Annotated in this window: 46 protein-coding genes, 1 tRNA gene, 1 rRNA gene and 1 pseudogene (1 of these 49 running past the window's edge); 17 read left to right on the forward strand and 32 right to left on the reverse strand. The window is 69.9% G+C overall.

Annotation, left to right across the window (positions count from 1 at the left end):
• From ACIA8X_RS34235 to miaA, 5 genes are all read right to left on the reverse strand, one after another.
• Window positions 1–813: the 5' portion of a M1 family metallopeptidase gene (locus ACIA8X_RS34235; RefSeq protein ID WP_393456480.1), read on the reverse strand. It extends 771 nt beyond the left edge of the window; the window shows 813 of its 1,584 coding nt (coding positions 1–813); it begins with the start codon at window positions 811–813; its stop codon lies off the left edge, out of view.
• Window positions 814–979: 166 nt separating this feature from the next.
• On the reverse strand, window positions 980–3,205 hold the full coding sequence (locus ACIA8X_RS34240) for a RelA/SpoT family protein (RefSeq protein WP_393456477.1): 2,226 nt from the start codon (window positions 3,203–3,205) through the stop codon (window positions 980–982).
• Between the two features lie 299 nt (window positions 3,206–3,504).
• Window positions 3,505–4,398, reverse strand: coding sequence for a diaminopimelate epimerase (gene dapF, locus ACIA8X_RS34245; protein ID WP_393456474.1), 894 nt, complete (start codon window positions 4,396–4,398; stop codon window positions 3,505–3,507).
• A gap of 48 nt (window positions 4,399–4,446) precedes the next feature.
• On the reverse strand, window positions 4,447–4,962 hold the full coding sequence (locus tag ACIA8X_RS34250; RefSeq protein WP_393456959.1) for a hypothetical protein: 516 nt from the start codon (window positions 4,960–4,962) through the stop codon (window positions 4,447–4,449).
• Window positions 4,963–5,070: 108 nt separating this feature from the next.
• On the reverse strand, window positions 5,071–6,009 hold the full coding sequence (gene miaA / locus ACIA8X_RS34255) for a tRNA (adenosine(37)-N6)-dimethylallyltransferase MiaA (protein WP_393456471.1): 939 nt from the start codon (window positions 6,007–6,009) through the stop codon (window positions 5,071–5,073).
• 182 nt (window positions 6,010–6,191) lie between these two features.
• Here miaA and ACIA8X_RS34260 point away from each other — a divergent pair, with 182 nt between their 5' ends.
• Together ACIA8X_RS34260 and ACIA8X_RS34265 are read left to right on the forward strand one after the other, a co-directional pair.
• Complete coding sequence (locus ACIA8X_RS34260; RefSeq protein WP_393456468.1) at window positions 6,192–6,485, forward strand: hypothetical protein; 294 nt, start codon at window positions 6,192–6,194, stop codon at window positions 6,483–6,485.
• Between the two features lie 24 nt (window positions 6,486–6,509).
• Window positions 6,510–6,782 (forward strand): antitoxin, encoded by a 273-nt coding sequence (locus ACIA8X_RS34265; protein ID WP_393456465.1) that lies wholly within the window; start codon window positions 6,510–6,512, stop codon window positions 6,780–6,782.
• 171 nt (window positions 6,783–6,953) lie between these two features.
• On the opposite strand, the gene ACIA8X_RS34270 is transcribed toward ACIA8X_RS34265, so the two are convergent.
• From ACIA8X_RS34270 to ACIA8X_RS34285, 4 genes are all read right to left on the reverse strand, one after another.
• Window positions 6,954–7,682 (reverse strand): class III extradiol dioxygenase subunit B-like domain-containing protein, encoded by a 729-nt coding sequence (locus tag ACIA8X_RS34270; protein WP_393456462.1) that lies wholly within the window; start codon window positions 7,680–7,682, stop codon window positions 6,954–6,956.
• A 10-nt stretch (window positions 7,683–7,692) separates the two neighbouring features.
• Window positions 7,693–7,983, reverse strand: a complete 291-nt coding sequence (locus tag ACIA8X_RS34275) for a hypothetical protein (protein ID WP_393456459.1) — start codon at window positions 7,981–7,983, stop codon at window positions 7,693–7,695.
• Between the two features lie 58 nt (window positions 7,984–8,041).
• The gene (gene miaB, locus ACIA8X_RS34280) at window positions 8,042–9,556 is read right to left on the reverse strand and encodes a tRNA (N6-isopentenyl adenosine(37)-C2)-methylthiotransferase MiaB (protein ID WP_393456456.1); all 1,515 of its coding nucleotides are present in this window, start codon (window positions 9,554–9,556) and stop codon (window positions 8,042–8,044) included.
• Between the two features lie 69 nt (window positions 9,557–9,625).
• Window positions 9,626–10,102 carry a MarR family winged helix-turn-helix transcriptional regulator gene (locus tag ACIA8X_RS34285; RefSeq protein WP_393456453.1) on the reverse strand — a complete coding sequence of 159 codons (477 nt, stop codon included), beginning with the start codon at window positions 10,100–10,102 and terminating at the stop codon, window positions 9,626–9,628.
• A 128-nt stretch (window positions 10,103–10,230) separates the two neighbouring features.
• On the opposite strand from ACIA8X_RS34285, the gene ACIA8X_RS34290 reads away from it, so the two are divergent.
• Entirely contained in the window at window positions 10,231–10,527 is a 297-nt protein-coding gene (locus ACIA8X_RS34290; RefSeq protein WP_393456450.1) for a DUF2218 domain-containing protein, read from the forward strand.
• An 81-nt stretch (window positions 10,528–10,608) separates the two neighbouring features.
• On the opposite strand, the gene ACIA8X_RS34295 is transcribed toward ACIA8X_RS34290, so the two are convergent.
• The gene (locus ACIA8X_RS34295; protein ID WP_399459925.1) at window positions 10,609–11,013 is read right to left on the reverse strand and encodes a MazG nucleotide pyrophosphohydrolase domain-containing protein; all 405 of its coding nucleotides are present in this window, start codon (window positions 11,011–11,013) and stop codon (window positions 10,609–10,611) included.
• Window positions 11,014–11,143: 130 nt separating this feature from the next.
• Here ACIA8X_RS34295 and ACIA8X_RS34300 point away from each other — a divergent pair, with 130 nt between their 5' ends.
• Window positions 11,144–12,139 (forward strand): TAXI family TRAP transporter solute-binding subunit, encoded by a 996-nt coding sequence (locus tag ACIA8X_RS34300; protein ID WP_399459926.1) that lies wholly within the window; start codon window positions 11,144–11,146, stop codon window positions 12,137–12,139.
• Window positions 12,140–12,257: 118 nt separating this feature from the next.
• On the opposite strand, the gene ACIA8X_RS34305 is transcribed toward ACIA8X_RS34300, so the two are convergent.
• Together ACIA8X_RS34305 and ACIA8X_RS34310 are read right to left on the reverse strand one after the other, a co-directional pair.
• Complete coding sequence (locus ACIA8X_RS34305) at window positions 12,258–13,649, reverse strand: sensor histidine kinase (protein ID WP_399459927.1); 1,392 nt, start codon at window positions 13,647–13,649, stop codon at window positions 12,258–12,260.
• A 9-nt stretch (window positions 13,650–13,658) separates the two neighbouring features.
• Window positions 13,659–14,345, reverse strand: a complete 687-nt coding sequence (locus ACIA8X_RS34310; RefSeq protein WP_399459928.1) for a response regulator transcription factor — start codon at window positions 14,343–14,345, stop codon at window positions 13,659–13,661.
• Between the two features lie 288 nt (window positions 14,346–14,633).
• Between ACIA8X_RS34310 and ACIA8X_RS34315 the strand changes: the two genes are divergently transcribed.
• The 5 genes from ACIA8X_RS34315 (at window position 14,634) to ACIA8X_RS34335 (ending at window position 19,833) form a co-directional block, all read left to right on the forward strand.
• Window positions 14,634–15,410, forward strand: coding sequence for an amino acid ABC transporter ATP-binding protein (locus tag ACIA8X_RS34315; RefSeq protein WP_393456435.1), 777 nt, complete (start codon window positions 14,634–14,636; stop codon window positions 15,408–15,410).
• 98 nt (window positions 15,411–15,508) lie between these two features.
• On the forward strand, window positions 15,509–16,354 hold the full coding sequence (locus ACIA8X_RS34320) for a glutamate ABC transporter substrate-binding protein (RefSeq protein WP_393456432.1): 846 nt from the start codon (window positions 15,509–15,511) through the stop codon (window positions 16,352–16,354).
• Window positions 16,355–16,450: 96 nt separating this feature from the next.
• Entirely contained in the window at window positions 16,451–17,125 is a 675-nt protein-coding gene (locus tag ACIA8X_RS34325; protein WP_393456429.1) for an amino acid ABC transporter permease, read from the forward strand.
• The gene (locus ACIA8X_RS34330) at window positions 17,122–18,030 is read left to right on the forward strand and encodes an amino acid ABC transporter permease (RefSeq protein WP_393456426.1); all 909 of its coding nucleotides are present in this window, start codon (window positions 17,122–17,124) and stop codon (window positions 18,028–18,030) included. The genes ACIA8X_RS34325 and ACIA8X_RS34330 overlap by 4 nt, the downstream gene beginning before the upstream one ends.
• 177 nt (window positions 18,031–18,207) lie before the next feature.
• Window positions 18,208–19,833, forward strand: coding sequence for an FAD-dependent monooxygenase (locus ACIA8X_RS34335; protein WP_393456423.1), 1,626 nt, complete (start codon window positions 18,208–18,210; stop codon window positions 19,831–19,833).
• Between the two features lie 95 nt (window positions 19,834–19,928).
• On the opposite strand, the gene ACIA8X_RS34340 is transcribed toward ACIA8X_RS34335, so the two are convergent.
• Complete coding sequence (locus tag ACIA8X_RS34340; RefSeq protein WP_393456420.1) at window positions 19,929–21,092, reverse strand: RNA-guided endonuclease InsQ/TnpB family protein; 1,164 nt, start codon at window positions 21,090–21,092, stop codon at window positions 19,929–19,931.
• Window positions 21,093–21,458: 366 nt separating this feature from the next.
• Between ACIA8X_RS34340 and ACIA8X_RS34345 the strand changes: the two genes are divergently transcribed.
• The 3 genes from ACIA8X_RS34345 (at window position 21,459) to ACIA8X_RS34355 (ending at window position 22,791) form a co-directional block, all read left to right on the forward strand.
• The gene (locus ACIA8X_RS34345) at window positions 21,459–21,545 is read left to right on the forward strand and encodes a putative leader peptide (protein ID WP_313960178.1); all 87 of its coding nucleotides are present in this window, start codon (window positions 21,459–21,461) and stop codon (window positions 21,543–21,545) included.
• A gap of 211 nt (window positions 21,546–21,756) precedes the next feature.
• On the forward strand, window positions 21,757–22,260 hold the full coding sequence (locus ACIA8X_RS34350; RefSeq protein WP_393456414.1) for a cysteine dioxygenase: 504 nt from the start codon (window positions 21,757–21,759) through the stop codon (window positions 22,258–22,260).
• A gap of 84 nt (window positions 22,261–22,344) precedes the next feature.
• Window positions 22,345–22,791, forward strand: a complete 447-nt coding sequence (locus ACIA8X_RS34355; RefSeq protein WP_393456411.1) for a rhodanese-like domain-containing protein — start codon at window positions 22,345–22,347, stop codon at window positions 22,789–22,791.
• A 281-nt stretch (window positions 22,792–23,072) separates the two neighbouring features.
• Here the strand turns inward: ACIA8X_RS34355 and recX are convergent, their stop codons facing one another.
• The 4 genes from recX to ACIA8X_RS34375 all read right to left on the reverse strand — a co-directional run bounded on the left by recX (window position 23,073) and on the right by ACIA8X_RS34375 (window position 27,479).
• On the reverse strand, window positions 23,073–24,047 hold the full coding sequence (recX, locus tag ACIA8X_RS34360) for a recombination regulator RecX (RefSeq protein WP_393456408.1): 975 nt from the start codon (window positions 24,045–24,047) through the stop codon (window positions 23,073–23,075).
• A gap of 3 nt (window positions 24,048–24,050) precedes the next feature.
• Window positions 24,051–25,178 (reverse strand): recombinase RecA, encoded by a 1,128-nt coding sequence (gene recA, locus ACIA8X_RS34365; RefSeq protein WP_393456405.1) that lies wholly within the window; start codon window positions 25,176–25,178, stop codon window positions 24,051–24,053.
• Window positions 25,179–25,943: 765 nt separating this feature from the next.
• Window positions 25,944–27,224: an AI-2E family transporter gene (locus tag ACIA8X_RS34370; RefSeq protein ID WP_393456402.1), complete on the reverse strand. Its 1,281-nt coding sequence runs from the start codon at window positions 27,222–27,224 to the stop codon at window positions 25,944–25,946.
• Window positions 27,225–27,284: 60 nt separating this feature from the next.
• Complete coding sequence (locus ACIA8X_RS34375; RefSeq protein ID WP_093911646.1) at window positions 27,285–27,479, reverse strand: DUF3046 domain-containing protein; 195 nt, start codon at window positions 27,477–27,479, stop codon at window positions 27,285–27,287.
• A gap of 80 nt (window positions 27,480–27,559) precedes the next feature.
• On the opposite strand from ACIA8X_RS34375, the gene ACIA8X_RS34380 reads away from it, so the two are divergent.
• A complete protein-coding gene (locus ACIA8X_RS34380; protein WP_393456399.1) occupies window positions 27,560–28,501 on the forward strand; it encodes a hypothetical protein in 942 nt (313 codons plus the stop codon).
• A gap of 6 nt (window positions 28,502–28,507) precedes the next feature.
• Here the strand turns inward: ACIA8X_RS34380 and ACIA8X_RS34385 are convergent, their stop codons facing one another.
• The 3 genes and pseudogenes from ACIA8X_RS34385 to ACIA8X_RS34395 all read right to left on the reverse strand — a co-directional run.
• Window positions 28,508–28,816, reverse strand: a complete 309-nt coding sequence (locus ACIA8X_RS34385) for an AzlD domain-containing protein (protein ID WP_393456396.1) — start codon at window positions 28,814–28,816, stop codon at window positions 28,508–28,510.
• Window positions 28,813–29,544, reverse strand: a complete 732-nt coding sequence (locus tag ACIA8X_RS34390) for an AzlC family ABC transporter permease (protein ID WP_393456393.1) — start codon at window positions 29,542–29,544, stop codon at window positions 28,813–28,815. Before ACIA8X_RS34390 ends, ACIA8X_RS34385 begins: the two co-directional genes overlap by 4 nt.
• A pseudogene (locus ACIA8X_RS34395) lies at window positions 29,427–30,406 on the reverse strand (AraC family transcriptional regulator); the annotation flags it as partial. The gene ACIA8X_RS34390 and the pseudogene ACIA8X_RS34395, both read right to left, overlap by 118 nt.
• 322 nt (window positions 30,407–30,728) lie before the next feature.
• Here ACIA8X_RS34395 and ACIA8X_RS34400 point away from each other — a divergent pair.
• The 3 genes from ACIA8X_RS34400 (at window position 30,729) to ACIA8X_RS34410 (ending at window position 37,544) form a co-directional block, all read left to right on the forward strand.
• Window positions 30,729–35,765 (forward strand): ATP-dependent helicase, encoded by a 5,037-nt coding sequence (locus ACIA8X_RS34400; RefSeq protein ID WP_393456390.1) that lies wholly within the window; start codon window positions 30,729–30,731, stop codon window positions 35,763–35,765.
• A gap of 112 nt (window positions 35,766–35,877) precedes the next feature.
• Entirely contained in the window at window positions 35,878–36,747 is an 870-nt protein-coding gene (locus ACIA8X_RS34405; RefSeq protein ID WP_393456387.1) for an Fpg/Nei family DNA glycosylase, read from the forward strand.
• 32 nt (window positions 36,748–36,779) lie between these two features.
• The gene (locus tag ACIA8X_RS34410; RefSeq protein ID WP_393456384.1) at window positions 36,780–37,544 is read left to right on the forward strand and encodes an SDR family NAD(P)-dependent oxidoreductase; all 765 of its coding nucleotides are present in this window, start codon (window positions 36,780–36,782) and stop codon (window positions 37,542–37,544) included.
• Here the strand turns inward: ACIA8X_RS34410 and ACIA8X_RS34415 are convergent.
• The 9 genes from ACIA8X_RS34415 to ACIA8X_RS34455 all read right to left on the reverse strand — a co-directional run bounded on the left by ACIA8X_RS34415 (window position 37,492) and on the right by ACIA8X_RS34455 (window position 51,937).
• Complete coding sequence (locus ACIA8X_RS34415) at window positions 37,492–37,770, reverse strand: hypothetical protein (RefSeq protein ID WP_393456381.1); 279 nt, start codon at window positions 37,768–37,770, stop codon at window positions 37,492–37,494. The two genes, ACIA8X_RS34410 and ACIA8X_RS34415, sit on opposite strands and share 53 nt — an antisense overlap.
• 301 nt (window positions 37,771–38,071) lie before the next feature.
• Entirely contained in the window at window positions 38,072–38,452 is a 381-nt protein-coding gene (locus tag ACIA8X_RS34420; protein WP_030046881.1) for a helix-turn-helix domain-containing protein, read from the reverse strand.
• 109 nt (window positions 38,453–38,561) lie between these two features.
• A complete protein-coding gene (locus ACIA8X_RS34425) occupies window positions 38,562–39,107 on the reverse strand; it encodes a CinA family protein (RefSeq protein WP_393456377.1) in 546 nt (181 codons plus the stop codon).
• Window positions 39,104–39,949, reverse strand: a complete 846-nt coding sequence (gene pgsA / locus ACIA8X_RS34430; RefSeq protein WP_393456374.1) for a CDP-diacylglycerol--glycerol-3-phosphate 3-phosphatidyltransferase — start codon at window positions 39,947–39,949, stop codon at window positions 39,104–39,106. Before pgsA ends, ACIA8X_RS34425 begins: the two co-directional genes overlap by 4 nt.
• A complete protein-coding gene (gene rimO, locus ACIA8X_RS34435; protein ID WP_393456371.1) occupies window positions 39,946–41,427 on the reverse strand; it encodes a 30S ribosomal protein S12 methylthiotransferase RimO in 1,482 nt (493 codons plus the stop codon). Before rimO ends, pgsA begins: the two co-directional genes overlap by 4 nt.
• 94 nt (window positions 41,428–41,521) lie before the next feature.
• The gene (locus ACIA8X_RS34440; protein ID WP_393456368.1) at window positions 41,522–42,358 is read right to left on the reverse strand and encodes a helix-turn-helix domain-containing protein; all 837 of its coding nucleotides are present in this window, start codon (window positions 42,356–42,358) and stop codon (window positions 41,522–41,524) included.
• 279 nt (window positions 42,359–42,637) lie between these two features.
• Window positions 42,638–45,376, reverse strand: a complete 2,739-nt coding sequence (locus ACIA8X_RS34445; RefSeq protein ID WP_393456365.1) for a DNA translocase FtsK — start codon at window positions 45,374–45,376, stop codon at window positions 42,638–42,640.
• Between the two features lie 161 nt (window positions 45,377–45,537).
• Window positions 45,538–46,218: a two-component system response regulator gene (locus tag ACIA8X_RS34450; RefSeq protein WP_393456362.1), complete on the reverse strand. Its 681-nt coding sequence runs from the start codon at window positions 46,216–46,218 to the stop codon at window positions 45,538–45,540.
• A gap of 244 nt (window positions 46,219–46,462) precedes the next feature.
• Window positions 46,463–51,937, reverse strand: coding sequence for a HAMP domain-containing protein (locus ACIA8X_RS34455; RefSeq protein ID WP_393456359.1), 5,475 nt, complete (start codon window positions 51,935–51,937; stop codon window positions 46,463–46,465).
• Window positions 51,938–52,315: 378 nt separating this feature from the next.
• On the opposite strand from ACIA8X_RS34455, the gene ACIA8X_RS34460 reads away from it, so the two are divergent.
• Complete coding sequence (locus ACIA8X_RS34460; RefSeq protein ID WP_393456356.1) at window positions 52,316–55,066, forward strand: SpoIIE family protein phosphatase; 2,751 nt, start codon at window positions 52,316–52,318, stop codon at window positions 55,064–55,066.
• Between the two features lie 60 nt (window positions 55,067–55,126).
• On the opposite strand, the gene ACIA8X_RS34465 is transcribed toward ACIA8X_RS34460, so the two are convergent.
• The 3 genes from ACIA8X_RS34465 to rrf all read right to left on the reverse strand — a co-directional run.
• Window positions 55,127–55,202 (reverse strand) — tRNA-Thr (locus tag ACIA8X_RS34465).
• 77 nt (window positions 55,203–55,279) lie between these two features.
• On the reverse strand, window positions 55,280–55,942 hold the full coding sequence (locus ACIA8X_RS34470; RefSeq protein WP_393456956.1) for a DegT/DnrJ/EryC1/StrS family aminotransferase: 663 nt from the start codon (window positions 55,940–55,942) through the stop codon (window positions 55,280–55,282).
• 114 nt (window positions 55,943–56,056) lie between these two features.
• Window positions 56,057–56,151 (reverse strand): 5S ribosomal RNA (rrf, locus tag ACIA8X_RS34475); the annotation flags it as partial.

Raw genomic sequence — 56,151 nt, forward strand, 5'->3', positions numbered from 1 at the left:
GAGCTGCTTGCGGTGCTCGGTGGGCACGACGTCCCGGACGGGCAGTCCGTGCGGGCCGGTGCGGTGCAGCACGGTGGAGCGGCCGATGGAGATCTGGGCGAGCTCGGTGGCCATGGGATGCGCGGTGCGGTACGTCCATGTCGTCGTCCGGCCCGTGCGGTCCACGTCGGTCCGCAGGCCGTTGGCGACGGCGGTGTAGCCGTTGGGCGCGGTGACCCGGATGGTGAAGATCGCCTTGTCGGAGGGGTGGTCGTTGCTCGGGAACACGACGTGGGCGGCGTCGGCCTGGTTGGCCATCGCGAGGCCGTCGGAGGTCCGCACCCAGCCGCCCTCCCGCTTCTCCCCGTACACGGGATCGCTGGTGTGCCGCACCGTGATCCGCGTCCAGCTGCCGTCGGGCAGCGGATTCTCGGGCGTCACCACGAGGTCCTCACCGGCACTGCTGAACGACGCGGGCTCTCCGTCGACCTCGACGGACTCGACCTTGCCGTGGGCGAAGTCCAGATTGATGCGGTCGAGGTCCGTGGTCGTCCAGGCGTCGATGCTGGTGACGGCCTGGAGGGGCTTGGTGTTGGTGCCCGTATAGGTGAAGGAGAGGTCGTACGACGCCACGTCGTAGCCGGGGTTTCCCAGGTGCGGGTAGAGGCGGTCGCCGACACCCAGGGGGGTGGCGGGCGCACTCGCGGCGAGGAGACAGGTGGAGATGGCCACGGCGAGCAGCGCGGGCATCTTGAGGCGCCGAGTGGACCGGGGACGGGAGCGAGGGGCGCCAAGGGCTGGCCGCCGAGCCTCGGTGCGGGGGGTGAGCAGCATGCACCACGGCTATCAGCGCAGGTGTGCGGGCCGTCGACGACGCGCGATCGGCACACTCGAACGGGTATGTCAGGTGGGTGCAGGGTTTGGAGAGCGGCCGGCCTGCCCGACCGACCGGGCCCGATGTCGCAAGCCGCTCTCGCGCGCCCTGTGTCGCAAGCCGCTCTCACGCCCCTTGCGTCTGCGTCTGCGCCCTGCTCACGTCATACACGCCCGCCACGTTCCGCATGGCCCGCATCAGCCCCGGGAGCTGCGCCGCGTCCGGGAGTTCGACCGTGTAGGTGTGGCGCACGCGCTGCTGGGTGGGCGGCTCGACCGTCGCCGAGACGATCTCCGCGCCCTCCTGGGCCATCGCCTCCGTGAGGTCCGCCAGCAGGTGCGGGCGAACGAACGATTCGGCGACCAGGGTGACCCGGCACTCGGTGGTGTCACCCCAGCGCACGCCGACCTCCGAGCGCCCCGCGCCGCTCATCCGCGCCACCGCGGCGCACTGCACGCGGTGCACGGTCACCGCTCCCCCGCGCACGGAGAACCCGGTGACCTCGTCGGGCGGTACGGGAGTGCAGCAGCCGGCGAGGCGTACGGTCGCGCCGGGCCGGTCGACGAGGACGTTGGCGGTGGTGGAGCGTCCGGCCGCCCCCTCGGCAGCCGTGCGGACACCCGGTCCCTCCTCGGCAGCCGGACGGACTCCCGGTCCCCACTCGACGGCCTCCCGTCCCGACGGTCCGTCCACGGTGGACCGGAACCGCACCGTCCCGGCCTCCTCGTCGCCGGGGGCGTCGCCCTGCGGCGGATGGGCGGCCAGCCATCTCTGGATGGCGATGCGGGCGGCGGGCGTGTGGGCGTGGTCCAGCCACTCCCTGGAGGGCTCCGAGGCCGGGTCCTGGCCCATGAGGAGCTGGACGGTGTCGCCGTCCCGCAGAACCGTACTGAGGGTCGCCAGACGGCCGTTGACGCGGGCGCCGATGCACGCGTGCGCGTCCTCGCCGTACTGCGCGTACGCGGCGTCCACACAGGTCGCGCCCTCGGGCAGGCCCAGGGCGCCGCCGTCGGGCCGGAAGACGGTGATCTCGCGGTCCTGGGCGAGGTCCTCGCGCAGGGTGGACCAGAAGGTGTCCGGGTCGGCAGCGCCCTCCTGCCAGTCGAGGAGGCGGGACAGCCAGCCGGGGCGGGTGGGGTCGGCGCGCTCGCCGTCGCTCGAAGCGGCCTGCTCCTCCGAAGGAGGAGCGTAGGGATTGCCGAGCGCCACGACACCGGCCTCGGCGACCTTGTGCATCTGATGGGTACGGATAAGAACTTCGGTGACCTGGCCGTCCTCGCGGGCGACGGCGGTGTGCAGCGACTGGTACAGGTTGAACTTGGGGACGGCGATGAAGTCCTTGAACTCCGAGACGACGGGCGTCATACAGGTGTGCAGTTCGCCCAGGACGCCGTAACAGTCCGCGTCCTCGTTGACCAGCACCAGCAGCCGTCCGAAGTCGGCGCCGCGCAGCCGCCCCCGCTTGCGGGACACCCGGTGCACGGAGACGAAGTGTCGTGGCCGGATGAGCACTTCGGCATGGATGTCGGCCTCGCGCAGGACCTTGCGCATCTCGTCGGCCGTCTCGGCGAGCGGGTCGTCCGCGCGGGAGGCGTTGTCGACGATCAACTCCCGTGTCTGCTCGTACTCGTCGGGGTGCAGGATCGCGAAGACGAGGTCTTCCAGTTCGGACTTGAGCGCCTGGACGCCGAGTCGTTCGGCGAGCGGGATGAGGACGTCGCGGGTCACCTTGGCGATGCGGGCCTGTTTCTCGGGGCGCATCACACCGAGGGTGCGCATGTTGTGCAGCCGGTCGGCGAGTTTGATCGACATCACGCGGACGTCGTTGCCGGTGGCGACGAGCATCTTGCGGAAGGTCTCGGGCTCGGCGGCGGCGCCGTAGTCGACCTTCTCCAGCTTCGTCACACCGTCGACGAGGAAGCGGACCTCCTCGCCGAACTGCTCCCGCACCTGATCCAGCGTCACCTCGGTGTCCTCGACGGTGTCGTGCAGCAGAGAGGCCGTCAAGGTCGTGGTCTCGGCGCCGAGTTCGGCGAGGATCAGGGTCACGGCGAGCGGATGGGTGATGTACGGCTCACCGCTCTTGCGCATCTGACCGCGGTGCGAGGACTCGGCCAGCACATAGGCGCGGCGCAGCGGTTCGAGGTCGGCGTCGGGGTAGTGGGCGCGGTGGGCGTCGCCGACATGGCTGATCGCGTCGGGCAGCCGGCCGCGTGCGGCGGGGCCGAGCAGCGCGGCCCGGCCGAGGCGGCGCAGATCGATCCGGGCGCGCGCCTTTCTGCGAGGCACGGCAGGCGTCGCAGGGCCTGCTACCGGGCCTGGCGTCGCGGGGTTCGTGGCCTCCGCACTCATGGGCACCTCCGGCTGCGTGGACCGGCGGACGGGGTGCCCCATGGCGGACACGGCACAGGGGATGGCGACTTCACCCCCGTCCGGGCCGGTGCTTGATGCTACCGAGCCCATCACGTGCGACTGACCGCCTCTCGCCGAGCGTGAAACGGATCACCCATTCGAGCGAGGGTTTACAGGTTTACGGTTTCGCGCCATGCAACGAACCGGAGTTGATGATTCCGAACGCGCTGCGGGGCGCTGAAGCCCGCACTCTCAGGCCGTGAGCTGCCCAAGGCTCTGATGCCAAGTCACGGGGCCGTTCAGCGGACGTGCGTTTCCAGCCACTCCAGGTCGATCTCGCCCTCGGCCACGATCACTGCGGGGCCGGTCATCTCGATCTCGCCGTCGGGCCGCTCGGTGATCACGAGGGTGCCGCCCGGCACATCGACGGTGTACGTCGCGGGGGCGCCGGTGACCGCCGGGTCGGCTCCGTCCCGGCGCGCGGCGGCCACGGCGACGGCACACGCGCCCGTGCCGCACGAACGGGTCTCACCGGAACCGCGCTCGTGCACCCGCATGGCGACGTGCCGCGGGCCCCGGTCGACCACGAACTCGACATTCACCCCGTCCGGATAGGCCGAGGCCGGGCTGAACGGCGGCGGGGAGTGCAGGTCACCGGCATGCGCGAGATCGTCCACGAAGGCCACGGCGTGCGGGTTGCCCATGTTCACGTTGCGCGCGGGCCAGCTGCGCTCGCCGACGCCGACCGTGACGTCCCCTTCGGGGAGCCTCGCCTTGCCCATGCCGACCGTGACGTCACCCGCGGCGGAGCCGCTCTTGGATGCGGTCTTGGCGATGTGCACGGTCTTCACGCCCCCGCGGGTGGCCACCGCGAGGTCGCCCTCGGTGACGTGCCCGGCGCGCTGGAGGTAGCGCGCGAACACCCGCACGCCGTTGCCGCACATCTCCGCGACGGAGCCGTCGCCGTTGCGGTAGTCCATGAACCACTCGGCCTCGGCCGCCATGTCCTGGGCCTCGGGATGCGCCGCGGCCCGCACCACGTGCAGCAGTCCGTCGCCGCCGATGCCCGCTCGGCGGTCGCACAGGGCGGCGACGGCGGCCGGGGACAGGTCAATGGCGTTCTCGGGGTCCGGGACGATCACGAAGTCGTTCTCGGTGCCGTGACCCTTGAGGAAGGCGATCCGCGTGCTCATTCCTCGATCGTAAGGGGTCGGTACGACAGCCCACGCGTGCGTGGAAGGTCAGCGCAGCCGGGCCACGCGCCACACGGCCAGTACGACCACCGCCGCGACGACCAGGGCGTAGGCCAGCACGACCCGCCAGTCCGGTCTGCGCCCGGAACCCCGCTGCGGCAGCCCGGGCCAGGTGTAGCCCACGCGGCGGGCGGCCATCATGCCCCAGCCGGCCGCGCAGGAGCAGATCAGGAGCCCCAGCATGGCGATCACGGCCCCACTGTCGCCGAAGTCGAAGGCCAGCGGGAACGCGAACATCAGGGAGCCGACCGCGGCCAGGGTCACGATGGGGGCGAGCTGCCAGATGCGCAGTCGGCGCTGCGGTCGCAGCTCGACCTCGACCTCCGGGCCGCTCGCGTACATCTCCTCGGGCTCGGGGCCGTCGTCGGTGACGCCACCCTCGATGCCGTCCTCGGTCTCGTCGGGCCCGTCGGCACTCAGACGGTCGCCGTCCCGCTCCGGTTCGCCCCGGTCGGTGGTGACGTTCTCGGTGCCTTGTGCGGTGTCGCGAGGGCCGGCCTCCATCGCCACGCGCCCTCCCAACTCGGACTCCACTTGGTCGATCGAAGCTCGATGATGGCATGGCGCCGGAGGCCGGGATGACGGCCGGAGCGTCCCGATGCCATCACGTGATCAGGCTGTAACCGGTCGTTCGACCAAGGCCAGTGCCAGCTGCGGAAGTTCTGTGAGATCCGCCGCAGCCCCACTCAGCCAGTGCACCCGTGGGTCGCGCCTGAACCATGAATCCTGCCGGCGCGCGAAGCGTTTGGTGGCACGTACGGTCTCCGCCCGCGCCTCTTCGAGGGTGCACTCCCCGGCGAGCGCCGCCAGCACCTGCTGGTAGCCGAGCGCGCGCGAGGCCGTAAGCCCCTCGCGCAACCCCTGCGCCTCCAGCGCACGGACCTCGTCGATGAGCCCGGCGTCCCACATCCGGTCGACCCGGCGCGCGATGCGCTCGTCCAGTTCGGGGCGGGCCACGTCGACGCCGATCTGGATCGTGTCGTAGATCGAGTCGTGACCCGGCAGGTTGGCGGTGAAGGGCTTGCCGGTGATCTCGATCACTTCGAGGGCCCGGACGATACGGCGGCCGTTGCTCGGCAGGATCGCCTGCGCGGCCTCGGGATCGGCGGCGGCCAGGCGGGCGTGCAGGGCCCCGGAGCCGCGCAGCGCGAGCTCCTCCTCCAGCCGTGCCCTGACCTCGGGGTCGGTGCCGGGGAACTCGAGATTGTCGACGGCGCCGCGGACGTACAGACCCGAACCGCCGACGAGAATCGGCCAGCGCCCCTCGGCGAGCAGTGCGTCGATCCGCTCCCGCGCGAGCCGCTGGTACTCGGCGACCGACGCCGTGACCGTCACGTCCCAGATGTCCAGCAGGTGGTGCGGGACGCCGGCGCGTTCCTCGGGCGTCAGTTTGGCGGTGCCGATGTCCATCCCGCGGTAGAGCTGCATGGAGTCGGCGTTGACGACCTCGCCGCCGAGCCGCCGGGCCAGGAAGACGCCCAAATCGGACTTTCCGGCTGCAGTGGGTCCGACTACGGCGATGACGCGGGGGGCGGCGGGTGCACTACTCACCGCCACAGTCTCGCAAACCTCGCGGGGTGGACTCGAACGAGTTAGGTGACGGCACGCGCGCGGCGTCGTTGCCAGTTGCGAGGTTTTCGCCGCCGGTTTTGCGGGGGCGGCGACCCGGGGGCGCAAACGGACGCACCGGACGACGCGGGATTTCGCCCGCACGAGTAACGTATGGAGTGGATATGGGCGTTTTTGCACGACTTCTTCGGAGGTCGAAGGCCACGGAGGAGGCGTCAACCGTCGAGGCGCAGGCCGACACACCAACGGCCGAACCCGCGACGGAGGAGGCGGCAGAAGCGGCAGAGGCGAAGGAGCCGGCCGAGGTCAAGGCCGACGAGGCCGCAGAGGCGACGGCGGCACGGTCGACGGCAGCGGAGTCCGTCGAGACCGACGCCGACGACAGCGTCGAGATCCCCAAGCAGCAGTCCGCCGACGAGACGGCCGACAGCGAGGCCGGAGAGGGCGCCCGCACGTAGCCGCCCTGCGCGGGAAGGTGAAGCATGGGCCTGATAGATAGTTTGAAAGCCAAACTTGCCCCGGCCAAGGACAAGGTCTCCGGCCTCGCGCAACAGCACGAGGGAAAGATCCAGCATGGCCTCGACAAGGCCTCGAGGGTCGTCGACCAGAAGACCAAGGGCAAGTACAGCGACAGGATCCAGACGGGCACGGACAAGGCCAAGAGCGCCATGGACCGACTCGCGCACAAGGGCGACGACACGGCGACCGGCAGCAGTACGCCGCCGCCGGACTCACCACCCCAGCCGACGACCTGAACGGCACATCGCCGGACGGCCGCGGAGCTTGACGGCTCCCGGCCGTCCGCCGTTTGGTCGGTGTGCCCGACGACCACTTTCGGCCGGCGTGCCCCACGGCCGGGCTCCGTCGGCGAGCCGCACGGGCCGGGCTCTGTAGGCGTGGCCCACGAGCAGTCTCGGGCGGCGCCCCTACGACCACGTCGCGACCAGGTACCCCACCCCGTAAGGCGCCTCGTCGTACAACAAGGCGCCCGCAAGGCCCGCATGTTCCGCCGCGCCCGCGAGGACCTGCCAGGGCGCTCGGCCCGAGGCCTGCAGCTCGTGCGCGAGCTCGATGTCCAGCGCCTTGAGCGCCGCCACGTCCGCCTTGCCCAGCGCCTGCGCGACAGACGCGTCGAAAGGCTCGGCCCGCTCGTCGAGGTAGCCGGGTGCCTTGAGCGTGCGGCAGGCACTGGCGTCGCCCATCACCAGCAGCGCCACCCGCTCGGCCCGGGCGGCGATGTCCCTCCCCATCTCAGTACACCGCTCGGGCGTCAGAGGTTCCCCCACCGCGAGGCCCTCGATCGGGGCGTCCGCCCATCCGGTCCGTTCCAGCAGCCATGCGGCGACGGCGAGCGAGGACGGGAGCGGTCGTCGCGACGACTCCGGGGCGGTCGCCTCGTCCGCGGCGCGTCCCAGCCGTACGTCGATGTCCACGCCGAAACCCCGGAAGGATCCCCGCGCGCCCTCGGCGTACGCCCCGTGCCCGCTCTCCTCGGCGGGCCCGACGACGACGAGGAGGTCCGGCCGGGCGGCCGCGAGCACGCCGAGCCCGTCCGTGCAGGCGGCACGCGCGGCGTCCAGCTCGGCTGCGGCGCCCACGGCGAGTTCGGGCACGAGGAGCGGCGGGCAGGGGCAGACTGCGGCGGCGACAAGCATGATCGGGAGCCTACTGCCAGGGGCTGGGCTCCGGGTCGGTGCTCCACACCCGCTCGGCCAGCTGGAACATGACGCGTTGGGTCGACACCGCGCCCTCGATGTGCGCGTAGTACGCGTCCCCGGCACCGACCCGGAACACCTCACGGCGCCGCTGGCGCAGCGCGAAACCGGGCTTGTAGGTACAGGCGATCTCGTAGAGGAGGGCGCGGGCCTGTTCCAGGGTGCCCTGGAAGCGGGCCGCCTCCTCGCAGCGGTACTGGTCCCCGTGACCGGACTGCACGACCACCACCCATTGCGCCATGTCCCGCCCCCCGTTCTCCTCCTCGGCCCGCCCTGCCCCTGGCTGTCGCCGCGTGCGCTCAGCGCGCCGTGCAGCCGCCCGTCACCGCGGGCAGCGGCTCGGGGACGCCGATCTTCGGCAGGCCCAGCAGGACACCGGCCGGCTTGGCGGCCTCGGCGGCGTTGCGCTTCTCCCAGGCGTCACCCGCGCGCGTGCGGCGCACGTCGAGGACGGGGCCCTCGGCGAGGAGGTGGTGCGGCGCGGCGTACGTGATCTCGACGGTGACCACGTCGCCGGGGCGAACCTCCTCGTCCGGCTTGGTGAAGTGGACCAGGCGGTTGTCGGGGGCGCGGCCGGAGAGGCGGTGGGTGGTGTCGTCCTTGCGGCCCTCGCCCTCGGCGACCATCAGCTCCAGCGTGCGGCCGACCTGCTTCTTGTTCTCCTCCCAGGAGATCTCCTCCTGGAGGGCGACGAGACGCTCGTAGCGCGCCTGGACGACCTGCTTGGGGATCTGGTTCTCCATGGTGGCCGCGGGCGTGCCGGGGCGCTTGGAGTACTGGAAGGTGAACGCCTGCGCGAAGCGGGCCTCGCGCACCACGTGCAGCGTCTGCTCGAAATCCTCCTCGGTCTCGCCGGGGAAGCCCACGATGATGTCGGTGCTGATCGCGGCGTGCGGGATGGCGGCGCGGACCTTCTCGATGATGCCGAGGTAGCGCTCCTGGCGGTAGGAGCGGCGCATCGCCTTCAGGACCGGGTCCGAGCCGGACTGCAGCGGCATGTGCAGCTGCGGCATCGCGTTCGGCGTCTCGGCCATGGCGGCGATGACGTCGTCGGTGAAGTCGCGCGGGTGCGGGGAGGTGAAGCGGACCCGCTCCAGACCCTCGATCCTTCCACAGGCCCGCAGCAGCTTGCTGAACGCCTCGCGGTCGCCGATGTCGGAGCCGTACGCGTTGACGTTCTGGCCGAGCAGCGTGATCTCGGAGACGCCCTCGGCGACCAGGGCCTCCACCTCGGCGAGGATGTCGCCGGGGCGGCGGTCCTTCTCCTTGCCGCGCAGGGCCGGGACGATGCAGAAGGTGCAGGTGTTGTTGCAGCCGACGGAGATCGACACCCAGGCCGCGTAGGCGCTTTCGCGGCGCGTCGGCAGCGTCGACGGGAACGCCTCCAGCGACTCGGCGATCTCGACCTGCGCCTCCTCCTGCACGCGCGCGCGTTCCAGCAGGACGGGCAGCTTGCCGATGTTGTGCGTGCCGAAGACGACATCCACCCAGGGCGCCCGCTTCACGATGGTGTCGCGGTCCTTCTGCGCGAGGCAGCCACCGACGGCGATCTGCATGCCGGGGCGCTTCGTCTTCATCGGGGCGAGGTGGCCGAGGTTGCCGTACAGCTTGTTGTCGGCGTTCTCGCGGACCGCGCAGGTGTTGAAGACGACGACGTCCGCGTCGCCGTTCGAACCCTCGGGCGCGCGTACATAACCGGCGTCTTCGAGCAGCCCGGACAATCGCTCGGAATCGTGGACGTTCATCTGGCACCCGTAGGTGCGCACCTCGTATGTCTTCACGCCCACTGACTGGCTCCGGTCGCTGCTGCTCATGGGACAAGGGTATGCGGTCGGGAGAACGGCCCTGTCCCGGACCGAGGCGGCACGAGGGGCGGGCGAGGCCTACCTCACGGCATGGGTCTCGCCGTCCTGGATGCGGTGGGTGACCTCGGTCAGCCCGTCGGCGAGGGTCGCGAGCTGCTGTGGGGTGAGGACGTCGATGAGCAGCTTGCGGACGAGCGCGACATGGCCCGGGGCCGCCTGCTCCAGCATGCGCCGGCCCACGTCGGTGAGGACGGCGTAGACCGCGCGCACATCGCTGGGGCAGGAGCGCCGGGTCACCAGGCCCGCCTTCTCCAGCTGCGTGATCTGGTACGTCAGGCCGCTCTTGGAGTTGAGCAGTACGTCGGCGAGGCCGCTCATGCGCATCTCCCGGTCCGGGGCGGCGTTGAGGCGCGCGAGGATCTCGTACTGGAGGTGCGTGATCCCGACGTCGTCCTTGAGCTGCTGATCCAGGCGGCGATTGATGAGCGCCCCGGCGGCCACGAAGGCGTGCCAGGCGCGGAGCTCGTCCTCGTTCAACCATCGCGGTGCGGCCATGCCGCCACGCTACAGCGGGGTTGTTCAAATTTGAAACCCCACGTTATCGTCGACCCGTCGAGGTTCAAATTTGAATCGGTCGGCCCGTCCGGCCCTCGAACTCGTCCAGCCCTCGAAGGAGTACCCGCATGCCTTCCTCCCTCGCCCGCGTCGCCACCGACGCCGCCCCGCGCTACGCCAAGCAGTTCGCCTCGCACTTCGGCCGGAAGATCCCCGTCGAGGAGACACCGGCCGGCGGGCACCGTCTCACCTTCCAGAACACCGACGTCGTCCTCGAACCCCAGGACGACCACCTGCTGATCCGGGTCACCGCACCCGACGCACCCACACTCACCACCATCCAGGAGGTCGTGGGCAGCCACCTCGAGCGGTTCGGCCGCCGCAACGAACTGACCGTCGCCTGGGACGAGCCCACACAGGACTGACGCGGGAAGAGCCGCGCTCAGGACTGAACGGGCTGAGCCGCGCTCAGGGCCGACCGAGAACTCAGTCGTCCCGCGACGGCCCTACGCCCCGCCGGTCCCCCACCCCTGGCGGCGCAGCACACCCGACACGTCCGGTGCCTCGTAGTGCTCGCCCTTGAGCACCTTGCCGTCGGCCCGGCGGGCGACCTGGCCGTCGGGGCCCAGCTTGGTCATGTTGGAGCGGTGGATCTCGGCGAGTACGCCGTCGAGGTCGATGCCGTGCACCAGGGCCGTGCCGTACGCGACGTAGACGACGTCCGCCAGTTCGTGCGCGAGCTTGTCGAGCGGGCCGGTGACGCAGACCTCGGCGACCTCCGCGGCCTCCTCCGCGAGCAGTTCTCCGCGGTGCGCGGCGAGGTCCGGGGCGACCTCGGTGGGCGTGCTGTGGGCGTCGAGCCCGAAGGCGCGGTGGAATTCACGGACCAGGTCGGCGGGGGAGGAACTCATGCGCCGACTGTAGCGGCCGGGTCTGACAGTCCCTGTGGCGAAGGCGTCCAGCCCACGAGGCCACCCTCGCACCCTTCCCTGTGACCCCTGCCCTGGTCAGCACCGCGTACCGGCTGGCAGGATCTCGGCCATGTCCAAGGCACTCACCCGCATCAGCACCAGCCGTGCCCTGCAGGGCACGGCCGCCGGGTTCGTCGCCTTGGGGTTGCTGCTGTGGTGGCTGCTGCCCCTGGGCGAGGAGCCGCCGAGCGGGACGATCACGTTCAGTACCGGCACGCGCGCGGGTGTCTATCAGGAGTACGGCGCGCTCCTGCGCAAGGAGCTCGCCGAGGACATGCCGCAGCTGAAGGTACGGCTGTTGACGAGTGACGGCTCGCAGGAGAACGTCGAGCGCGTGGCTACCGGGCAGGCCGACTTCACGATCGCCGCCGCCGACGCGGTGGACACGTACAAGATCGACGGCAAGCCCGTCAGCGGCCGGCTGCGCGGTGTCGCCCGCCTCTACGACGACTATGTCCAGCTGGTCGTCCCGCCGGACTCCGACATCCGCTCCGTCGCGGACCTGAAGGGCAAGCGGGTGGCCATAGGGCGAGCGAACTCCGGCGTGCGGCTGATCGCCACCCGGGTGCTGGAGGCCGCCGGGATCGACCCGGCCAAAGACATCACGCCGCGGTCGGACGGCATCGACACCGGGCCCAAGCGGCTGGGGCACGAGCTCGACGCGTTCTTCTGGTCGAGCGGGGTGCCCACGGACGGGCTGGCGGAGATCGCCGAGACCTCCTCGTTCCGGTTCGTGCCGATCGCCGCCGACCTCGTCGCCAAGGTGCACGCCGCAGGGGACACGGCCCACTTCTACCGCGCGACCAACATGCCGGAGTCGGCGTACCCCACCATCCAGAACGGCGACACGGTGCCGACGATCGCCGTCTCCAACCTGCTGATCACCCGCAAGGACATGGATCCCCGGCTCACCGAGTGGCTGACCCGCACGGTGATCAAGAGCCGCGACGGCATCGGCGCCCACGTCCACTCCGCGCAACTGGTCGACCTGCGCACGGCGATCTACACGGATCCCCTGCCCCTGCATGACGGCGCCCGGAACTACTACCGCTCGGTCAAGCCGTAGGAGCCCGGCGAGAGGAGCCCCCGCAGGAGCCCGGAGGAACCCGGCGACACGGGCCCCGTAGGAGCCCGAAGGAACCCGGTGGCGCAGGCCAGACCAGACCAGGCCACGGTGCCTGCCGCTACTGCGTAGGCGCCGTCCTGGGCACCGTCACCGTCACCCGCAGGCCATGCGGTTCATTGCCCCGGTACGAGATGGCGCCCCCGCCCGCAGCGAGCAGCGCCCTGGAGATCGACAGGCCGAGGCCCGAACCCTTGATGTTCTGGTGTCGGCCGCTGCGCCAGAAGCGGTCGCCGATGCGGGCGAGTTCGTCGTCGGTGAGACCGGGGCCGTGGTCGGCCACCACGATCGTCGACTCACTGCCGTTGGACGTGACGGTCACCTCGACGCGCTCATCCTCCGGCGTGAACTTGACGGCGTTGTCGATCACGGCGTCCAGCGCACTGGACAACGCCACCGGGTCGGCCCAAGCGGTGGTGGCCGGGCAGTCCCCCACCAGCCGTACGCCCTTGGCCTGGGCCGTCGGCGCCCAGGCCGCGACGCGCTCGGCGGTCAGCGCGCCGACGTCGGTGAGCCTCAGGTCGGCCTCGGTGTGCTCGGCCAGGGCAAGGTCGAGCAGGTCGTCGAGGACCTCGGCCAGGCGCTTGCCCTCGGCCTGGACCGACGCGATCTCCGCATTTCCCTCCGGAAATTCGAAAGCGAGCAGTTCGATACGCAGCAGCAGCGCCGCGAGCGGGTTGCGCAACTGGTGCGAGGCGTCGGCGACGAAGGCGCGCTGCTGCTCCAGCACGTCCTCGACGTTGTCCGCCATCTCGTTGAACGACCGGGCCAGCCGCCTGAGTTCCGGCGGGCCGCTGGCGACCGCGACCCGTGACTTCAGGCGGCCGCTCGCGATCGCGTGCGTGGTGGTGTCCAGCACGCGCACCGGCCTGAGCACCCAGCCGGTCAGCCTCAGCGCCGCCCCGACGGCCACCAGCATCGCGGCCGTCAGACCCGTGCCGATGATCAGCCAGCCCTCCAGGATCCGCGAACGCATCTGCCCGGTGGGCGAATCGGTGACGACGACCGCGACGACGTCACCGTCACGGATGACCGGCGAGGCGACGACGAGCCGCCCCCGCTGCCACGGCCACACCTGCTTCGGGTCGTGGCTGCGCCGACTGAGCAGCGACTCCTCGAAGGCCTCGCGCACCTCGCCGCTCTCGGGCAGGAACCAGGTCGTCGGCCCATTCGCCAGGGGCGTGTCCGTGGGCAGGAAGACGCCGGCCCGGATGCCGTAGACCTCGTGGTAGCTCTCGAGTTCCCGGCTCAGGATGCGCAGTTCGTCGCGGGATCCGGTGGTCGTGTCGGCGGCCGGGCGCGCTATGGCCGCGAAGTACGCCGTGTCGTCGATCCGGTCGACGACCACCCTCTGCTGCTGGGCCGAGGCCAGGCTGACGGCGAGCGGTACGCCGAGTGCGAGCAGTACGGCCGCCATCAGGACGATGAGCAGGGGGAGGAGACGAGTGCGCACCCTTGCCCGCTACGACGCCGGGGCGACGAGTCGGTAGCCGACGCCGCGTACGGTCTCGATCAGGGCCGGCATGCGCAGCTTGGCGCGCAGGGACGCCACATGCACCTCAAGAGTGCGCCCGGTCCCCTCCCAACTCGTGCGCCACACCTCGCTGATGATCTGCTCCCGGCGGAAGACCACCCCGGGGCGCTGGGCGAGCAGGGCGAGGAGATCGAACTCCTTGCGGGTCAGTTGGACAACCAAACCGTCCACGCTGACCTGGCGGGTGGGCAGTTCGATGTGCACCGCGCCCAGGTGCAGCACACTGTCGCCGCCCGTCCCGGCGTCCTCCGCCGCGCTGCGCCGACTGACCGCGTGGATCCGGGCGAGCAGCTCTCCGGTGTCGTACGGCTTCACCACATAGTCGTCGGCACCGAGGTTGAGGCCGTGGATGCGGGAGCGGACGTCGGAGCGCGCGGTGACCATGATCACCGGGGTGCTGGTGCGCTTGCGGATCTTGCCGCAGACCTCGTATCCGTCCTGGTCGGGCAGGCCGAGGTCGAGGAGGACGACGCCGAAGCCGTCGCTCTCGGGGACGAGCGCCTGCAGGGCCTCCTCGCCGCTACGCGCGTGCGTGACGTCGAAACCGTGTCGAGCCAGTACCGCGGACAGCGCGGCGGCGACGTGGTTGTCGTCCTCGACGAGGAGCAGTCTCACCCCGGCCTCCTTCAGTTCACTGGCCGTACGATTCAGCTAGGTACACAGTGCGTGCACACGCGCGCGTGCACCATGGAAGTCACGCTGATGGACGAGGACGCCGTCAAGTGGGTTCCGGTTGCGGACCGCTTCCGTTATCCAGCCGGTACGCGTCCAGGCCGCAAGTGCTACGACACGTGTCCGATTGCTATCGGATCGTGATGCTCAGATTCCCCTCAGAACTAATGACGCAGGTCGGATACGGTTATTACTGTCCTCCGAAACCGAGGAGGACGGAGCCTGAGAGCGATGACCGAAGTATCGGTGGCCAAGGAAGATGCGGCCGCGACCGGCGACCTGGTCGTCCTGAAGAACGTGAACAAGCACTTTGGCGCGTTGCACGTGCTCCAGGACATCGACCTGACGATCGCCCGCGGCGAGGTCGTCGTGGTCATCGGACCCTCCGGGTCCGGAAAGTCCACCCTGTGCCGCGCCATCAACCGCCTCGAGACGATCGACTCCGGCGCGATCGCCATCGACGGCAAGCCCCTGCCCGCGGAGGGCAAGGCGCTCGCCAAGCTACGTGCCGACGTCGGCATGGTCTTCCAGTCCTTCAACCTTTTCGCGCACAAGACCGTGCTCGAGAACGTGATGCTGGGCCAGATCAAGGTCCGCAAGGCGGACAAGAAGAAGGCCGAGGAGAAGGCCCGCTCCCTGCTCGACCGGGTGGGCGTGGCCAACCAGGCGGACAAGTACCCCGCCCAGCTCTCCGGCGGCCAGCAGCAGCGTGTGGCCATCGCCCGGGCGCTGGCCATGGACCCCAAGGTCATGCTCTTCGACGAGCCGACGTCGGCTCTCGACCCGGAGATGATCAACGAGGTCCTCGAGGTCATGCAGCAGCTCGCCCGCGATGGCATGACCATGATCGTCGTCACCCACGAGATGGGCTTCGCCCGTTCTGCCGCCAACCGAGTGGTATTCATGGCAGACGGCAAGATCGTCGAAGAAGCCGTGCCGGACCAGTTCTTCAGCAACCCGCGCAGCGACCGTGCGAAGGACTTCCTGTCCAAGATCCTGCACCACTGACGGACCGCTTCACGCACCCGACGACCTGCGTCATCCAACCCTCTGAGGGGCGACCCTCAGACGGGACGCATCTCTTCATCACGCAAAGGATGTTCACCATGAAGCTCCGCAAGGCCTCCGCCGCGGCCGCCGCTGCACTCGTCCTTTCCCTCACTGCCACCGCCTGCGGTGGCGGCGACGGTGACAGCGAGGGCGACTCGGGCTCCTCCGGTGGTGGCAAGATCAAGATCGGCATCAAGTACGACCAGCCGGGTCTGGGCCTGAAGGAGCCTGACGGCACCTTCTCCGGCTTCGACGTGGACGTGGCGACGTACGTGGCGAAGGAGCTCGGCTACGACGCCGACCAGATCGAGTTCGTCGAGACCAAGACCCCCGACCGTGAGAACGCGCTGAAGCGCGGGGACGTCAAGTTCATCGCGGCCACGTACTCGATCAACGACGAGCGCAAGAAGTCCGTCGACTTCGCCGGCCCGTACCTGCTGGCCCACCAGGACCTGCTGGTCAAGGCCGACTCCAAGATCTCCGAGGCCACCGACCTCAACGGCGAGAACCTGTGCTCGGTGACCGGCTCCACTTCGGCGCAGAACGTCAAGAAGGACTTCGCGCCGGAGGCCAACCTGCAGGAACGCAGCGGCTACTCGGAGTGCATCTCCTCGCTCCAGAGCGGTGCCGTGGACGCCCTGACCACGGACGACTCGATCCTCGCCGGCTTCGCCTCGCAGGAGCAGTACAAGGGTCAGTTCAAGCTCGCCGGTCTCAAGCTGAGCAACGAGAACTACGGCATCGGTGTGAAGAAGGGTGACACCGAAACCCTGAACAAGATCAACGCCGCCCTCGAGAAGATGGTCAGCTCGAAGGCCTGGGACAAGGCGGTCAAGGACAACTTCGGTCCGGCCAAGTACAAGAACGAGCCCGCGCCGAAGATCGGCGTCATCGTCCAGTAGCGCAAGGATCCACCGGCGCGCCGCCGTCCACCGCGATCAGGGCGGCGGCGCGCCGCGCTATCCACATACGCCACCCACCCGGAAGCGCGGGAGATCGTGTTCGACTTTCTTTCTGACTACAACGACCCAACTCTGTTGGGTGCCTTCTGGATGACGGTGAAACTCACCGTCATCTCCGGCCTCGGTTCCCTGATCTGGGGCACCCTCTTGGCCGCGATGCGGGTCAGCCCGGTCCCGCTCATGCGTGGGTTCGGCACGGCCTATGTGAACATCGTCCGGAACATCCCCCTGACGGTCATCATCATCTTCACCTCGCTCGGCCTCGCCGATGTCTTCGGCGTGACGATGGGCGCCACCGACTTCAAGGTCCAGGGCTTCCGCCTGGCGATCCTCGGTCTCGTCGCCTACACCGCGGCCTTCGTCTGCGAGGCGATCCGTTCCGGCATCAACACCGTGCCGCTCGGCCAGGCCGAGGCGGCCCGCGCCATCGGGCTGACCTTCAGTCAGACCCTCCGGCTCATCATCCTGCCGCAGGCCTTCCGCGCGGTCATCGGCCCGCTGGCCAACGTGTTGATCGCCCTGACCAAGAACACCACGGTGGCGGCCGCGATCGGCGTGGCCGAAGCCGCCTACCTGATGAAGGAAATGATCGAGAACGAGGCTCAGGTGCTGCTCATCGGCGCAGTCTTCGCCTTCGGTTTCGTGGTACTGACCCTGCCCACCGGCCTCATCCTCGGCTGGCTGAGCAAGCGACTGGCGGTGAAGCGATGAGCTCCGTTCTCTACGACGCACCGGGCCCCCGCGCCAAGCGGCGCAATGTGCTCATCTCGGTGGTCTTCGTCGCCCTCCTCGCTCTTCTCGTCTGGTTCGTCTGGACCGCCATGGACGAGAAGAACCAGCTCGAGTGGGCCCTGTGGAAGCCGTTCATCGAGTCCCAGGCCTGGACGACCTATCTGCTGCCGGGTCTGGCCGACACGCTCAAGGCCGCGTCGCTGGCCATGGTGATCGCCCTTCCGCTCGGCGCGGTCTTCGGCATCTCACGCCTCTCCGACCACCTGTGGGTGCGGCTTCCGGCCGCCTGGGTGGTCGAGTTCTTCCGGGCCATCCCGGTCCTGCTGCTGATGCTGTTCGCCAACGAGGCCTACGACCGCTGGGCGAACTTCACCACTGAACAGCGGCAGCTCTACGCAGTCGTCACCGGCCTGGTGCTCTACAACGCGTCCGTCCTCGCCGAGGTCGTCCGGGCCGGCATCCTCGCCCTGCCCAAGGGACAGTCGGAGGCCGCCAAGGCGATCGGCCTGCGCAAGGGCCAGACGATGCGGATCGTCCTGCTGCCGCAGGCCGTCACCGCCATGCTGCCGGCCATCGTCAGCCAGCTCGTGGTCATCGTGAAGGACACCGCCCTGGGCGGCGTGATGATCGGGTTCACCGAGCTGCTCAGCACGCGCGCCACCCTGGCGGCCGCCTACGGCAACCCCATCGCCAGCTTCGTCGTGGTGGCGCTCATCTACATCGTCCTCAACTTCATCCTCACCAGCTTCGCCAGCTGGCTGGAGAAGAGGCTGCGGCGCAGCAAGAAGAGCACGGGCGCGGTGCTCAGCGCCGAGGACATGGAGGAGCTGAACCCGGCGGCGACGGGCGGCACCTACGGGGCCGGTGCCGGAGGGACCATCTGATACGCCGTCAAGTGGCGTGAGCAACACGGAGGGCAGTGGCATGATCGCCACTGCCCTCCGTCACTTGACGCAAGCACCGGCAATGGGTTGCATACGTTTTGTGATCGTGCACCCTGCTCCAACTTTCTGTTCACTTGCGTCCTTCGGGGCACCGCTGCGGGCAGGGGGCACCGCGCCGTGGACCCGGTGATCATCGTCGGAGCGGGGCCCGTCGGGCTCACGCTCGCCCTGGCGCTGGCGCGTCAGGAGGTGCCGTCCGTCGTTCTCGACGAGGGGCCCGGCAAGGACGAACCCCGTCTCGCGCGCACCGTCGTCCTGCGCGAGGACACCGCCGCCCTTATGGAGCGCCTGACGGGCGTACCGATCGCCGAGGCCGGGGCCCGCTGGGCCGGATGGCGGGCGATGCGGCGCAAGCAGGTGATGCGCGAGGTCAAGTTCGACGACACCGCGGAAGGCCCCCTGGGCGGCACGAACCCGGCCCCCCTGCACATCGCCCAGCACGTTCTGACCGGCGCCCTGCGCGCAGCAGTCGGCGGCGAGCCGCTCATCAAGGTCGCCGTGGACAGCCGCTTGGACGCCATCGAGCAGGAGGCCTCAGGCGTCACCGCCCACACCCGCGGCCCCAAGGGCACCTGGTGGCGCGGCAGCTACCTGGTCGGCTGCGACGGCCCACGCTCGACGGTCCGCAAGCTCCAGGACATCCGTTTCCCCGGCCGTACGGCGGTGGAGCGACACGCCGTGGCCGCGCTGCGGGCGGAACTTCCGTGGGACGGCGAGGCGTTGCTCCATCGGATGCCGCCGTGGCGGACGTCCGGACCCTCGGGCGGGGAGGTCACCGGACGGCCGCTCCCGGACGGGGTGTGGCGCCTGGACTGGCTCTTGCCGCCGGGCAAGGACCTGGTCACGCCCGAGGTGCTGGTCGCTCGCGTCCGGGAGACGCTCGCCGGGTGGACCGACGGGCCGACACCGGCGTACGAACTTCTCGACACCGGAGTTCACACGGTCCATCACCGGCTGGCCCGCCGCTGGCGGGTGGGTCGCGTCTTTCTCGCCGGGGACGCGGCGCACTGCCTCGGCACACTCGGCACGCACGGACTCGACGAGGGGCTGCGGGACGCCGACAACCTCGCCTGGAAGCTGGCGCCGGCCTGGCACCACGGGCCGCATGAGGCGCTCCTCGACAGCTACCAGGCGGAGCGGCGTGCCGTCGTCGCCGCCCGACTGCGCGCCGCCGACCAGGCGCTGCCGTTGCTGCGCGGCGGAGGAGGGCTGCGCTCGTACGTCCCCGGCTCCGCCCGGGGCCATGACGTGCTGCTGATGGACGGCCACTTGGGGCACGGAGCGATCGGTGCGCCGGGGTCGTACGCCGGGTCACCGCTCGCGCCCCAGCACCTGAAGGGCGAGGTCCCCGTGGACACGCCGCGCGGTGCGCAGGTCATGGACGTCCAGGTCACTGCCGAGGACGGCTCCTTCGTACGGCTGCGGGACCGGCTCGGTCGCCACGCTCTGCTGGTCCTGCTGATCGCGCCGGGCACGGGTGTGTGGGAGCGCAGGCACTGGGTGACCGCGGGGATCATGCCCCGGCTGGTGGCGGCGGTGACTGCACTGCCCCATCCGGCGGAGCTGCTGGTCGCGGAGAGCTACCCGGGGGCGGCGGCGCACTCGGTCCTGCTGGTGCGACCCGACGGCCACCTGGTGACCGCGTTGAGCGGCGTGCGGCCGGCCGATCTGTACGCGGCGGCCGAGGCGGCGCTGGGCGGGCCGGTCAAGGTGCAGGCCGGGGCCGCGGCTGGGTCGCGCTGACGGTGCCCTACGGAAGTGGTACTCAGTCAGACATTCAACTGTGCGGTCCGCATATTGACTGCTCCCCTCCTCCCTGACGGGATGGGATTCCTGGCTCAGGCTGCCTCTGGGAGCAGCGCTCCCAGAGGTCTTACGCCCTCGGCACCAGCCGGGATCAGACCTGCCCGGACGAGCATCACGCGTGCGGAGTTCTTGTCTCTGGGAGAGACGACAGCGCACGCAGTGCAGTTGTAGGTGCGCTCGGACAGCGGCAACGCGTGCTTGGTTCTCGCTCCGCACGATGCGCAGTCCATGGTGGTGTGCGCGGGATGCACGAGACGGATGTCCCGCCCATGCTTGCGGCCCATGTCGATCAGGGCCTTCTTGGTGGCGCCGATGGCAGCGTCCGCCGCCTTGCGCGCCAGCGAGGACTTGGCGAGGAAATTCGGCTTGAAGTCCTCGACGGCGATGGCGTCGTGGTCGGTCACGACCCTCTTCGCCCACTTGCGGCCGGTGTCCTGCCGCTGCCGGGCGATCTTCTGATATGTCTTCGCCCGCAGCTTCTTCGCCTCGCGGTAGCCCTCCGAGGCGGCCTGCCCCTTTTTCGGTTTTCGACGGGCCATCATCCGGTCGTACCGGGTCAGCTTGGCCTGGGCCTTCTTCCCGTGCTGGGCGTGCACGAGGTCGTGGGCGTCGGAGGTGGTGGTCGCGGTCTCCTTCACTCCCCAGTCCACGCCGAGTACCCGGCCGGTCTCCGGTAGCGGCTGAACATGCGTGGGGACCACGAAGGAGCAGTACCAGTGCCCGACGCTGTCTTGGTACACACGCACCGAGGAGGGTTCGGCGGGCAGGCTACGCGACCACACCACGGTTAACACGATCCCGCCCGCCAAGTGCAGGCGATCGTCCTTCAGCCGGAACCCGCGCCGGGAGTAGTTCAGCGTTGGCAAGGCATCGCGCTTCTTCTTCCACTTCGGCATACCAGCCCGCTGCCGCTGAGGCAGGCGTTCCCGGACGTCCTTCTGTGCCTTGGCGCGGGACTTGCCGAAGTCCCGGATCAGCTGCTGTTGCGGGACGCTAGAGCCCTCGCGGAGCCACGGCGTAAGGCCTCGCGCCTCGGTCAGCATCTTGTCGAGCTGCGCCGGGCCACAGGTCTGCTTGCCCTCCGGGTGTGCCTTGTTATGAGCATGCACGACCTTGGACTTGGCTACGCACTCGTTCCACACCCACCGACAGCGGTCCCAGTCCGCAAGCAGTTGCGTGCGGGCGGTCGAGGACACACGCAGGCGGTACGTGTACCGGGCATGCCCTCCCTCCTTCACCACCGGCACGCCATCACCCTCTTCCACAGCTTCGCCCTCTCATCCCAACTCCCTGACAAGACCGTATGTGCGATAGACGTACACCCGTACCCTCATCGCGCCGCAGCCACCACAACCAGCGAACATGCGAATGCGTGTTCGCCCCCTGTCGGCTTCCCTCGACGGTCTCGCGGGCGCTCCGCGCCCCAAGACATTGGACACGGCGACGCTCCGCGTCGCCGTCACAGGACTCGATTGTTCCCCGGCATGCGCGCCGGGGTGTCCTCGCAGGAATCAGATGGCAGCGAGTTGACCGGTTCGCACCGCCATGGTGTACTCCCGACCATGACCGACACCTGTGTGCGCCTGTGGCGGAGGGTCCATATGGACCTCGTCCGCTATGCGGGCTGCGTGTGTCGCCCGTCCTGCTGATTCGCATCCACCTTTCTTCCTGCGCGCGCCGCTCCTGTCGCCTGGTGCCTCCGCCGTCGCGCGCTCTTCGCGAACTCACTTCAGGACGGTGCCCGTGTCTGTCCCTTCTGCCGACGTTTCCGCTTCTCAGTCGGTTGCCGCGCCGGTCTCGACGGCGGTTTCCTCGTCGGCTTCCCAGTCGACTGCCACGCCGGTCTCATCGCCGGCTTCCATGCCGGTTTCCACGCCTACGCAGGCGGATCTCCTCGACTTCGTACGGCGTACCGCCGCCGACGCCGACTTGATCGCCTCGCTTCCGCTCGACCCCGAGGGCCGTACCTGGGTGCGGCTCGAAGGCCCCGGCGGCAGCGAGGCGTGGCTGATCGGCTGGCCGCCCGGGACCGGCACCGGCTGGCACGACCACGCCGAGTCGGTCGGGGCCTTCGTGACGGCCGCCGGTGAGCTCAAGGAGAACTCCCTCGCCGTCCGGCTGCCCGCCGACGGCTGGAAGACGCTGGAACTGGCGGACGACGTGGACCGTGCACGCCGGCTGCCGAGCGGCAAGGGCCGCTCCTTCGGCCGTCACCATGTGCACGAGGTCCTCAACGAATCCGGCGACCAGCATGCGATCTCGGTTCACGCCTACTATCCGCCCCTGCCGCTGATCCGCCGCTTCAGCCGTAGCGGGCCGATCCTGCGGCTGGAGCAGGTGGAGCGGCCGGAGGACTGGCAGTGAGCGGCGTTGGGGCGAGCCTGCGGGAGAGGCTGCTCTGCGGGGAAGAGCGTGGGCGAACGGCCGGTTGGCAGGGGTGAGTTGACGATGAGCGGCGTGAGCGGCGTGAGCGGCGGGGATGAACGGCCGGTCGGTATCGACGAGTTGCTGGAGCGGGTGCGTGCCGACTACACGCGGGTCGAGCCGCGGGAGGCGTACGAGGCCGCGCAGCGCGGCGAGGCTCTGCTGGTCGACATCCGGTACGCCTCCCTGCGCGAGCGGGACGGGCTGATCCCGGGCGCCCTCGTCGTCGAGCGCAACGAACTCGAATGGCGCCTCGATCCGCAAGGCAGCCATCGCGCCACCGAGGCCACGAGCCACGATCTGCGAGTCGTGGTGATCTGCAACGAGGGCTATGCGTCGAGTCTGGCGGCCGAGTCGCTACGGCGACTGGGGCTGCAACGGGCCACCGATCTCGTCGGTGGGTTCCAGGCGTGGGGGTCGGAGGGGCTTCCGGTGACGTCGGGGGCGGGTGCGGCAGAGGTGGAGGCGTAGAGGCCTTCCGAGGTCTTCGAGGCCTTCGAGGCCTTCGAGGTCTTCGAGGCCTTCGAGGTCTTCGAGGTCTTCGAGGTCTTCGAGGTCTTCGAGGCCAGCGTCCCGCAGAGCAGAGCTCAGGAGAGCTGCTGCGTTGCCTGGCCTCGGCGCCTCTGTCGGCCGGCCCCGCCTCCACTCCGTACCCGGCCCCGAACGCGATGGGCGCCCCCGCGCGTCCACCGTGTCCGGGGCCGGAACCCTGCGGTCACGGCCCTCACCTACTCCCCGGCCCGCTACCGGATTCAGAACCCCTCGTCCCCGAGGAACTCCGTGTCCTCGCCCTCTTCCTCCAGCGCCTGTCGGACGACCCGCAGAGCCATCCCCTCGGGGTAGCCCTTGCGGGCGAGCATGCCCGCGAGGCGGCGCAGGCGTTTGTCGCGGTCGAGGCCGCGCGTGGAGCGGAGCTTGCGGGCGACGAGGTCGCGTGCGGTCGCCTCTTCCTGCTCGGAGTCGAGCTGTGCGACGGCCGCGTCGATCAGCGTGGAGTCGACGCCCTTGGTCCGCAGTTCCTGGGCGAGCGCGCGCCGGGCCAGTCCCCGGCCGTGATGCCGGGACTCCACCCAGGCGTCCGCGAAGGCACTGTCGTTGATGAGACCGACCTCCTCGAACCGCGACAGCACCTCCTCGGCGGCGTCGTCCGGGATCTCCCGCTTGCGCAGGGCGTCCGCGAGTTGCTTGCGCGTGCGCGGGGTCCCGGTGAGCAGACGCAGACAGATCGCCCGCGCCTGCTCCACCGGGTCCCCTGGGGACGACCTCTCCTCGGCCCTCGACGAGGAAGAGGCGTCTCCGTCCTCACCGGACGGCTCCGTGCGGCCGCGCCGTCGGCGCCCGCGTGAGCCGCCCGAGACGCCCGAGCCATCCGAACCCCGAGCCCCGCCACGGCCACGTCGGGAGCCGCCGCGGGGTGCACCGGCGCCGAGCGCCGAGCCGCCCTCCGGCCACGCTTCGCCGTCCATCGCGCCATGGCCGGGCTCATCGCCGTACGTCAGTCCCGGGTCGCCGTCATACGCCAGGCCCGACCCATCGCCGTACCCCCCGTACGACCCGCTCTTGCCGTACGACCCCGTGCCGTCGTTCCCCCCGTCCGCCTCATGGGCCGCGTCCCCTCCGTAGGCGTGGCCGCCCGTCCCGGGGGAGCCTGCGTCGCCGCCTCTCCCCCGCTCATGCGGAGCCTCCGGGTAGGCGGCGTACTCAGCCCAGTCCGTTCGCCGTGTCACTGATCAGCTCTTGGCGGTCGCGGCCTTGGTCTTGGCGGTCTTGGCCGCCGCCGGAGCGGGCACCGTCTTCGCGGCGTCGTCCGGGGTGGCGGAGACCGCGGCGTCCGCGCCCGGCTCGGCGGCCGGCTCCTCCGGACGCACGCCGACGCCCAGCTTCTCCTTGATCTTCTTCTCGATCTCGTTGGCCAGGTCGGGGTTGTCCTTCAGGAAGTTACGGGCGTTCTCCTTGCCCTGGCCGAGCTGGTCGCCCTCGTACGTGTACCAGGCGCCGGCCTTGCGGACGAAGCCGTGCTCCACGCCCATGTCGATCAGACCGCCCTCGCGGCTGATGCCGTGGCCGTAGAGGATGTCGAACTCGGCCTGCTTGAAGGGCGGCGCGACCTTGTTCTTGACGACCTTGCAGCGGGTGCGGTTGCCGACCGCCTCGGTGCCGTCCTTCAGGGTCTCGATGCGGCGGATGTCGATACGCACCGAGGCGTAGAACTTCAGCGCCCGGCCACCGGTCGTGGTCTCCGGCGAGCCGAACATCACGCCGATCTTCTCGCGGAGCTGGTTGATGAAGATCGCGGTGGTCTTGGACTGGTTGAGCGCGCTGGTGATCTTCCGCAGGGCCTGGCTCATCAGACGGGCCTGCAGACCGACGTGGCTGTCGCCCATCTCGCCCTCGATCTCCGCGCGCGGGACGAGCGCCGCGACGGAGTCGATGACGATCAGGTCCAGGGCGCCGGAGCGGACCAGCATGTCCACGATCTCCAGCGCCTGCTCGCCGTTGTCCGGCTGGGACAGGATCAGGTTGTCGATGTCGACGCCGAGCTTCTTCGCGTACTCGGGGTCGAGGGCGTGCTCCGCGTCCACGAAGGCGACCTGGCCGCCGGCCTTCTGGGCATTCGCCACCGCGTGCAGGGTCAGGGTCGTCTTACCGGAGGACTCCGGGCCGTAGACCTCCACGACACGGCCACGCGGCAGGCCGCCGACGCCGAGCGCGACGTCGAGTGCGGTCGACCCGGTGGGGATGACCTCGATGGGCTCGTTCGGCCGCTCGCCCATGCGCATCACGGCGCCCTTGCCGAATTGCCGTTCAATCTGTGCGAGCGCGGCGTCGAGCGCCTTCTCGCGGTCGGTTCCTGCCATGGGTTCCACCCGGTTTGCTTGAGTCGATCGCTTCACGTCAAAGACGCTAACGCCTGCCACTGACAATGCGCCCCGACGCCCGTCCGACCTGTGGATAACTCGGGCACTTCTCTGTCGAAACCGTGGCGAAGTGCCCGCCGGGAGCCTTGCCGGAGCCTCCATAAGAATGGATGTTCGATTTTTGTGTCAAGCGCACCACTCGACACCTACGAGACTGGGTGTCTGTCCTGCGCCAGCCAGCTTCGAGGAGCTCCGCTGTGGTGCCGGGCTAACGCCCGCGCCTTCGTTTCACCCAGCCAATGCCGAAGCAACCGCAGAGAGGAGGAGCGCGCCAAGGGCGACCGTGGCTCCGATGGAAACAACAAAGATCACCCACCACGAACCATCGTCAGACTTCACAGCGCCCCCACTGATCACGAGGACCGGACGAGACGTCGAATCCCCCGAAGCTGGTTGCGCAGGGCCGCAGCCTGCCGAGCCTGGGCCGGGGTATCGGCACACATGACTACTCAACTTCGATGACACGCACTCAAAGTTCGCTGTCACAGGACACTGGGTTCGGGGCCCGACACCGCCCCGGATTCCCGGCCGGCCCACCCGCTCCGAGGCGGACTGCACACCCACTGTCACGACCGCGCTGTCACGGCTGCGGTCACGGCTGCTGTCAGGGTCGCGCTGCCACGACTCCTTATGTCCGCCGTGCCAGTCGTGGCTGCCGTGCCCGTAGTGCCGGTAATGCCCGCCGTGGCCGTCGTCGGCCTCGCCTCAGGTGGAGCTTTCCCCGGAACTCCCCGACTCCGACCTTGGCTTCGTCTTCACCGATCCCGGCCGCCGGTCCCACAGCGCACGCGCGCGCGTGACCAGGCCCCGCCCCGCTCCCCGTCGCCGGTGCCCATGGACCCGGGGGTCGTCCGTGACGTCGTACCGCTTCACATACGCCCCCAGAAACGCCTGCAGCGTGGCGATCGCCGGGATGGCGATCAGCGCGCCCACCGCGCCGAGGAGGGCGGTGCCCGCGACGACCGAGCCGAAGGCGACCGCGGGGTGGATGTCAACGGTCTTCGAAGTCACCTTGGGCTGCAGCACATAGTTCTCGAACTGCTGGTAGACCACGACGAAGATCAGCACCCACAGCGCGTACCAGGGATCGACCGTGAACGCGATCAGCATGGGCAGGGCGCCCGCGAGATACGTGCCGATGGTGGGGATGAACTGCGAGACCAGGCCGACCCACACGGCGAGCACGGGCGCGTACGGCACGTCCAGGCTCGCCAGCAGGATGTAGTGGGCTATGCCCGAGATGAGCGCCATCAGGCCGCGCGAGTAGATGTAGCCACCGGTCTTGTTGACGGCGATCTCCCACGCGCGCAGCACCTCTGCCTGCTTGGCGGGCGGCAGGACGGAGCACAGCGCACGGCGCAGTCGCGGGCCGTCCGCGGCGAAGTAGAAGGAGAACAGTGTGATCATCAGCAGCTGGAAGAGGCCGCCGAGGACCTGAGCGGACACGTCCAGGACACCGGTGGCGCTGTTCTGCACGTAGTTGCGCAGCCAGTCGGAACGGAGCAGGCCCTCCTGGACGTCCACGCGGCGCAGCTCGGTGTTGAAGTGTGCGTTGATCCAGTTGATGACGGAGTCGAGGTAGGCCGGGAAGTCCTCGACGATCTTGATGATCTGGCCCGCGAGCATGGATCCCAGCAGCGTCACGAACCCTGCGGACACGATGATCACGGCGAGGAAGACGATCCCGGTGGCCAGGCCCCGGCGCATGCCGCGGGAGGCCATCCAGCTCACCGCCGGCTCGATGGCCAGGGCCAGGAAGAACGCGATGAGGATGTTGATCAGCAGCCCGGTGAGCTGGTGAAAGGCCCAGCTGCCCAGCTGGAACGCGCCGACGAGTGCCAGTGCGAGCACCATGGCACGCGGGAGCCAACGAGGCATGCGGGCGTCCGGCCCGGCGGCGCCCTCTCCCGGCGGCGGGGTGGGCGGCGTCGTGCCGAACGGGGATCCGTGCTGGGCGAGCTGCCCGGTCTCGTCAGTGCGTGCCACGGTGCAAGTCTCGCCCATGCCACCGACAACTGGCTGCCGTCCTGCGATCTTCGTGACCCGTCAGCGCTTCTCCCCCGGAACGTTCATGACGGCGCAGACCACACGCCACACGTCCTTGGCCTCCCAGCCTGAGTTCAGCGCCTCGTGCACCGTGCGCCCGCCGAGCTCCGCCATCACATGGTCGCGCGCGAAGGTGTCGGCGTACCCCGGACCGAAGTGGGCCGCCATCCGCTCCCAGAAGACCGTCAACCGCATGCGTCCAGTATCCCGCCCCTGAGAGTGGGCCTGTCCCGGGACCGCTTGCCGAGACCGCTTTCCGTCCTACGGTCTGTCGCATGGCCGAAACAGGAGCCCCCCTCCCCCCGACGCCCCCGGCGCACTCTCCGCTCTTCCGCGCCGAGCAGTTCGTCTGGCTCACCGCGCGCGTGCTCGAACAGCGCCTCTTCGCGTACCACTTCCTGAACGGCGCCGCCGACCCGGTGGAGACCGCGCTGGACGCCTACCGCAACGAGGACGGCGGTTACGGCCACGCGCTGGAGCCCGATCTGCGCGGCCCGGTCAGCCAGCCGCTGCACACCGGTCACGCACTGCACATCCTGGACGCCATCGAACGCTGCGGCGGACAGCGCGTGGACCGCGTGTGCCGCTACCTCACCTCGGTCGCCACGCCGGACGGCGCCCTCCCGGCGATCCACCCCAGCCAGCGCGGCTACCCCGCGGCTCCTTTCCTGCCGATCATGGACGACCCGCCCAGCGCGCTCCTGGCCACCGGGCCGGTGGTCGGCCTGCTGCACCGCAACGAGGTGTGGCACGCCTGGCTGTTCCGGGCCACGGACTTCTGCTGGCAGGCGGTCGAGTCCCTGGAGAAGTCCCATCCGTACGAGATCGAGGCCGCCGTGGCCTTCCTGGACTCCGCTCCCGACCGCACGCGCGCGGAGACGGCCGCCGGGCGCCTGGGCCGCCTGGTGCGCGAGCAGCACCTGGCGGTACTGGAGCCGGACAACCTCGACGCGTACCCGGTCCCGGCCGGCTACGCCCCCGGCGAGCACCACTTCCCGCACCACTACGCGAGGACACCGCGCTCCCTCGCGCGCGCGTGGTTCACGGACGACGAGATGAGCCGCTCTCTCGACCACCTGGCGGGCGAGCAGCAGGAGGACGGCGGCTGGCCCGTCGCCTGGCGCCAATGGGCGCCGGGCACCGCCCTGGAGGCCCGCCCCATGGTGACGATCGAGGCGCTGCGCACCCTCAGGGCATACGGCCGCCACATCGGCTGACCCGCCTCACCCGCCCATGGCCCGAACGCCCGCCGTCACCACCACGGCCGCCCCGACGACAACCAGGAACGGGGCCCGCAGGACGAGCGCCACGGCAGCCGCGGCGACTCCGGCCACCCTCGCGTCCAGCACCAGCGCATGCCCGTCGCCGAAGGTCTGCTGAGCCGTGAGGGCGGCAAGGAGGGCGACGGGCAACAGGGCGGCAAGACGCCGGACGAGAGGCTTCTCAAGAGCCCCTGCGGGGACGAGCAGCCCAACCAGCTTGACCACGTAGCAACCGAGAGCGGTGACGCCGATCGCGATCCAGGTGCTCACAGCTCTCCCTCCCGCGCGTCTCCCCTACGACGCCCCTCGGCCCACAGCACGACCGGCGCCGCGAGGGCGGCCACCAGAACAGGCACACCAGCGGGCAGCACAGGCAACAACCCGAGCCCCAGAACCACGGCCAGACCGGCGACGGCACGCTCGGTCGCGGACTTCAGCATCGGCGCGAGCAACGCCAGGAACACGGCGGGCCCGGCCACGTCGAGCCCCCATGCATCGGTGTCGCCGATGGCCTCGGCCCCCAGCCCACCGAGCAACGTCGTGAGATTCCACAGCACATACAAGCTCAGCCCCGTCACCACGAACCCGATGCGCGCACTGCGCCGCGTGGGCTGCGCCAGCGCGACAGCGGCGGTCTCGTCGATCACCCATTGCGCGGCGAACGGCCGCACCGCGCGCGGGAGGCTGAGCAACTGCGACAGCCGCAGCCCGTAGAACGCGTTGCGCACCCCCAGGAAGAAGGCACCTGCGGCCGCCGTCAACGGGCTGCCACCGGCCGCCAGCGCCCCCACGAGCGCGAACTGCGACGCTCCCGTGAACACCAGCAGGCTGAGCGCACAGGTCTGCAAGAGCGTGAGGCCACTGCCCGCCGACGTCACCCCGAAGGCGAACCCGGACAGCCCGACGGCGACTCCAACGCCCAAGGCGTCCCGTACGACAGCCACGTCGGGCTTGCCTCCGGCGACGCGGGGGTCTGCGAGAGTTCTCTGTTCTGCCACGCCTGCGACGCTACGAAAGCCCCTGTCAGGCGTCTTGTACGTTCTTGCGCTCCCGCTGATAGGCCCCCGGCGGCACGCCGACGATCCTGGTGAAGTGCCGGTTCAGATGCGGCTGGTCGGTGAACCCCACGGCGACGGCAGCATCCGCCGGCGAGCCCCCCGCGTCCAACAGCTGCCGAGCCCGCCGTACCCGCGCATCGGTGAGCCAGGTGTGCGGCGGCATCCCGTACAGATCCCGAAACGCCCGCAGCAGGGCGAACGGCCCGGTACCGAGATCGGAGGCCAGCCTCTCCAGACTCGGCGGCTCGGCCATCCGCTCCTCCAGCACCGCACGCGCGCGTACCGCGATCCGGGCCCCCGCAGTCCGCACCTCCCGCTGCGGCAGAGCCCCGCCGTTCAACCGCAGCAGTCGCGTCACGGCAACGCGAAGCAACGTGTCGGCAGCCAGCGCGTTCCCCTCGTCAGCGGCACGCAGCACCTGATGCACCAGACCCACGGCGTACGGATCATCCAGCACCGGCCTGACGAACCCCGGTGTCCCGCTGATCGAGGTGGTCTCGGCCGCGATCTCCGCCACCACCTCCGGCGACGGATACACGGCCCCGTACTGCCACCCCTCAGGCACCCCCGCCCGCCCGGTATGCGCGGTATCCGGATTGACCAACGCAAGCGCACCGGCCCCCGCGTACTGGTCGGTCCCCCGACAGTGAAACACCTCGACCCCATCCGCGATGGCGGCGATCACAAAGTTCTCATGGGTGTGCCGCACGAACGTCTTCCGGATGTACCGGGCCCGCAGCAGATCGACACCGGGCAACTCGGCGTACTGCCAGTGCCGCGCCCGCTCGCCTGAACCTGCCATGGGTCAATTCTTCGACAGACCACCGAGTGCTGTAGGCCCACGAGCTCGCAGCCGCCAACGGCGGGAAGGGGACGTGCCGGGGGGTCCGCCCGCAGCGGCGGGCGTCAACGCCGAGCAACCCTCTGACCGACCGAGCCGCCCGACCGAGGACGGACACCCCCCGGCGCGGCCCCGCCCCACCCACCGACCGCAGGCGCTACGCGAACCCCCACCGAGGCCGCGCGGGCCGCCGCAGGCATGGACGCGCACCCCGCACCGCCTCACACCGAAGACGTTTCCCCAGCTCAGCCCCATTGTCAGTCCCGGGGTGCAGGATGGACGCATGGTCAGCAACGCACACCGAGCCCTAGCCGGCTTCTCCCCCGCAACCCGCGGTTGGTTCGCGGGCGCCTTCTCCGCGCCCACCGCGGCTCAGGCGGGCGCGTGGCAGGCCATCCGCGAGGGCTCGGACGTGCTGGTGGTCGCCCCCACCGGCTCGGGAAAGACCCTGGCCGCCTTCCTCGCCGCCCTCGACCAGCTCGCCTCCACACCCCCACCGGCCGACCCCAGGAAACGCTGCCGCGTCCTCTACGTCTCCCCGCTCAAGGCCTTGGCCGTAGACGTGGAACGCAACCTCCGCAGCCCCCTGACCGGCATCCGCCAGGAATCCGTACGCCTGGACCTGCCCGAACCCGAGGTAAAGGTGGGCATCCGCTCGGGCGACACCCCCGCCGCAGAGCGCCGAGTCCTGTCCACCCGCCCACCGGACATCCTGATCACCACCCCCGAGTCCCTGTTCCTGATGCTGACGTCGGCCACCCGCGACGCCCTGACCGGCATCGAGACGGTGATCCTGGACGAGGTCCACGCCGTGGCGGGCACCAAGCGCGGCGCCCACCTCGCACTCACCCTGGAGCGGCTGGACGAACTCCTCCCGAAGCCGGCCCGCCGCATCGGCCTCTCGGCCACCGTCCGCCCGGTCGACGAGATCGCCCGCTACCTCTCACCCCGCCGCAAGGTGGAGATCGTCCAGCCGAAGTCGGGCAAGGAGTTCGACCTCTCGGTCGTGGTCCCGGTCGAGGACCTCGGCGAACTCGGCGGCTCCCCAGTCGCCGACGGCAGCGGCAGCAGCGCCGGCGCAGAACGCCCTTCGATCTGGCCGCATGTCGAAGAGCGCATCGCCGACCTCGTCCAGTCCCACCGCTCCACCATCGTCTTCGCCAACTCCCGCCGCCTCGCGGAGCGCCTCTGCAACCGCCTCAACGAGATCGCCTACGAACGCGCCACCGGCGAACCCCTTGACGAGCACCACGCCCCGGCCCAGCTCATGGGCGGCTCGGGCGCGGCCCAGGGCGCACCCCCGGTCATCGCCCGCGCCCACCACGGCTCGGTCTCCAAGGAACAGCGCGCCCTGGTCGAGGAGGACCTCAAGGCCGGCCGCCTCCCCGCGGTGGTGGCCACGTCCAGCCTCGAACTGGGCATCGACATGGGCGCGGTGGACCTCGTGGTCCAGGTCGAATCCCCGCCCTCGGTCGCCTCCGGCCTCCAGCGCGTCGGCCGCGCGGGACACCAGGTCGGCGCGGTCTCCACGGGCGTGGTGTTCCCGAAGTACCGCGGCGACCTCGTCCAGGCAGCCGTGGTCACCGAACGGATGCGCACCGGCTCCATCGAGTCCCTCAAGGTCCCCGCCAACCCCCTCGACGTCCTCGCCCAGCAGCTCGTCGCCATGACGGCGATGGACACCTGGCAGTTCGACGACCTCCTCACCATGGTCCGCCGGGCCGCGCCCTTCGCCTCCCTCCCCGAATCCGCCTTCACAGCGGTGCTCGACATGCTCGCCGGCCGCTACCCGTCCGACGCCTTCGCGGAGCTTCGCCCACGCGTGGTCTGGGACCGAGTCGCCGGCACGATCACCGGCCGCCCCGGCGCACAGCGCCTCGCGGTCACCTCCGGGGGCACGATCCCGGACCGCGGGCTCTTCGGAGTCTTCCTCGCCGGAGCCGACCCCAAGAAGGGGGGCGGCAGGGTCGGCGAGCTCGACGAGGAGATGGTCTACGAGTCCCGCGTCGGGGACGTCTTCACGCTCGGCACCAGTTCCTGGCGCATCGAGGACATCACGCGCGACCGCGTCCTGGTCTCCCCCGCCCCGGGTGTACCGGGCCGCCTCCCCTTCTGGAAGGGCGACCAGTTGGGCCGCCCGCTGGAACTGGGCCGCGCGGTGGGCGCGTTCCTGCGCGAGGTCGGCTCGCTGCCCAAGGAGGACGCCCGCCTGCGCCTGCTCGCCGCCGGACTGGACACATGGGCGGCCGACAACGTCCTGTCCTACCTGGACGAGCAGCGCCAGGCCTGCGGCCACATCCCGGACGACCGCACGATCGTCGTCGAGCGCTTCCGCGACGAACTCGGCGATTGGCGCGTCGTCGTGCACTCCCCCTTCGGCGCCCAGGTCCACGCCCCCTGGGCCCTCGCCCTCGGCGCGAAGCTCTCCGAGCGGTACGGCATGGACGCGCAGGTCATGCACGCCGACGACGGCATCGTGCTGCGCCTGCCCGACGCCGACCTCATGGGCATGGACCTCCTGGACCAGGAACCGAGGAAGGCGGGCACGGAGTACGACGCCGACCAGGCGCCCGTCGGCGCGGCGGACGTCGTCTTCGACAAGGGCGACGTCGACCAGGTCGTCACCGACCAGGTCGGCGGCTCGGCCCTCTTCGCGTCCCGCTTCCGCGAGTGCGCCGCCCGCGCGCTGCTGCTGCCCCGCCGCAACCCCGGCAAGCGCACCCCACTGTGGCAGCAGCGTCAGCGCGCCGCCCAACTACTGCAGGTGGCCAGTGAGTTCGGCTCGTTCCCGATCGTCCTGGAGGCGGTCCGCGAGTGCCTCCAGGACGTCTTCGACGTCCCAGGCCTGACTGAGCTCATGGGGGACCTTGAGTCCCGCAAGGTGCGCCTCGTCGAGGTCACCACCCCCGAGCCGTCCCCCTTCGCGCGCTCCCTCCTCTTCGGCTACGTCGCCCAGTTCCTGTACGAGGGAGACTCCCCGCTCGCCGAGCGCCGCGCCGCCGCCCTGTCGCTGGACTCGCGGCTGCTGGCCGAGTTGCTCGGCCAGGCGGAGCTGCGCGAGCTGCTCGACGCCGAGGTGCTGACGGAGCTGGAACAAGAGCTCCAGTGGCTCACAGAGGACCGCCGCGTCAAGGACGTCGAAGGCGTCGCGGACGTCCTTCGCCTCCTCGGCCCGCTCACGGACACCGAACTTGCCGAGCGCGGGGCCGAGCCGCACTGGGCCCAGGAGTTGGCCGGCACCCGCCGCGCCATCAAGGTCCGCATCGCCGGCACGGACCACTGGGCGGCGATCGAGGACGCCGGCCGCCTCCGCGACGCGCTCGGCACCGCCCTGCCGGTCGGTATCCCCGAGGCCTTCACCGAGCCGGTCAAGGACCCGCTCGGCGACCTCCTCGCCCGCTATGCCCGCACCCACGGCCCGTTCACGTCGGCCACAGCGGCGGCCCGCTTCGGCCTGGGCCCGGCGATCACGGACGGCGCCCTCCAACGGCTGGCGGCGGGCGGGCGGGTCGTCCAGGGCGAGTTCCACCCGGCGGGCATCGGCCAGGAGTGGTGCGACGCCACGGTCCTGCGCCGCCTGCGCCGCCGCTCCCTCGCAGCCCTGCGCCATGAGCTGGAGCCGGTGCCGCCCACCGCGCTGGCGCAGTTCCTGCCGCAGTGGCAGCACATCGGCAAAGGCCACGGACTGCGCGGCATCGACGGACTCGTGCGCGCCATCGAGCAGTTGCAAGGCGCGTCCGTGCCCGCGTCCGCCCTGGAAAAGCTCGTCCTGCCGTCCCGCGTCGCGAACTACACCCCCGCGATGCTCGACGAACTCACCTCAGCCGGCGAGGTCGTCTGGGCCGGAGCCGGCTCGCTCCCCGGCAAGGACGGCTGGGTCTCCCTCTACATGGCGGAGGCGGCCCCCCTGCTCCTGCCGCAACCTCACCCCCTGGAGCCGACGGCACTGCACCAGTCCGTCCTGGACGCCCTGTCCGGCGGCTACGGCCTGTTCTTCCGCCAGATCGCCGACCAGATCCGCGCCACCACCCACCCCGACGTCACCGACCCCCAACTCGCCGACGCTCTCTGGGACTTGGCTTGGTCGGGCCGCCTGACGAACGACACGCTCGCACCCATGCGCTCCCTGCTGGGCTCGGGCCGCACCGCGGGCTCCACGGCCCACCGCGCCAAGCGCACCGTCCCGCGCGGCCGCTACGGCTCCCTCACGTCCGCGGCCCGCCCCGCCTCCCGCACCGGCCCGCCCACCGTCGCCGGCCGCTGGGCCCTGCTCCCGGCGCACGAAGCCGACCCGACCGTGCGCGCCCACGCCCTGGCCCGCACACTCCTCGACCGGCACGGCGTCGTGACCAGGGGTGCGGTCACCGCGGAGGGCGTCGAGGGCGGCTTCTCAGCGACGTATCGCATCCTGTCCGCCTTCGAGGAGAGCGGTCAGGCCCGCCGCGGCTACGTGGTCGAAGGGCTCGGCGCCGCCCAGTTCGCGATGGACGGCGCGGTGGACCGCCTCCGCGCGGTCGCCAACGCCCGCGAACGCGGCGACGCCCTGCCCGGCCCGAGCACCCCCGACACGTACGACGCTCCCGGCCCTGACGGCTCCCACGGTTCCGACAGCCTCGGCACCGCCGACGACTTCGGCGCTTCCGATGACTCCACCCTCTCCGCCCCTGCCCAAGGCAACGCCCTCAGGTACGACGCCCCGGACAGCGCCTCTCCGTACAACACCCCTGAGAGCGCGACCTCGTACGACATCCCCGACCTCGACCACGACTTCCTGGACGCCCACCTCGGCCCCGGCGACTACGTCTCACCCCGCGACCTCACCCCCCAGACCGGCCGACGCACCCCGCAAAGCCCCGCTTGGCACAACGGCGGTACACCGTACGGATCCGGCCCCGGCTTCGCCCCCCGCCACGGCCGCCCCGGCGCCGACACCCGAGCCGTCGTCCTCGCCGCCGCCGACCCGGCGAACGCGTACGGCGCGGCCCTCGCCTGGCCCGAACCCCCCACCGGCGCCGGGCACAAGCCGGGTCGCAAGGCGGGCTCCCTCGTGGTGCTCGTCGACGGCGAGCTGACCCTCTACATGGAGCGCGGCGGCAAGACACTGCTGGCCTGGCCCTCGGCGCTCGACCACGAACCCACCGACGACCCCCGCCTGCACACAGCCGCGGAAGCCCTCGCCGCGGCCGCCCGCGCGGGTTCCCTCGGCACGGTCACGGTGGAACGCGTGAACGGCGCCTCGGCCCTGACCTCCCCCATAGGCGCCCTCCTGGAGGGAGCGGGCTTCATCGCAACACCCCGAGGCCTACGCCTACGCGCCTGACATGCCTGACGCGTCTGCCCCGACCGCAGCCCCCCTCCCCCACCCCGCCAACGCCTACACGCCCCGTCCCCTCCCCCCTCCCCTCTCCTCCCGCCCGTGCCACCCTGGACACATGCCCGAAGGAGACACCGTCTGGCAGACCGCGAGGCGACTGCACACCGCCCTGGCGGGCAGGACGCTGACCCGCACCGACTTCCGGGTACCGAAGTACGCCACGGTCGACCTCACAGGCCGCACCGTCCTGGACGTCACCCCCCGCGGCAAACACCTCCTCACCCGCGTCGAGGGCGGCCTGACGCTCCACTCCCACCTCGGCATGGAAGGCTCCTGGAGGGTCTACACCGACCAGCAGCGCTGGACGGGCGGCCCCGCCCACCAGATCCGCGTGATCCTCACCGCCGCCCCCGCTTCCACCCCCGGTCCCGCCCGCACCGCCATCGGCTACCGCCTCCCCGTCCTCGACCTCCTGCGCACCACCGAGGAAGACCGAGCCGTCGGCCACCTCGGCCCCGACCTGCTGGGCCCGGACTGGAACCCAGACCGCGCCCTCGCCAACCTCCTCGCGGACCCCGCCCGCCCGCTCGGCGAAGCTCTCCTGGACCAGCGCAATCTCGCCGGCATCGGCAATGTCTACAAGAGCGAGCTCTGCTTCCTGCTCCGCGCCACCCCCTGGCTCCCCGTCGGCGCGCTCCCCGCCGAGCACACCGCCCAACTGCCCGTACTCGCCAAGAAGCTCCTGGAGGCCAACCGCGACCGCCCGGTCCGCAGTACGACGGGCCGCCGCGGCCAGGACCTCTTCGTGTACGGCCGTGCCGACCGCCCCTGCCTGCGCTGCGGCACCCCGATCCGCGCGGCCGACCAGGGCGATGGCTCCCGCGAGCGCCCCACCTACTGGTGCCCCGACTGCCAGGCGGGCCCGACACCGAGCGCGATACCCAGCCCCACCCCACACCGCAGGACACAGCCCCGTACGACCAATTGACGATCCGTCAGACACCCTCGTACCGTCCCTTCATGGGCGTAAAGGCGTACGACCTCACCGGACGCACCGCATTCGTCACCGGCGCCGCCAGCGGAATCGGGCGCGCCTGCGCCGTTCTGCTCGCCGAGGCCGGCGCCACCGTGCACTGCGCCGACCGTGACGCGCAGGGCCTGCACGACACGACGACCCTGATCAAGGCGAGCGGCGGCACCACCCGCGCCCACCACCTCGACGTCACCGACCGCGAACAGCTCCGTCAGGCCGTCGCCACCTGCGAGCGCCTCGACGTGATGGCCGCGGTCGCCGGGATCATGCACAGTAGCCCGGTCCTGGAGACCCGCGACGAAGACCTCGACCGCGTGCTGAACGTCAACTTCAAGGGTGTTCTGTACGCCTGCCAGGAGGCCGCCCGCGCGATGCTGGCCCAGCACGTCAGGGGCAGCATCATCACCATGGCCTCGGGTGCCGTCGACACCGGCGGCCCCGGCCTGCTCTGCTACGGCGCCGCCAAGGCGGCCGTCGTGCAGCTGACCAAGACGCTGGCGACGGAGACGGGCCCGCACGGCATCCGGGTCAACGCGGTCGCCCCGGGCTGGATCCGCACGCCCATGACCGACCGCCACGACACCACGGCGCAGACACAGACCGAGGCGTTCATGGCCCGGATGTCGCCGCTTGGCCGGGTCGGCGAGCCGGAGGACATCGCGCACGCGGTGCTGCACCTGGCGTCCGACGCCTCGTCCTTCACGACGGGGCAGATCCTGCGTCCGAACGGCGGTGTGGCGATGCCTTGGTAGGCCGCCCTCTCCGCCAGGCCTGCGCCCACCGCCGCGGATCGACGGCGCCCACGGCCCGCGCCTTCGGCACACAGTGCACCGGCAACAGGCTCAGCCCCCACCCTCCGGCGGCGACGGCCGCCTCCAGGGTCCCGGCATCCGGCACGAGCGCGAGCCGCAGCACGGCCCACCACCACAGCGCCCCGAACGCGAGGATCACCCCCCAGCGCGCTATCGGCCGTGCCATCCACCCACCTCCAGCCCGAGGCTAGGCCGCCCGTTCACCCGCCGGGAGGGCGCATCGACGGCACACGGATGCAGCGCGGGCCAACGTCGTCACAGCGCGTCAGGGCGCCGTAAACACCCCTCCACGATGACCTCCGCGCCCCGCGCGAGCAAACGGACCCCGCACGGGCAAACGGACCCCGCACACCCCGGACAGCACGAAACCCCGACCGCACTCCCCCAGATCTCCCTGGAGAAGCCCTGGCCGGGGCCTCACACAACTCCTTTGGCGCGAGGTCAGCCCACGCGCACCGGCGGCACCGTCACGCGGCGACCACGTCCACCGCCTCGGAAGGCGCCTTGATGGTCACCCGTTCCGGTGGCACACCGGTAACCGACACGGAACCCAGCATCGGACGGACCGACGCGGGTACAGGCTCGCTGGGTGTGGCCGCAGCAGACTGTGCCAGCTCGGCGAGGGCGAGTTCGTCGCTCACTTCCCGCATGAGCTCGGACATCCGTACGTCCAGCGCGTCGCAAATCGCGGCGAGCAGCTCGGAGGAAGCCTCCTTCTGCCCCCGCTCCACCTCGGAGAGATAGCCGAGTGAGACTCGGGCGGACGAGGAGACTTCGCGCAGAGTACGGCCCTGGCGCTGGCGCTGCCGACGCAGCACGTCACCCAGCAGGCGACGGAGCAGAATCATCGGTGGCTCCCTCCTCGGACCGCGTAGCCGCATCCTTCACGCCCCACCGTACCGCCTTGCGCCGCGGCCGTGCGGGGAGCGATGTCGTGTTCACTAAGGGCTGCAAACATCAAAACCCCCCGTTCTGTTCCGTATCCTGTGCCCGCTCATTCCCAGTGTGTTCGCTCGCAAGCTCCTTCAGGAGCAGGGCGAGTACGCTCCGTACACTCTCCATACGAATTTCCTCGCGGGCGCCGTTCAACCGCAGGCCCTCCACTTTTCCGCCACCGGCGGAACCGGAACCAGGTCCGAGTGGCCCGTCCACGGCCACGAAGACCGTCCCCACGGGCTGCCCGTCCTGTGTCTCGGGCCCCGCGACACCCGTCGTCGCGACGCCCCAGTCGGCCCCCAGAGCCTTCCGCACTCCGGCCGCCATCTGGGCAGCCACCTGCGGATTCACCGCTCCGTGCTGAGCCAGCAGAGTGGCGTCGACCCCGAGCAGCTCATGCTTGAGCCCGGTGGCGTAGGCGGTCACCGAACCCCGGAACGCCTTGGAGGCTCCAGGGATGGCTGTGATTTCCGCCGCAACCAGTCCGCCCGTGAGCGACTCTGCGACAGCGAGCGTCTCGCCCCTCACTGTGAGTAGTCGCACCACGTCGGTGGCCGGGGAACTCACGCTTCCGTCTCCTCCAACGCGGCCTTGCGCTCGGCGATTCCCTGCCTGCGCAGCACAATGGCTTGTCTCACATAGTCGAGCCCGGTCACCACGGTCAGGACGACCGCCGCGGCCATCACCCACCACCTCAGGGTGGCCAGCCACCCCGTCAGCGCCAGGATGTACATCCCGACGGCCACGCCCTGCGTCAGGGTCTTGAGCTTGCCGCCGCGGCTCGCCGGGATCACGCCGTACCGGATGACGATGAAACGCAGCAGCGTGATCCCAAGTTCCCGGCCGAGGATGATGCCCGTCACCCACCACGGCAGATCGCCCAGTGCGGACAGACAGATCAGCGCCGCCCCCATGATCGCCTTGTCGGCGATCGGGTCGGCGATCTTCCCGAAGTCGGTGACGAGGTTGTACGTCCGCGCCAGATGGCCGTCGAACAGGTCGGTGATCATGGCGATGGCGAAGGCCGCCCAGGCGAGCGAGCGCCACGCCGGGTCGTATCCGCCGTCGGCCAGCATCAGCGCGACGAACGCGGGCACGAGGACCAGCCGGAGCATGGTCAGGAGGTTGGCGATGTTCCAGACGCTGGCCTGGTTGACGGCCGCGGCCGCGATCTTTCCGCCGCGTGGCGCGGACTTGGCACCGCCCGACGCCGCACCGGATTCGGCGCCGCCCGCGTGCGAGGCACCAGCCTTCGAGGCTCCGCCCTTCGGGGCACCGGCCTTGGAGGCACCGGCCTTCGCGCCGCCCGCCTTCGCCCCGCCGCCCTTGGACGAGCCCATCGCACTCGCCTTGCCCGCCGCACCCGCCGGGGAGGAGCCGCCCGCTGCGGACGCCGGAACTCCGGTCATCTGCCGGCCTCCTCACCACACGCGAGCGTGCCCTGCAGCGGCTCGGCCACCAGGTCGACACCTTCCGTGCCGACCACCTTCGCCTCGACCATACGACCGATGCTCAGCCCTTCGCCGCTCGTGAGCAGCACCTGGCCGTCCGTCTCCGGCGCCTGGTGCGCCCCACGGCCGTACGCGCCCTCCGCCGAGTCGTCGGCGTCCACACCCTCGACGAGCACGTGCACGGTCTCCCCGAGGCGCTCCTCGGCCCGCTGCGAGACGAGTTCCTCGGCCAGCCGGGAGACACGTGCCAGCCGCTCGGCGACGACGTCCTCGTCGAGCTTGTTGTCGTACGTCTCGGCCTCCGTGCCCTCCTCGTCGGAGTAGCCGAAGACACCGATGGCGTCCAGCCGCGCGCCGCTCAGGAACCGCTTCAGTTCGGCCAGGTCGGCCTCGGTCTCGCCGGGGAAGCCCACGATGAAGTTGGAGCGCACGCCTGCCTGGGGAGCCTTGCTGCGGATGGTGTCGAGCAGTTCCAGGAAGCGGTCGGTGTCACCGAAGCGGCGCATCGCGCGCAGCACGTCGGGGGCGGAGTGCTGGAACGACAGGTCGAAGTACGGCATGACCTTCGGGGTCGAGGTCAGGACGTCGATCAGCCCGGGCCGCATCTCGGCCGGCTGGAGGTAGCTCACCCGGACGCGCTCGATGCCGTCGACCTCCGACAGCTCCGGCAGGAGGGACTCCAGCAGCCGGATGTCGCCCAGGTCCTTGCCGTACGACGTGTTGTTCTCGGAGACCAGCATGATCTCCTTGACGCCCTGCTCGGCCAGCCACCGCGTCTCGTTCAGCACGTCGCTCGGGCGGCGCGAGATGAAGGAGCCGCGGAAGGACGGGATGGCGCAGAAGGAGCAGCGCCGGTCGCAGCCGGAGGCGAGCTTCACCGAGGCGACCGGGGCGCCGTCGAGACGGCGGCGCAGGGGCGCACGCGGGCCGGAGGCCGGAGCGAGCCCTTCCGGAAGATCGACGGGCCCGTGCCCGGGCAGCGCGACGCCGGCCGCCGACTCCTGCCGCTCGGCCGGACTGATGGGCAGCAGCTTGCGCCGGTCGCGCGGGGTGTGTGCGGCGTGGATGCCGCCGTTCAGGATGGTCTGCAGGCGGTCCGAGATGTTCGTGTAGTCGTCGAACCCGAGCACGCCGTCGGCCTCGGGAAGGGCCTCGGCGAGATCCTTGCCGTACCGCTCGGCCATGCAGCCCACCGCCACGACGGCCTGGGTTCTCCCATGCCCCTTGAGGTCATTGGCCTCCAGGAGGGCGTCGACGGAGTCCTTCTTGGCGGCGTCGACGAAGCCGCACGTGTTGACCACGGCGACATCCGCGTCCGCGGCGTCCTCTACGAGATCCCAGCCGTCCGCCTCCAAACGGCCTGCGAGCTCCTCCGAGTCCACCTCGTTGCGGGCGCAGCCAAGAGTGACGAGTGCGACGGTACGGCGTTCAGGCATGGGCTCAAGACTACTTTGTCTCACTGACACCCCACGTCGACGGGGTTGGCCGATCTTGGCCAACCCCGTCCCCACCTCACCCCTTCAGCCGGTCTTATCCGGCCTGCGGGTCGCCCTTGGTGTACGTGAGGCGCTCCACGGCGCCCGGCTGCCAGTCGTCCTCGATCTTCTTGCCGTTGACGTAGAGGTCGATCGCGCCCGCGTCACCGAGGACGAGATTGATCTTCTCGCTGTCCTGGAAGGTCTTGGAGTCGCCCTGCTTGAGCAGGTCGTCGAAGAGGAGCCGGCCGTTGTGGTCCTTGACACCGACCCAGCTCCGTCCGTCGACGGCGCTGACCTTCACGGTCACCTTGTCCTGGGGGACGGCCGCGATGGCGCTGTCCGACGGTTCCGGCTTGGGGTCCTTGGGCTTGTCGGTCTTCGGGGTGGGCGTGGTCTTGTCGGCCGTCGGCGTCGAGCCGCCCTCGGCGACCGACGACCTGCCGCCCCCGTCGCCGCCCTTGACGGCGGTGAACCCGACGAACCCGATCACCGCGACGATCGCGGCGACCATGGCCGCGGTCCAGTTCGGCCCGCGCCGCTCGGGACGGATGCGCTCCGCCTCGAACAGTGGGGCAGCCGGCGTCGGCGCCGGTCGTCCGCCGTGCGAGGCGTCGTACTGGGCGAGAAGCGGGGCCGGATCGAGGTGGACGGCCTTGGCCAGGGTCCGGATGTGGCCTCGGGCGTACACGTCGCCCCCGCATGGAGCGAAGTTGTCCGTCTCGATGGCTTGCACGATGGCGATGCGGACCCGGGTGGCGCTACTGACGTCGTCGACGGTCAGCCCGGCGTCGATGCGTGCCTGCCGCAGGGCACTGCCGATCGAGGGGCGGGCTTCGTCGGAAACGTCTTCGAACGGACGCTCGTCTTCAGGGGAGTTGCCGATGGACACGGGGGCGCCTTTCGAGCGTTTAAGCCACCTGTGCTGGAGGTTCAGTCTAGGGGGGGTACGAAAGGGTGGGGCAACCGGGCGGTGGGACTTTATACGCCATCAGAATGGCCGGACACGCTGATGGTGGGGTACGAGGTTGTCGCTTCGCTCAACTTGACGTACGTCGACGGGAAACGGTTGCTCAATGATCCCTTACGGGTGAGTCACGATCGGACATCGACCCATCGCCCACCCGTCCGCAAGGCGATCACCCTGTCCCGTTTCCGCCCCGGACTCCCCTTAAGCCTCCCCGCGGATCACGGCGAGCACTCCGTCCAGGTCATCAGGTTTCACAAGAACGTCACGAGCCTTGGAGCCCTCGCTCGGCCCAACGATGCCGCGCGACTCCATGAGGTCCATCAGCCGCCCGGCCTTGGCGAACCCGACGCGCAGCTTGCGCTGGAGCATGGACGTCGACCCGAACTGCGTCGAGACCACCAGTTCGGCCGCCTGGCACAGCAGGTCGAGGTCGTCGCCGATCTCCTCGTCGATCTCCTTCTTCTGCTTGGTGCCCACGGTGACGTCGTCCCGGAAGACGGGCGCCATCTGGTCCTTGCAGTGCTGGACGACGACCGCGACCTCCTCCTCGGTCACGAACGCGCCCTGCATACGCGTGGGCTTGTTGGCGCCCATCGGCAGGAACAGCCCGTCGCCCTTGCCGATCAGCTTCTCGGCACCGGGCTGGTCGAGGATGACGCGCGAGTCCGCGAGCGACGAGGTGGCGAACGCGAGCCTTGAGGGGACGTTCGCCTTGATGAGACCGGTGACGACGTCCACCGACGGCCGCTGCGTGGCGAGCACCAGGTGGATGCCGGCCGCGCGCGCGAGCTGCGTGATGCGCACGATCGAGTCCTCGACGTCGCGCGGGGCGACCATCATCAGGTCGGCGAGCTCGTCGACGATCACGAGCAGATACGGGTAGGGCTGCAGCACCCGCTCGCTGCCCTCGGGCGCCTTCACCTTGCCGCTGCGCACGGCCTCGTTGAAGTCGTCGATGTGCCGGTATCCGTACGCCGCCAGGTCGTCGTACCGAAGATCCATCTCTCGTACGACCCACTGGAGCGCCTCGGCGGCCCGCTTCGGGTTGGTGATGATCGGCGTGATCAGGTGCGGGATGCCCTCGTACGCGGTGAGCTCGACGCGCTTGGGGTCGACAAGGACCATGCGGACGTCCTCAGGCGTCGCGCGCACCATGATCGAAGTGATCAAGCAGTTAATGCAGGACGACTTGCCGGAACCGGTCGCACCGGCAACCAGCACATGCGGCATCTTCGCGAGGTTGGCCATCACATAGCCGCCCTCGACGTCCTTGCCGAGCGCCACGAGCATCGGGTGGTCGTCCTCGGCGGCGGCGGCGAGGCGCAGTACGTCACCGAGGTTGACCATCTCGCGGTCGGTGTTGGGGATCTCGATGCCGACCGCGGACTTGCCGGGGATCGGGCTGATGATCCGCACGTCCGGGCTGGCGACGGCGTACGCGATGTTCTTGGTCAGCGCGGTGATCCGCTCGACCTTCACGGCGGGGCCGAGCTCGACCTCGTAGCGCGTGACCGTCGGCCCGCGCGTGAAGCCGGTGACGCGGGCGTCGACCTTGAACTCGGAGAAGACGGTGGTGAGCGACTCGACGATGGCGTCGTTGGCGGCACTGCGTGACTTGCCCGGGCCACCGCGCTCCAGGAGGTCGAGCGACGGCAGCGAGTAGGTGATGTCGCCGGACAACTGAAGCTGTTCCGCGCGCGGAGGCAGGTCGCGCATCTCGCCGGGCGCGGACTTGGTGAGATCCGGAACCTCGGACTTGGTGAGATCCGGTACGTCGGTCTTGGGGAGCTTCTCCTGCTTGGGCCGCGCGGCCGGCACGGGCGTCGGCACCGGGGTGGTCTCCGCGCGGTCGCCCACGGTCACGCCCTGGGTGAGGTCGGCGACGATCGGCGAGGGCGGCATCCCGTGCATGACGGCGCCGTCGAGTGCGGCGGCGGCAGCCGCGGCGACGTCCACAGCGTCCATGGGACGGTCCATCTCGGGCTGCGGCACCGCGGAGCGCCTCGGGCGGCCACGACGCCGCGAGAGGGCCTCCTGCTCGGCGCTGTCGGGGTCGTACGCCTCGCGCGCCGGACCCCGCTTGCGGCCACGCGCCGCGGGCAGCGCCTCACGCCACTGGTCGTCGTAGCGCTGGTCGTCCTCGCCGAACTCGTCGTTCTCGTCGGGGTCGGGCAGGATGCCGAGCTTCACGCCCAACTGCCGCAGCCGCTGCGGGATGGCGTTGACGGGCGTGGCGGTGACCACAAGCAGCCCGAAGATCGTGAGCAGCACGAGCAGCGGTACGGCGAGGACCTCGCCCATGGTGTACGTCAGCGGAGTCGCCGCGCCCCAGCCGATCAGCCCGCCGGCGTCCCTTATGGCCTGCATGCCGTCGCTGCGGGCGGGCGAGCCGACGGCGAGGTGGACCTGGCCGAGCACGCCGATGACGAGCGCGGACAGGCCGATGACGATACGGCCGTTGGCCTCGGGCTTCTCCGGGTGCCGGATGAACCGCACGGCGATGACCGCGAGCAGGATCGGCACGAGCAGGTCGAGCCGGCCGAAGGCGCCGGTCACGATGATCTCGACGAGGTCGCCGACGGGACCGCGCAGGTTGGACCAGGTACCGGCGGCGACGATCAGCCCGAGGCCGAGGAGCAACAGGGCGATGCCGTCCTTGCGATGGGCGGGGTCGAGGTTCTTCGCGCCCTGCCCTATGCCGCGGAACACCGCGCCGACGGCATGGGCGAGCCCGAGCCAGACTGCGCGCACGAGCCGGTAGATGCCCCCGGTGGGGTTGGGCGCCGGCTTCGGGGGCGCGGCTTTCTTCGCCGCGGCCTTCTTGGCCGGCGCCTTTTTGGCGGGGGCTTTCTTGGCGGCGGCCTTCTTCGCCGGAGCCTTCGCGGAAGCGGCCGCCTTCTTCGCGGGCGGCTTCTTGGCTGCGGAGGAACGTGAGGCCATGGATGTGAGGTTACCGGTGGAGGAGACAGTGGACACGTGTGCCCACAGCTTCACCCGTTCGTGTCGCCCTTGCGGAGGCGGCGAACTGACGCCCGTTCACGGACCCGTCACACACAGGACGATCCGGCGCCGCCTGCCCGCCAACCGGCACCATCGGGACGTCAGTTCTGCGAGGGCACCGAGGACGCGCTCCCGGTGCCCGGCTCCAGCGCGTCCAGCGCCCGGCGCAGCCCGGTGAGTTTGCGTTCGAGATGGGCTGCGGTGGCCACCGCGGCCGCGTCCGCCGACTCGTCGTCCAGCTGCTTGGACAGCGCCTCGGCCTGTTCCTCGACCGCGGCCAGCCGGGCCGACAGCTCGGCGAGCAGGCCCGCCGGCTCCTTCGACTCGGCGCCCGTGTTCTTGCCGCCGCCCTCCAACTGGAGCCGCAGCAGCGCCGCCTGCTCGCGCAGCTGGCAGTTCTTCATGTACAGCTCGACGAACACGGAGACCTTCGCCCGCAGCACCCACGGGTCGAACGGCTTGGAGATGTAGTCCACCGCGCCCGCCGCGTAGCCACGGAAGGTGTGATGCGGGCCGTGGTTGATCGCGGTGAGGAAGATGATCGGGATGTCCCTGGTCCGTTCCCGCCGCTTGATGTGCGCGGCGGTTTCGAAACCGTCCATTCCCGGCATCTGGACGTCCAGCAGAATGACCGCGAAGTCGTCCGTCAGCAGTGCTTTGAGCGCTTCCTCCCCGGACGATGCCCGCACCAGGGTCTGATCGAGCGCAGAGAGGATCGCCTCCAGCGCCAGCAGATTCTCCGGCCGGTCATCGACCAGGAGGATCTTGGCCTTCTGCACCATGGCCCGCCCTCCTCGCCCCGGCAGTGCACCGGGCTCCGCCCCAGGGGACGGCTCCCTTACGCCGCCCGCCCTCGTGCCGGTCATGGTAGCCGCACCCCGCCTGTCGCCACACCCTGTCACCGCGATGTCACTGTGCACGTAGCAGAAACGCAGCAGGAGACCAGAAGGTTCCCCGAATACCGCACTTCTACACGGCCACGAGCACACTGAGTCAGCGACTCCGTGTGAACACTGTTGGTTCCTGTCACTGGTCCCTCATCCACTGATCCATCACCGTCAGCAGATGATCGGGATCGACCGGCTTCGTCACGTAATCGGAAGCGCCCGACTCGATCGCCTTCTCCCGGTCGCCCTTCATCGCCTTGGCGGTCAGCGCGATGATCGGGAGTCCGGCGAACTGCGGCATCCTGCGGATCGCCGTGGTCGTCGCGTACCCGTCCATCTCGGGCATCATGATGTCCATCAGGACGACCGCCACGTCGTCGTGCTGCTCCAGGACCTCGATGCCCTCACGGCCGTTCTCGGCGTACAGCACGGACAGGCCGTGCTGCTCCAGGACGCTGGTCAACGCGAAGACGTTGCGGATGTCGTCGTCGACGATGAGCACCTTCTCGCCGCCGAACCGGATGCCCCGCATCGACTGCGGCGCGGCGTTCTGCTCAGCCGCCGACCACTGCTCCTGCTGCGCGGGCCGCTGCTCCAGCTCGTGCGCCGCCCTGCGACGGCGCCTGAAGAGCGCGGCGGCGCCGTTCTGCGTCTCGCGGTACGACCGCACCTCGGCCGGCGTCTCGATCTCCACCTCGGCCAGCTCCGCGAGGTCGGCCGCGGAGGCCACCAGGTCACCGGCGTCGAGGGGCGGCAGCTGCTGCTGATAGCCGTGCGGAGGCAGTTCGCTGGGATGCAGCGGCAAATACAGCGTGAACGTCGAGCCGCGTCCCGGCTCGCTCTGCGCATGGATCTCGCCGCCCAGCAGCTGCGCGATCTCCCGCGAGATGGACAGCCCCAGCCCCGTACCGCCGTACTTGCGGCTGGTGGTGCCGTCCGCCTGCTTGAACGCCTCGAAGATCACCCGCATCTTGCTGGCCGCGATCCCGATGCCGGTGTCGGTCACGGAGAACGCGATCAGCGGCGCGTCGGCCTCGGTCAGCGAACCGGCCTCCAGCAGCTGCTCCCGGATCTTCTGCGGCACATCCATACCGGAGGGCCGGATGACCAGCTCGACCGAGCCGGAATCGGTGAACTTCACCGCGTTGGACAGCAGGTTGCGCAGCACCTGCAGCAGCCGCTGCTCGTCGGTGTGCAGCGTGGCCGGCAGCTCCGGCGAGACCCGTACGGACAGGTCCAGGCCCTTCTCCGCGGTCAGCGGACGGAAGGTGGCCTCCACGTAGTCGACGAGCTGGACGAGCGCGATACGCGTCGGGGAGACGTCCATCTTGCCCGCCTCGACCTTGGACAGGTCGAGGATGTCGTTGATCAGCTGGAGCAGGTCGGAGCCGGCGCCATGAATGGTCTCGGCGAACTCGACCTGCTTCGGCGAGAGGTTGCCCTCGGCGTTGTCGGCGAGCAGCTTGGCCAGGATCAGCAGCGAGTTGAGCGGCGTACGCAGCTCGTGCGACATGTTGGCGAGGAACTCGCTCTTGTAGCGCATGGAGACCGCGAGCTGCTCGGCGCGCTCCTCCAGGACCTGCCGCGCCTCCTCGATCTCGGTGTTCTTCACCTCGATGTCGCGGTTCTGCTGAGCCAGCAGCTCGGCCTTCTCCTCCAGTTCGGCGTTGGACGCCTGGAGGGCCTTCTGCCGGTTCTCCAACTCGGCCGAGCGCTCACGCAGTTGCTCGGTCAGCTTCTGCGACTGCTTCAGCAGCACCTCGGTCTTGGTGTTGACCGAGATGGTGTTGACGCTGGTCGCGATCATCTCGGCGATCTGGTTGAGGAAGTCCTTCTGGATCTGCGTGAAGGGGGTGAAGGAAGCAAGCTCGATGACGCCGAGCACCTTGCCCTCGAACAGCACCGGAAGGACGATCACTTGCGCGGGAGGCGCCTCGCCGAGCCCGGAGGAGATCTTCAGATAGCCGCTGGGCGCGTTCTCCACGAGGATCGTGCGCTTTTCCTCGGCGGCCGTACCGATGAGCGCCTCACCCGGCCGGAAGGACGTCGGCATGGAACCCATCGAGTAGCCGTACGCCCCGAGCATCCGCAGCTCGTACTGGTCGTCGTTCTCGGCCGCCAGGTCCTTGCCGTCGAGCAGCGGCATGGCGACGAAGAACGCGCCGTGCTGCGCGGTCACCACCGGCGTCAGCTCGCTCATGATCAACGAGGCCACGTCCTGCATGTCGCGGCGGCCCTGCATCAGCGCGGAGATGCGAGCGAGGTTGCCCTTGAGCCAGTCCTGCTCCTTGTTGGCGATCGTGGTGTCGCGCAGGTTGGCGATCATCTTGTTGATGTAGTCCTGCAGTTCCTGGATCTCGCCGGACGCGTCCACGTCGATCTTCAGGTTCAGGTCGCCGCGGGTCACCGCGGTCGCCACGCGCGCGATGGCACGCACCTGCCGAGTAAGGTTTCCTGCCATTTCGTTCACGGACTCGGTGAGGTCGCGCCAGGTGCCGTCCACGTCACGCACGCGTGCCTGACCGCCGAGCTGCCCCTCCGTGCCCACCTCGCGGGCGACTCGGGTGACCTCCTCGGCGAAGCTGGACAGCTGGTCGACCATCGTGTTGATCGTCGTCTTGAGTTCGAGGATCTCGCCGCGAGCGTCAATGTCGATCTTCTTGGTCAGGTCACCCTTGGCGATGGCCGTGGTGACCATGGCGATGTTCCGCACCTGACCGGTCAGGTTGGACGCCATCTGGTTCACGGACTCGGTGAGGTCCTTCCACGTACCGGCCACTCCCGGTACGTGCGCCTGGCCGCCCAGGATGCCGTCCGTGCCCACCTCACGGGCCACCTTGGTGACCTGGTCGGCGAACGAACTCAGCGTCTTCACCATGGTGTTGAAGGTGTCGGCGAGCTGCGCGACCTCGCCGCGCGCCTCGATGGTCACCGTCCGGGTCAGGTCGCCGTTGGCGACGGCCGCGGCAACCTGGGAGATGTTGCGCACCTGCATGGTCAGGTTCTTGGCCATCAGGTTGACGTTGCCGCTGAGGTCCTTCCAGATGCCCGTGATGCCGGGCACGTGCGCCTGGCCGCCCAGGATGCCCTCGGTGCCCACCTCGCGGGCCACCCGGGTCACCTGCTCGGCGAAGCTGGACAGCTGGTCGACCATCGTGTTGACGGTCGTGACGAGTTCGAGGATCTCGCCCTTCGCGTCGACGGTGATCTTCTTGGACAGGTCGCCCTTGGCGACCGCGGTGGTGACCTCGGCGATCTGGCGCACCTGGATGGTCAGGTTGTTCGCCATGAAGTTCACGGACTGGGTGAGGTCCTTCCAGGTGCCGGAGACGCCCTGCACCTCGGCCTGACCGCCGAGCTGGCCCTCCGTACCCACCTCGCGGGCGACCCTGGTGACCTCCTCCGCGAACGACGACAGCTGGTCCACCATCGTGTTCAGCGTGTTCTTGAGCTCCAGGATCTCACCGCGCGCGTCCACGGTGATCTTCTGCGACAGGTCACCGCGAGCCACCGCCGTGGCGACCTGCGCGATGTTGCGCACCTGGGCCGTAAGGTTTCCTGCCATTCCGTTCACGGAGTCGGTCAGGTCCCGCCACACACCGGCGACGCCGGGTACCTGCGCCTGACCGCCGAGGCGGCCCTCGGTGCCCACCTCGCGGGCCACCCGGGTCACCTGGTCGGCGAAGCCGGAGAGCTGGTCGACCATCGTGTTGATGGTGTTCTTGAGCTCCAGGATCTCGCCGCGCGCGTCGACGTCGATCTTCTGCGACAGGTCACCACGGGCCACCGCGGTGGTGACCTGCGCGATGTTGCGCACCTGGGCGGTAAGGTTTCCTGCCATTCCGTTGACGGAGTCGGTGAGCTCCTTCCACGTACCGGCAACGCCCGGTACGACGGCCTGACCGCCCAGCCGGCCCTCCGTGCCCACGTCCCGGGCCATGCGCGTGACCTGGTCGGCGAAGGACGACAGCTGGTCCACCATCGTGTTCACGGTGTTCTTCAGCTGGAGCATCTCACCGGAGACGTCCACGGTGACCTTCTGCGACAGGTCACCGTTGGCCACCGCCGTGGTCACCTGGGCGATGTTCCTCACCTGTCCGGTGAGGTTCCGGAACGCCGTGTTGACGGAGTCCGTCAAGTCCTTCCACGTCCCGGCGGCTCCCGGCACCTGCGCCTGTCCGCCGAGCTCACCCTCGACACCGACCTCACGCGCCACACGCGTGACCTCGGCACCGAAGGACGACAGCTGATCGACCATGCCGTTGACGGTGTTCTTCAACTCGAGCATCTCGCCGGCCACATCGACGGTGACCTTCTGCGACAGGTCACCGTTGGCCACCGCCGTCGTCACCGCCGCGATGTCCCTCACCTGAATGGTGAGGTTCCGGAACACGGTGTTGACGGAATCCGTGAGGTCCTTCCACGTCCCCGCCGCGCCCGGCACGTTCGCCTGACCGCCCAGCCGCCCTTCGGCGCCGACCTCGTTGGCCACGCGCGTGACCTCGTCCGCGAAGATCCGCAGCGTCTCGGTCATCTGGTTGATCGTGTCCGCGAGCTGGGCGACCTCACCGCGCGCCGACACGGTCACCTTCTGCGACAGGTCACCGTTGGCCACCGCCGTCGTCACCTGGGCGATTCCCCGCACCTGGGCGGTCAGGTTGCCGGCCATGAGGTTCACCGAATCGGTGAGGTCCTTCCACACACCGGCCACACCCGGCACCTGCGCCTGACCGCCGAGCTCGCCCTCGGTGCCCACCTCGCGGGCGACTCGCGTCACCTCGGAGGAGAAGGACGACAGCTGGTCCACCATCGTGTTGACGGTGTTCTTCAGCTCCAGCATCTCGCCGGCCACATGAACCGTGACCTTCCGGGACAAGTCACCCTTGGCGACCGCTGTGGTCACCAGCGCGATATCCCGCACCTGCGCCGTCAGCCGGTACGCCATCGTGTTGACGGAATCCGTGAGGTCCTTCCACGAACCCGACATGCCACGCACGCGTGCCTGCCCGCCGAGCTTGCCCTCGGTGCCCACCTCGCTGGCCACGCGCGTGACCTCGTCGGTGAACGTGGACAACTGATCGACAAGGTTGTTTACAGTCCGCCCGACCTTGAGGAACTCGCCCCGCAGGGGATGCCCGGTCCCGTCCGACGCCTGCGTCCGCAACTCCATCCGCGGCGACAGATCGCCCTCGGCCACCGCGGACAGCACCCGGCCGACCTCGGAGACGGGCCGTACGAGGTCGTCGACCAGGGCGTTGGAGTTGTCGACGGCGGCCGCCCAGGAGCCCTCGCAGGCACCCGTCTCCAGCCGCTCCGTGAGCTTGCCCTCCCGCCCGACCATGCGCCGCACACGCGCCAGCTCACCCGTCAGGTGGAGATTGCGGTCGGCCACCTCGTTGAAGACCGCGGCGATCTCGGACATCACGCCGTCGCCGGACACCGTGAGCCGTTTCCGGAAGTTTCCGTCGCGCATCGACACCAGCGCCGTCAGCAGCCGGTTCAGGGCAGCCGTATCCACCGCGGTGGTCCCGCCACGCGTCTTGCGCTCGTTCCTCAGGGACTGTCCGCCTTTCGCGCGCGTCTTAGTGCCCCGCGTCGCTGCGCCAGACTCCACTGTGTCCCTCCCGCAGGGGTCGACCGTTACTGCTGTGCTTGGCTTCTACTTCTGCGCGTACCCGTTACTGCTGGGTATTCCTGCCGGATATACCAGGCCACACCACGTGCTGCTGCCCGCGGTACGCGAATGACACTCAGCCTGACCGGACCTTCACAAGAAGCTTGCCCAGTGTTTCACCCCGGCTGAACCCGGCCATAACAGTTCGGCAGCTTCGCACATCGTCCGCACACCCTCCGGACGGAAACACTGCAGACCGGCATCCTCACGGACCGCGAAGGTAAGTAACCTTGCATGCGGCTGTCCAGCCTCGCCGGTCGCGTCCGGCCTGGGCGGTGGCAGGAGGAGCACGAGCGGGCATCGGAGGGGCAGCCGGACATGACCACCGGACTGATCCCGGGGGGACCAACCCCGGACCGGCCGACGGGCACCCAGGTGCCGCACCAGCGGCGCGACCCGATCGGCCACGAAGCCCTGCACGTCGACAACCGGACGAGGAGTTCTGTGATCACCGCGCGCGCGGCAGCCAGCTTCGATCCCGTCGGGCGATCGGTCGCGAGCGCCCGCTCCTTCGTTCGTGACACACTCCAGGGCTGGGGCTTCGCCGACATCGTCGACGACGCCGTAGTCCTCACCAGTGAATTGGTGACCAACGCCGTCGTGCACGCGGGCACCTCCGCGGACGTCCTGTGTCTGCGCAGTGACGACGGTGTACGGATCGAGGTGGCCGACCGGTATCCGGAGCGCGAGATCCCCCTCCAAGGCTCGCCCGTCAACATGGGCAGTCCCGACCGCGAGGGCGGCCGCGGCCTCCAGCTGTGCGCGGCCCTGGCAAGCCGCTGGGGCGTCGAGTACACGCCGACCCACAAGCAGGTCTGGTTCCAACTCGACCTCCCCGAACGCCCGGTGGGCACCCGCGCGGCAGGCCCGTCCCTGCCCTCCGACCTTCTCCCCCTCGCCGACGGCCGCGTCCGCGTCGCCGTGGTCCAGATCGACCGCAAGGGCGCCGTCTCGTCCTGGAACGAGGACGCGGAGGACCTCTTCGGCTATGCGGCCGAGCAGGTCACCGGCAAGCCCCTGACCGACCTCGCGGCCTGGCCGCACACACCGGGCACCAGCACCGGCATCGCTGAGGCGCTCCAACTCTCCCGCTGGGAGGGCAGCTACGGCATCAGGGGCGCCAACGGCCGCGTCACACCGGTGTACGCCTCACACCTGCGCGTCCGCGACACAGGCGGCGAACCGTCCACGGTCTGCCTCCTGGTCCGCGACCACGAACGCGCCGTCCTGCAGACACCGTTGCGCGTCCCCGCCTCCGACACCGGCGCGACCGGCGACGCCCAGAGCACCGACCCCTTCGAGGTGTTCATCGGCTCCCCGGCCCCGGACGACCTCGACGGCCTCCTCCAGCGCACGGTGGAGCGCGCCCGCGACATGCTCGACGGCGACTCCGCGTTCCTGCTCCTGGCGACCGACGACGAAACGGAGTTGGAGGTCCGCGCCTCGACCGGCCTGCCCTCCGCACGCCAGCGCTTCGCGCGCGTGCCCGTCGAAGCGGGACCCGGCCGCTACGGCTCGGCCCGCATGCCGGCGGTCCACGAGGACCTCACCATGGTCCCCGGCGCCGTACCCCTGCTCAGCGGCACCGGCATGCGCTCGGTCGTCACGGTCCCCCTGAAGGTCGAGGGCCGCCTCACCGGCTCCCTCGGCGTCGCCGCCGAGGCGCCCAACAGATACTCCAACGAAGAGGCGCTGCGCCTCCAGTTCGCCGCCGACCGCATCGCGCTGGCCGTGGAATCGGCCCGTCTGGGTGAACTGGAGCGACTGCGCCGAGGCTCGCTCAGCTTCCTCGTCGAGGCCTCCGACCTGCTCGCCGGCACCCTGGACCGCGACCAGACCCTGGCCCTGATGGCCCAGATGACGGTCCCCACCCTGGCCACCTGGTGCGCGGTCTACACGATCGCCGACCAGGCCTCGGAGCCGTATCTGTCCTACGTCCTGCACGAGGACGAGGAACTCATCGACGGCATCAAATCGTTGCTCTCGAAGATCGCGCCGCCGGACCCGGTCCCCACCCCCGGCGCCCGCGTCTGGTCCGCTCCCGCCCAGTCCGCCCACCAGGCGGCCCTGCGCACCTCCATGCGCAGCCTGGGCCTTGGCGAGCCGATCGGCCGCATCAGCGCGGGCATCGGCCCCACCCTCGCGACGGCATCCGCGGTGGGCGGCGAGACGGTCGTACTGCCCTTGGTGGCCCGCAACCGAGTCATCGGCATGTTGACGCTCGGCAAGCCGACCGACGAACACTTCCGCCAGGAAATCCTGGAGTTGGCGGAGGACCTCTCACGAAGGGCCGCCCTCGCCCTGGACAACGCCCGCCTCTACTCCGAGCGCACAGCCATCAGCCAGTCACTCCAGCGCAGCCTCCTGCCGCCCGAGCTGCCCGAGATCGACGGCGTCGAGGTCGAGGTCATCTACCGCGCGGCCGGCGAGGGCAACGAGGTCGGCGGCGACTTCTACGACCTCTTCCCGATCAGCGACGGCGCCTACGGCTTCGCCATCGGCGACGTCTGCGGTACGGGCCCGAACGCGGCGGCGGTCACCGGCCTTGCCCGGCACGCCCTCCGTCTCCTCGCCCGCGAGGGCCTCAGCGGCCCGGCGGTGCTGGAGCGCCTGAACTCAGCGATCCTCGACGAGGGCGCCCGCAGCCGCTTCCTGACGCTCCTCTACGGCGAGTTGAGGCCGCAGCAGGACGGCAGCGCCGAGCTGAAGGTGGTCTGCGCCGGCCACCCGCTCCCGCTCCGCCTGCGCCAGGACGGCACGGTCGAACCGGCAGCCGAACCCCAGCCGCTCCTCGGCGTCATGGACGACCTGGAGCTCTACGAGCAGACGGTCACCCTCGATCCCGGCGACGTCCTCCTATGCGTCACGGACGGCGTCACCGAACGCCGCGAAGGCAGCCGCATGCTGGGCGACGACGGCCTCACCGACGTCCTCACCACCTGCACCGGCCTCACGGCGGGCGCGGTGGCCGCCCGCATCATGCGCGCGGTCGAACGCTTCGCCTCCGACGCACCGTCAGACGACATGGCGATCCTGGCCATGCGCGTCCCGGGCATCCACAAGGACTGAGGCCAGGATCGGCAAAAGGGCATGAGAAGGGCCCCGCCCGAATGGGCGGGGCCTTCTACGTGGAGCCCCCAAACGGAATCGAACCGTTGACCTTCTCCTTACCATGGAGACGCTCTACCGACTGAGCTATAGGGGCCTGCTACCTTTTGCGAAGTTTCCCTCGCGGCAACGGAATAGATCATACCCCGAACACACCCGCGCTCCAAAACCCGCTCAGAAAGCGGGCTGGAGCAGTCCCCCGAGAGCATTGCAGGCGGACACGATCCGCTGCATGTCCCGCTTGGTCAGCGCGGCGTCAACAGGCAGAGCCAACGTTTCATCAGCGGCCCGCTCGGTCTCCGGCAGGACCACACACCGCCGGAATTCGGGCAGCCGATGCACAGGCGTCTTCACCGGCACCCTGCATTCAACCCCCCTGGCCCGCACGGCCCGGGCAAAAGCGTCACGATCCGGCCGCCCGTTCCCCGGCACACGCACGACATACTGCTGGTAAGTGTGCCCATCACCACCATCGGGCGTGAGTACGCCCTTCAACTTCGCGTCCAGATACGAGGCCCGCTGCCGGCGCTGAGCGATCTCGTCGTACGGAGCCTCGGACTCACCCTGCTCCAACACCAGCAGCCCATGGCGCTGCCCGATCTCGTGCAACCGTGCGATATCCGCCGACCGCCCGAAGCGGTGTACGGCGACGACGGCAGCCGTCCGCGGGGTGACAGCCGCCTCGACGGCGACGGCGTCCAGGCAATAGGTCACCGGGTCTATGTCGGCGAACACCGGCAGCGCCCCGGCCAGGATCACGGCCTCGGCGACTTCGACGTTCCCGAAGGCCGGTACGACAACCTCGTCACCGACTCCGACGCCGGCGGCCCTGAGCATTGCAGCAGTACCCATACGGGGGATGTTGGTTGCGCAACGTGAACTTCAGGTGACGCACAACAAAAAAGGGTTGGACCCAGAACCGAAGTTCCGGGTCCAACCCTACTAAAAGGAGTTCGGCGGCGTCCTACTCTCCCACAGGGTCCCCCCTGCAGTACCATCGGCGCTGTAAGGCTTAGCTTCCGGGTTCGGAATGTAACCGGGCGTTT

Source organism: Streptomyces sp. NPDC051738, assembly GCF_044453205.1.
In the GTDB taxonomy this organism is placed as follows: domain Bacteria; phylum Actinomycetota; class Actinomycetes; order Streptomycetales; family Streptomycetaceae; genus Streptomyces.

Excerpts from the sequence above, each read along its gene's own strand:
- ACIA8X_RS34295 (WP_399459925.1), bottom strand. The coding sequence starts at position 11,013 with ATGAGTTCCTCCCCCGCCGACCTGGTCCGTGAATTCCACCGCGCCTTC.
- dapF (WP_393456474.1), bottom strand. The coding sequence starts at position 4,398 with ATGAGCACGCGGATCGCCTTCCTCAAGGGTCACGGCACCGAGAACGAC.
- ACIA8X_RS34350 (WP_393456414.1), top strand. The coding sequence starts at position 21,757 with ATGCCGGTTTCCACGCCTACGCAGGCGGATCTCCTCGACTTCGTACGG.
- ACIA8X_RS34270 (WP_393456462.1), bottom strand. The coding sequence starts at position 7,682 with ATGCTTGTCGCCGCCGCAGTCTGCCCCTGCCCGCCGCTCCTCGTGCCC.
- ACIA8X_RS34285 (WP_393456453.1), bottom strand. The coding sequence starts at position 10,102 with ATGGCCGCACCGCGATGGTTGAACGAGGACGAGCTCCGCGCCTGGCAC.
- ACIA8X_RS34355 (WP_393456411.1), top strand. The coding sequence starts at position 22,345 with ATGAGCGGCGTGAGCGGCGTGAGCGGCGGGGATGAACGGCCGGTCGGT.
- ACIA8X_RS34445 (WP_393456365.1), bottom strand. The coding sequence starts at position 45,376 with ATGGCCTCACGTTCCTCCGCAGCCAAGAAGCCGCCCGCGAAGAAGGCG.
- ACIA8X_RS34375 (WP_093911646.1), bottom strand. The coding sequence starts at position 27,479 with ATGCGGTTGACGGTCTTCTGGGAGCGGATGGCGGCCCACTTCGGTCCG.
- ACIA8X_RS34400 (WP_393456390.1), top strand. The coding sequence starts at position 30,729 with ATGGTCAGCAACGCACACCGAGCCCTAGCCGGCTTCTCCCCCGCAACC.
- ACIA8X_RS34315 (WP_393456435.1), top strand. The coding sequence starts at position 14,634 with ATGACCGAAGTATCGGTGGCCAAGGAAGATGCGGCCGCGACCGGCGAC.
- ACIA8X_RS34260 (WP_393456468.1), top strand. The coding sequence starts at position 6,192 with ATGGGCGTTTTTGCACGACTTCTTCGGAGGTCGAAGGCCACGGAGGAG.
- ACIA8X_RS34240 (WP_393456477.1), bottom strand. The coding sequence starts at position 3,205 with ATGAGTGCGGAGGCCACGAACCCCGCGACGCCAGGCCCGGTAGCAGGC.
- rimO (WP_393456371.1), bottom strand. The coding sequence starts at position 41,427 with ATGCCTGAACGCCGTACCGTCGCACTCGTCACTCTTGGCTGCGCCCGC.
- ACIA8X_RS34265 (WP_393456465.1), top strand. The coding sequence starts at position 6,510 with ATGGGCCTGATAGATAGTTTGAAAGCCAAACTTGCCCCGGCCAAGGAC.
- ACIA8X_RS34380 (WP_393456399.1), top strand. The coding sequence starts at position 27,560 with ATGGCCGAAACAGGAGCCCCCCTCCCCCCGACGCCCCCGGCGCACTCT.
- ACIA8X_RS34330 (WP_393456426.1), top strand. The coding sequence starts at position 17,122 with ATGAGCTCCGTTCTCTACGACGCACCGGGCCCCCGCGCCAAGCGGCGC.
- ACIA8X_RS34410 (WP_393456384.1), top strand. The coding sequence starts at position 36,780 with ATGGGCGTAAAGGCGTACGACCTCACCGGACGCACCGCATTCGTCACC.
- ACIA8X_RS34470 (WP_393456956.1), bottom strand. The coding sequence starts at position 55,942 with ATGCTCAGGGCCGCCGGCGTCGGAGTCGGTGACGAGGTTGTCGTACCG.
- ACIA8X_RS34320 (WP_393456432.1), top strand. The coding sequence starts at position 15,509 with ATGAAGCTCCGCAAGGCCTCCGCCGCGGCCGCCGCTGCACTCGTCCTT.
- ACIA8X_RS34275 (WP_393456459.1), bottom strand. The coding sequence starts at position 7,983 with ATGGCGCAATGGGTGGTGGTCGTGCAGTCCGGTCACGGGGACCAGTAC.
- ACIA8X_RS34420 (WP_030046881.1), bottom strand. The coding sequence starts at position 38,452 with ATGATTCTGCTCCGTCGCCTGCTGGGTGACGTGCTGCGTCGGCAGCGC.
- ACIA8X_RS34460 (WP_393456356.1), top strand. The coding sequence starts at position 52,316 with ATGACCACCGGACTGATCCCGGGGGGACCAACCCCGGACCGGCCGACG.
- ACIA8X_RS34415 (WP_393456381.1), bottom strand. The coding sequence starts at position 37,770 with ATGGCACGGCCGATAGCGCGCTGGGGGGTGATCCTCGCGTTCGGGGCG.
- ACIA8X_RS34345 (WP_313960178.1), top strand. The coding sequence starts at position 21,459 with ATGACCGACACCTGTGTGCGCCTGTGGCGGAGGGTCCATATGGACCTC.
- ACIA8X_RS34405 (WP_393456387.1), top strand. The coding sequence starts at position 35,878 with ATGCCCGAAGGAGACACCGTCTGGCAGACCGCGAGGCGACTGCACACC.
- miaB (WP_393456456.1), bottom strand. The coding sequence starts at position 9,556 with ATGAGCAGCAGCGACCGGAGCCAGTCAGTGGGCGTGAAGACATACGAG.
- ACIA8X_RS34250 (WP_393456959.1), bottom strand. The coding sequence starts at position 4,962 with ATGGAGGCCGGCCCTCGCGACACCGCACAAGGCACCGAGAACGTCACC.
- recA (WP_393456405.1), bottom strand. The coding sequence starts at position 25,178 with ATGGCAGGAACCGACCGCGAGAAGGCGCTCGACGCCGCGCTCGCACAG.
- pgsA (WP_393456374.1), bottom strand. The coding sequence starts at position 39,949 with ATGACCGGAGTTCCGGCGTCCGCAGCGGGCGGCTCCTCCCCGGCGGGT.
- ACIA8X_RS34290 (WP_393456450.1), top strand. The coding sequence starts at position 10,231 with ATGCCTTCCTCCCTCGCCCGCGTCGCCACCGACGCCGCCCCGCGCTAC.
- ACIA8X_RS34450 (WP_393456362.1), bottom strand. The coding sequence starts at position 46,218 with ATGGTGCAGAAGGCCAAGATCCTCCTGGTCGATGACCGGCCGGAGAAT.
- ACIA8X_RS34300 (WP_399459926.1), top strand. The coding sequence starts at position 11,144 with ATGTCCAAGGCACTCACCCGCATCAGCACCAGCCGTGCCCTGCAGGGC.